Genomic DNA, 57,542 nt, shown 5'->3' with positions numbered 1-57,542 from the left:
CCAATTTCGAATATGACCCTAATGTATCACATCACGAAATCGCGATTCTCTTCAAAATGCGTAACAAACTTGTCATTTTGTCCACGAACAGAAAAAGGTATAATGACTTGGGGGGGGATTAGGATGTATGTAGAACAGCTGCGGCTTTCACGCTCTTTTGCTTTTAGCCGCGTCTGGGGATCAGATGAGGAACACGATCTGCATGTCCATGATTGCTTGGAAATTGGCGTGCTGCTCGATCATGAGTTGGAGTACCGATTCGGCGATCGCATCTATCACGGTCGACCTGGTGACGTATTTCTGTGCCGACCTTTCGAGCCGCACTGGAGCTATGCGCATCCAGATAAACCTTTTGAAGCAATCCTTGTGCTTTTTACACCGTCGCCGGTTTTGAAGCTTCCCGATGGCAGTCGGCTGCTGATGCCGTTTTATGCCGGGCGGGGCATGTCCCCGCTCATTCCGGGGGATACGACATACGCCAAGGCCATTGCAAAAGCTGCGCGTTCCGCAGCGGAAGCACAGGAACAAGGGCAAACGGCATGGGTGACGCGTCAGTACATGCACTTGATAGATATTTTGTTACAAGTGGACGGGTTCTTTAGCGATCAAATGGAGCAAGCGGCTCCGAGAAGAACGAACACGATAGCGGAATCTGTCGGATATATTGTAAGCCATTACATTATCGCGAGTTTCGTGCACTAACGGGCTTGTCACCGCATGATTTTTTGAATCAGCTGCGCGTTCAGTCGGCCATGGATTTACTACGTATCTCAGAGTATTCGATCATCGAGATCGCTGAAAGAAGCGGTTTTCAGTCGTTGAGCTCTTTTAATAAGCAATTCAGAGCCCACGCCGGCTGCTCTCCCCGAGACTACCGAAATCGGTATCATCTGGTGCCTTAAGGATATAGAAAAAGGTCGATCTGCTGTGGCAGACCGACCTTTTATTATTTCAACGTTCATCTAACTTTTCCTAAAATCCACTTAGGATCCTCATTGCCGAACGAAACGTTCTGCCGGAATTGCAGTTGTATGCTTCCATCATAGAACTTACATATTAAAGTCACGCAAAATGGCGCTTCCACGTATCTTAACGTTAACAAGAGTGTATTCGAATCCTGCCATGTGGCTGAGCCGACCGCCACATTTTTCTGTCTCATATGCAGCATATATGTTCCTTCACACCACTCGTTTCTACCAAAGTAAACTGTATGTTTTCCGTTGTTATTTTGAATCGTAACGTTGGCGGATTCCTCTGTAAAATCAATAGAAAATGTATGAATTTGTTCCTCATTTTCTTCTAACTCGAACTCGATTCCCGATAGGCCGGTCTCCAGCGTCGAGCTTGAATGAACTCGTGGCGGTTCCAAGCTCAGTCCATGCAGCACTTGGGTTAGCGACTCAGAGGCTTCCTTATCCATAGGCAGCTCTTCAGATTGCATGGCAGGCAGCAGATGCTCCCAAATCACATCAAGTACGACTTGCATGTCATTCACTCCGGAGGTTATTGCGATGACAGCATCCTGCTCCGGGAGAACAAGGCAGAACTGCCCGAAAGCTCCGTCGCCTCGATAAGCGCCGTGACGGCATCGCCAGAATTGATACCCATACCCCTGAGCCCAGTCATTATTGGTGCTGGAGTCATTGGAAATTTGCTTCGTTGTCGCTTCTTCCACCCAAATCTCAGGAATAAGCTGGTTCCCCTCCCATTGACCTTTTTGTAGATATAGCTGTCCAAACTTGGCAATATCCTCGGTTTTGATCTTCATTCCCCAGCCACCAATGTGGATGCCGCGGGGGCAGCTTTCCGAAATAGTACCTTGGATGTCCAGCGGTTCCAACAGTCGCGGCTGCAGATATTCCAGTAACGTTTGATCGGTTACCTTCTGCAAAATAGCCGAAAGCATGTAGGTCGCCCCGCTGTTATACACAAAATGAGTACCTGGCTCATGTTCCACGGGAAGCTTCAAGAAATTGTTGACCCAGTTATCGGTTGACTGCATCTTTCCGGTTGTATCTTCCGCATGACCTGTACCCATCATGAGTAAGTGTCGGATACTCATCGCAGCTAGTTTCGGTGTAACTTCTGGCGGCATATCCTCAGGGAAAAAGGAGACAACCCGGTCATCGAGCGAGATTCGCCCTTCTCCGACTAGCAATCCGATGGCTGTTGAAGTAAAGCTTTTGGTTAAAGAAAACAGCATATGAGGACGTTCAGGCAAATAAGGATTCCACCATCCTTCCGAAACAACATGCCCGTGTCGGACGAGCATGAAGCTGTGAAGCTCTAGACTGCGGTCTTGAACCTCTTGTAGAAATCTCATAATCGAGGAAGACGCGATACCTTGACGCTCAGGCTGATTTCTTGGTAGGGATCGAATTGTACTCATTCTTGTCTCTCCTTCTACACACCAGAATATGTAAATCAACAAGACTATTATATCACTTGCATCGGCTACTTTTACAAGTAATAGACTGCTAGATAAATAACAACATGCTCACCGACAGGAGTGGATTAGATTAAGGTACTAGAACCGGACCGAATAAAGGCAATGGTATCCCCCAATCATCCCTTAGGTTAAGAGCAGGATAGTATCCAGCTCCGTATTGCAACATGGCAGCAGCAGGAATACGTTGGTTGAAACGAAGTAGAACTGCCAATCGATCATCGGATAAAGTAGCTTCTACAGGCTCCCATATTTGATCCGCCAGCTTGAATTGGAAGCCGAACACTCTATTTACATGCTGGAGGGAGCCATTCAACCCTGTAAGACGGACCCTTAATTCCGTGCGATCTACGTTCCATTCAAAGTCGCTTGGACGTGGGCCTGTTGGGAGGCTTGCACCGTATGCGATCCGTAAAGCTTGCCAAGCAAACCGTCTACCCATCACTTTAAGTGATGTTGCATCGAGATGAATGGGGTCGGACAACGTTGCGTCCGCTGTTGGTACTAAGGCGCAGGGTGCCAATCGCTGTTCCAATCGAATTTGCACGTGCTGAATAAAGTCCCAACAACTTTCATGCTGTTTATCCCACGAATGAAAGTTGGCCAATTGCGCGTAGATGAACGGCAGCTGCGGTTCATGCAAATCCTCTCTAAGACGATGTACGAATTGCTCCATGCGGTGCGCATACATAGGGGTCTCCTCTGGATTGGCATCGCTCTCTCCTTGATACCACAAACACCCTTTCACCTTCCCGCCTGAAACCTTAACCCGGCGCAGCATGGAGCCATATAAAGAGTTTCCTTCCTGCTCCAGGAACGCAGGGTCCCATTGTGTCATCCTAGTTCCACCGTGCGCACAAACGATGAGTCCGACAGGGACGCCGGCACTCCGCAGCAATTCTTTCCCGAAGGAAATGCCCAGCCCCGCTCCGCGTGTTCGTGTTTGACGTTCCTTGAGACGCGCCTCCTGTAGCTTCTCCGCAGGAACGCTCCAATGCACGGGATCCAGGGCTTCAAAATACCAACACATAGGGTCCTCAGCAATGCCCCAACGGTCATCCAAGTAGAAGCTGCTTACTCCTTCCATAGACTCCTCCACTTCAAGAAGTGTGCCGCAGCCCTGCATATTGGATTGCCCGGCAAGTATCCAAAGATCTCCTACGAAGACTGGCTCTACCGCCGCTTCTGCAATTAGTACTTCAGAAACGCCATCACGAATACGAAATTGGAGACAATGACTCCCTGTTGAAAGCCCTGAAAGAACACCGTCGAACGAATCCATATTTCGAATAACCCCCAACGTTATCCATGCTTTCTCTGCAGGCATGCTTCTTGCAGCCACCGAGCATACTTCAACGTTCCCATATGCCGGCTTAGAAAGTCTTAACGAGAAAGGAATGTCTGCCTGTTCCATCGCATCACGTTGATACACTCTTTGCGGACTTGGGCCTTCCACCCGAATTTCGCCAGGTACATTCATATTTCTCAACGAATCTCGATCACGCGAACCTTCCATTGTTCATTCTCTCCCCACAAAGAAAGGAAGCCGACCAACTTGCATCGCTTCCCCGCTTGTTATTTATTTGCCCGTTTCTGTTTTCTTGATATATTCGTTCATTTGCTTCACGTAATCAGTACCGCCGTTTTTGTACCAGCCTGTTAACAACGCATCGAATTCGGTGGCCGGAAGTTCGCCAATCAGAATTTTCATGGTCGTTGTATCCCAAGCCTTCTGGAAATCCATGTAGTTTGGCTTCTTCGCAGCCTCCGGCTGGAAGCCCAGATCCTTTCCGGCGACAACGGTGTCTACCGACTTTTTCAACCATGGCTTCACTTGCTCCACGATTTCCTTAGGCGTTCCTGTTGTGATGAAGAACTCGGTGTCATTCGCTCTGCGCATGGAGTTGCGGCGGATATAGAATTTCGGCGGCGGCGTAATCGCCTTCTTTTCACCATTCGTCAACGTATAATCTTGTCCTTCATAGCCATCGACGACGACAGGCCACATTTCATCGGAAAGCCAAGAGTCGAACAAATCAACAACCTTCTGCGGGTTTTTCGCATTTTTTGTAACTGCCCAGAAGCCCCATAGACCGGTTGGACTTGTTGCCAGATTGCCGCCCTTGACCTCGCCTTTTTCGTTCTGCACATGAACAAATGTCAATTCCGCATTTGGCTGCTGCTTTTGCATCTCGGGAAGATGCCAAGTGTAGTGTCCTGCGAAGCCGGGATAAATCCCGGTCAATCCGCGCCAGAAGCGCTCGCGCTGCTTCGTTCCGTCATTCGTCGCGGAATCTGGATCGAAAACCCCTTCTTTATATAGCCTTCCCGAAAACGCGAGGGCTTTCTTGAACGCATCGCCCTTCTGATCATACATCGGGTTCATATATTCGTATTCGCCGCCTGATGCTTTTTGCCAGCCCATTAGACCGAACGGTCCAGTGAGAACCGGATCTAGCACTTTGCGTCCGTTATACGCCCCGGCGTAGCCGTAGGTATCGTTTTTCCCGTTTTTATCCGGATCGTTGAACGTGAATTTCTTCAATATTTCTTCAAACTGCGCAATGGTAATCTCTCCGTTAGCCGGAATCGCGAAGCCCACATTTTTCAGCCAATCTTTCCGTACCCAATAACCGTCGTTACGAACGACAGAGGTCCGCGGAATACCGTAAATTTTGCCATCCTGATTCACCTTCAGTTGATCCCAGGAGGCTTGGTACGTATACTTATTCAGGTTCGCTGCCGACTTCAGATAATCGTTTACCGGAATGAGAATTCCGTCGCGAACAGCGTTCTGGAAAGCTTGATCGGTCGTATTTTCGAAGAATACAACGTCTGGATACTCGCCCGAAGCGAGCATAAGCTGAAGCCTCTCTTTATACCCTGTGACCGGTGGAATATCGAATGATAGCTTCACATTGTTTTTCTTTTCCAGCTCCCCAATAAACTTAGCATCTGTCACGGATATGTCTGGTTGATCATGCATAGCCATGATTTTCAAAGCGACCGGACCTGCAGAAGCTGACGGTTTTGTACTGGCAGCAGTTGGACTTGAACCTGGATCTGTTGAATTTGAAGCACAAGCGCTAGTTAACAGCATCATGCCTGCGAGCGCTATTACGATTCCTTTACGATTCTTGCTCATTTCTTATACCCTCCTCATGTAAATAAAGCTGATCTATAGCTGCGGGTTGCCCCGATGACTATCCTTTAACCGAGCCTAGCATGATCCCTTTGACAAAGTACTTTTGCACAAACGGATAGACGCACAAAATTGGAATCATAACAATCATTAATGTGGCGTACTTTAAGGTTTCACTCGTCACTTGCTGCGAGCCCGCCTCAGCGGCATTCGATTGCTGCGCCATCATACTAGCCGCTTCAATCACCTCACGTAGGTAAAGCATGAGCGGCCAATTCGTTTCACTGCGGATGTAAATAATCGCATTAAAGAAGTTGTTCCAATAGCCTACCGCAGCGAAAAGGCACAAAGTAGCGATAATCGGTTTCGATAAAGGAACGATGATGCGAAATAAGATGTATGGATCTGAAGCACCGTCCATACGAGCCGCTTCCTCCAGCTCCTCGGGCAGCGATTCGAAGAAATTTTTCATAAGAATAAGACTGAAGCCAGAGAATAACGCCGGCAGTATTAAAGCCGCAAGCGTATCAAGCAGTCCGAGTGAGCGTATCAAGTAAAAATTGGGAATCAACCCCCCGTTGAACAGCATCGTGAATACGATGAGCATCATGAGGAACTTTCGTCCTTTGAGCACTCTTTTGGACAATGGATAGGCCGTAATGATATATAGGAAAATGCCTAAGGTTACTCCGCAGATCGTAACGATCAACGTATTCAAATAACTTCTCCACAGCAATGCGCGCGACATGATCTCTTGATAAGCCGCCAAGCTGAATTCATGCGGCCAGATCATCGTCGGATTATTCACATAAGCCGAATAGGAACTTAGGGATACAGATGCTACATTGATAAACGGGTACAGCATGACCACACAGATGAGCGTGAGCAGCGTATAGTTGATTGTGTCGAACAGCTCTAGTTTCATTTTGCTCATGTAATCTCACCTACCAAATTTGTTTTCCGAACAGTCTTGCGATTCGATTAGCCATAATAATGAGAACGAAACCGATCACCGCTTTAAATAGTCCAACTGCTGCAGCGAAAGACAGTCTACCGTCGATCAAGCCAACTCGGTACGTATACGTTTCGATAACATCAGCCACTTCATAGGTCATCGGATTGTACAACAGGTACACCTGCTCGAACCCATTGTCAAGAATGTGGCCGAGCTGCAAAATAAGCAGGACAACAACAGTTGTAGTAATTCCCGGCAGCGTGATGTAGCGGATTTGCTGTAGTCTGGAAGCCCCATCCATCTTGGCTGATTCGTACAAGGATGGGTCGATCCCCGTCATCGCAGCGAGATAGATAATCGTTCCCCACCCGACTCCCTTCCAAACCTCCGCCGATACGAGAATCGTTCGGAAATATTCCGGCTTTAGCAGAAACGAAATCGGCTCGTAGTCCAAAGCTTTAATTAGAAAATTGACTGGACCTGTCGATGGCGATAGAAAATTAATGATCATCCCTGCCAATACAACCCAGGAAATAAAGTGCGGTAAATACAGAATCGTCTGCGATAATCGTTTGAACATCAGATTTCTTACTTCATTGAGCATGACGGCCAAAATGATCGGAGCAGGAAATCCGAACAATATTTGATAAAAACTGATGATCAGCGTGTTGCTCATCACCTTGTAAAAATCGCGCGATTGGAACAAATACGCAAAATTTTCAAAACCTATCCACTTGCTTGCCCAAATCCCTTTCACTAAGCTGAAGTCTTTAAAAGCAATCACGATACCGAACATCGGAATATATTTGAACACAAGTAAATAAATCAGCCCTGGCACCAAAAAGATATACAGCCATTTATGCAGCCTGAAGTGTTTCATCGTTTCGCTTTTACGTTCAATAGGTCGGGTGGCTGTATGTTTCTCAGCAGATAATTCCACCATCCTCACTTCCTTTCTTCAATGACGATCTCTCTCGTTGTATGCGGGTCGATTCTGTAAGGCTGCCCGACATTATGAAAGCGGTTACAAACAAGACGAACACCCTCCGCTTGATGAATGTCCACCCCCACAGGAGCATGGTGAAACGTACAATCATCAATAACGATATCTTCGTTATAAATACCCTCCAAGCCCTCCGAACGTATACCAATGCCTCCGGTTACCCCGCAGCGAGGCGTATATCCGCAGTTATCAAAGCTGCATCGTCGAACTGTAACACCCTTCGGATGCCCGCCTTCATAAAACTCCGTCCACTCGGCGCCAATCAGTATGCCTACATTCATTAAATTCTGATAGACAACATCCTCAATCAAGACCTTACTATACTTGATGATATGCCCGCAGCCGGCAATATTGCGGAACACCGAATGTTTGATCGTATAGGAGTTCAGCTCCCAGCAGGACGGAACGATATGAGCGTTCTTATTCAACGACAGGTTCACCGAGTCTTCACACTCGATCAAATAATAGTGACCGCCTTTGCCTTGACCGTCCGGACGCCAAGAGCGAATCTTGTTCTGCATCGGTTCATTTCCGTTATAAATAGTTAGCCTGCTATTCGTACGAAGCGGAGCATAGCTCCACTTCGCCCAGAGCCGCAGGTTATGACGATCGATCACCTTGTCGACCAAGAGGAACGTGCTGTGCATGTTCTGACCGTCCATCCGTACACCCTCTACAAACATGTGCTCAATCTCGAAATCGCCTTCACACTTATAAATCTTCCACGCATCTCTAGGTGCTGTGAACAGCAGCTTCCCTTCCGGCTGAAATCGTACGCGGCTCGCCTTCACACCATTGCAGCATTCCGTATGCATCGCAAAACCGTTCGAGCTGACCGTATGCAAATTGTCGAGCCGCAAATGATGGCATTCCTTGAACTGCAGCTGAAACTCGGTATTCGCTCCAAAATGCCAAGATAGTCCTTCGCCAATGGACACCTGACTGGCAACTTCAGGGCTATCAAGCCTCAACCTGCGTCCTTCGCCGCCTTCTACGCGACGCCAGTTAACCCCAGCGCCCTTACCATAGGTCACACTCTCGCCAACCAATGCACCAGCCTGCAAGTCAAAACGGTTCGCGCAATAGCAGGCCATGCCATCTATATAGGGATTGCTTTCAAACACCTCTACAACAAGGAAATCATCTCCTTTGTCGACGATGACTCCGCTACTAGAATAAGCCGGCTCCCGCGAAAATTTCAAATTTCGCAGCTGCAAATTTTCACACCGTTCCGCCCAAAGGATAGCAGGCAAATAAGCTTCGTTCTCTCCTTTGTGACAACCAACTAGCAGCGACGCCGGACTTCCGTCCTGATCCACCGCTCCCTCTAACATCAAGCCATGCATATCACAAAGCCAAAGATGTCTGCGAGACCAATCCTGACGCTCAGCTTCCTCATCTATCACAAAGCTATGCAGATAGTAGGTTCCGGGCTCCAGCAGCACACTTGATTTTCCATTCGCAGCAGCAAATGCTATCGCCCTGCGAAGCGCCTCTGCCTGATCGCCAGGGTCATCCGGCACTGCTCCAAAGTCCCTCGCAAATACATAGTTCTGTCGTTCTTGTTCCGTTATATTGAGCATGCCCAGGCACCTTCCTAAATTACTGGTTAAGCAAATCTTGTTCGACAAGCTGCTTTATTGCGGATTCCATATATAATTCATAATGATAGGTCTTCTCAAGCGTGTGAACGAAATCGTCATACTCCGATAATGGACGTTTATCATAAATGAACTTGAACGTCTCCTCCATTATGTATCGATTCGCATCAGCAGCATTAAAGCCAGGAGGCAGTTCGATAAAAGCGTCTAAGACCTTTAACCTCGACTGCTCGATGGCGAAACGATAATACGGTTCTGCATCCGGGAATTTCGTTTGTAAATAGGTCATTTCGTCACGACCGACCAATTGATACAAGTGTGAATACACAACATCATGGATTTGCTCTGTTGGTGTAATCGTCTCCCCGGATAACTGATAATGAATTCCTGGGAGTCCATATTGCACGAGACGAGAGCCCTCCGTAGAGGACAAATAGTTAAGCAGTTCAATAATCTTCTGCAATTTCTCCGGTTCCTTCTGGAGCGAGGCAGGCATGACCATCATACTGCGCGCACCCACATCGTCATAGCCGTTATAAGATCCTCCCGGGCCGGTTGGCGCTTGTATTTGAACCCATTTGGCTTGCGGCTGAAAGGCGCTGATTTGTTTGGCGGCATCGCTGTTTACGACGACCGGCCAATTGAAATTCAGCAATCCGACCTGTCCTTGATAGGCCTTATCCTTTTGCTGTCCCTTTGTATTCGCCAGAAAATCGGGGTCGACGACACCTTGCTTCACCATTTCATTCATAAACCCAAGTGCTTGTTTGATGCGAGGATCATAGATTGAATTTACAAGCTTACCGTCCTTCAAATAAAACTTGCCCAGATAAGTTGTGCCGTACGCACCGAATATTTGATCCAACGCGTTAAATTGTGGATTACCCGTAAAACCATAGGTATCGTTCTTGCCGTTTCTATCTGGATCCTGTTCGGTGAAAGCTTTCATTACATGTAGCAGCTCTGAGATTGTTACTGGCACCTGCATACCGACCTGTTCCAGCCAATCCTGACGAAGCCATAAAGTAAACTGCGGAGCAGGCGAAGCCTTCGGGATGCCGAACACCCTTCCCTTGACCGTCCCCGTCGTCATCGCCTCTTCTCCGCCGACAAATTGCTTTGTCGCTTGAAGCTTATCCATATGGGGCGATAAATCCAATAAACTTCCCTGCTGCGATAGTTTGATCATATCCCTGCGATCCACATAGAACAGATCTGCAGAGGTGTTGCTCGCTAAGCGGAGATTACGCTGATTTTTATAATCCTCATCACCTACAACTGCTGTGATTTTCAAGTCGATGCCAAGCTTTGTATCCAGTTCCTTCTTGATCATATCCATAGCCGGGTCTGTCGGAAGGTTGTTAATCGCGCTTACCAGCACCTCGATCTTCACCTTTGCACCGGTTTGATTGTTCGGAACAGATGATTCTGGGCTCGCAGACTGCTGATTGCATCCTGCTAAGCTGAAGGCCAACAATACGCATGTCACCAAAGTGGGAACAGATTGCCATCGTTTCAAGTCCATAAGTCTCTCTCTCCCTCATTGCAATGAAAGTGATGCTATACGTTTATTGTACAGCCTGCGAGCCCTAATAGCCTTTCAACATTTCATGAAATACTTCAAAATTTCATTAATTTTTCTATTTGTTCTTGATTTTATCTTTGTTTTTGTCCTTGTCCTTTTTACCAGAATCAGTGTTATGGTCGATAGGATCACTCGTCCTTGGCACGAACATCACCGCATCCGCACGAAGGTAAGCCGTATCCATGGCAGTCATCGTAACTGATGCTTCCGCATCTTGTGTAAAACGATAGGTGCCGAGCGAGATCCATTGCTGGCCCCCCAGCTTTTGGTCGACCATGACGGACGTTGAGCCACCTGCATGCTGCACTGTGTACTGCGCTTGCGTCGTATTGTTATGGAAGGACGGATTCCATATCCGTACTTCGTAATTCCCCTCAGCTACCAGAGCCTTGCTCCACTTCGCTTGATCGCCAATGGTTCGTGTAAATCTTGTATCATTATCGTCATAACCGAATGCATCAGATGTCGAAGCCCAAATGCCTGTTTCCGAATAGCCCGGATCTCCGTTATCCACGATGACGGCATCAATTGGAGCAACCAATCCATAATCTTTTGTGTAAAATTTGAAATAATCATAGGTTACCTCCGCGGGCAAATACTCATCGGCAACCGGCAGCTTATACACTAATGACGTCAGCCATAGATGCTGACCTCGTCCTTGCGTCCCCGCTCCATGCGGTCCGGGATAAAATTCTTCTCTGAACATCTTGCCGTCCACGTAAAATTTAATTTTTGTCGGAGTCCATTCCATACCATACGTATGGTAGCCATCAGACGAGTCCACTTCCTTGTATGTCGTGTAAGGCACATAAGTCAGATGAGCATCTCCTGGCCACCAATAATGACCCGCTGTCATTAAACCATCCGGGTGTGAAGTATCAATCTCAAAGCCGTCAATTTCATTCACCTGATAATCCGTCGACGGCGAATAGAGCTGATCTCCATCGAGGACTGATACGCGCTGATTCAAGCCCGCAATCCAGAAGGAGCTGTGAAAACCTTCCTTGTTCCATTGCTTAAATCTGGTTTCATAATAGCCATATCCCAAAAGCGGCTTGGTGATGATGCCTCCGCCGGAATACGCCTTTCCTCCGCTGTCAGCAGGCTCTTTTTTCAAAGCGATTCGAAGAAAGCCGTCCGATACGGACACATTTTCCTTCTTATTATCGGTGTAAGCATTGCTTCCAATACGATAATACCACTGACTGTTATTCAACTCGGATCCGTTGAATTCATCCTCGAATGCGAGCGTATAGCCGGAACCCGGTACTGACGGTACCAATTCGATATGCAGTCGATAGAACATACTACGGCTTCCATCCTGGGAGGTCACCTCGATAGGGATGGTGCGGACTTCACCGAATAAAGATTCCTTGGGGACAAATAGGCTGGCTTGGCTTTGTCCATCAATTTTCAACGTTTGACCTACCGCGCCCTTCACTGGTGTTAATGTAAGGTCTCGATCAGTCACGATTGTGTAATCGGTTATATAGGGATCAAACGAAATAAGGCTGTTCGATAATGTGATGCCTGATAACCGCTCATAATTTTCTCCCGGTACGTTTGTTGGCGGCTCAGCTCCATAGATTTCAAAGGAATATAACCCGGTAAACACCAAATCCTTTGCTTTATCCGCATAAAACCGCACATATCTAGACGTCACTTCAGGAAAGCTGATGCTTTCAATCGAGGAAGGCTTAGCATTGCTGACATAGGCATCCTGCCATTGCAAGCCGTCGTCCGAGTATTGAATCTTGAAGTTTTGCATATCCGTGTAGTTGTAAAAAGCAGCCACTGCTCGATTAAACGAGGTCCTGCGAAGTAAATCTACCTCCAACCAGATATACGGCGTGCCGTCTGCCAGGACATTCCGCCAAACCGAAGCCCCATCGCCATCCACTGCATGCTTACCCGGCGTCAAATAGTATTCCTGAGAAGCCTTTACCGGCTTCCCGCGTGTATGATTCCCTTTACCCACCGTAATGTCATATTGCTTCTTGAAAGAGCGGTCCTCCGCTTGCACCTCAACTTCAATGGTTTGAACGCCATGTGCCAGCATTATTGGCAATGAGTCTGTTCCTTCGCTTATCTGGACACCGTTCACGAAAAAGACTGCGTTCGAATCACTTGGTTCAGCCGTTACAATGATTTCATTCACCCCATTCGGGGCCTCATAGGCATATGTCATTACGTCCGGCTCAAAGCCCGGCGATTGGTTCTGTCCAGGTCTTACATTGTAGCCTCTCGTCAACTCTTGACTGTTAATCTTCAGCTGCTTCAGGGTTGCGTCGGCTTTTTGACGATAAATATTCAGCCTATAGGACTGGGTATAAGCTGGATCTTGAGCTATCACCACAATGTCAATCTCGTTATTACCGACTGTTAAATCTACAGGTATCACTTGTTCTGAGTTGATTGCGGTCCCGTTTATCTTCACAGATGCTGCGGTATCCGCTGTTGTAGGCAAGATAGTAATGGATGCGCTTGCATTTTGAACCGTATACGTATAAGAAGTCACGGTGGGGTCGAATCCCTGTAAAGGAACCCCGTTCAAGTGCAAAGCGCTTAACGCCACATTCGTATTGTTGCCAGCGGATCGTTTTACGTTAATCGTGTATCGCTTCGTATAGCTGTTATTTTCCGCTTGTACATCGATAGGAATCTCATTATCTCCAATAATTAACGGAATGGGCTCACTTGAAGTCCCGCTATTCATCACTGAACCGTTCACCCTAATTACTGCTGAAGGATCAGTAGCTGTCGGATTAATCGTTATCTCCTGAACAACATTACCTACAAGATACGTATACGAAGTCACTGTAGGCTGAAATATGGATGTGTCGCCAACCTGCAAATCACTGAGTGTATGGATCCGCGATGGTAGTTTCTCAAACTTCACCGAATCCGAATTAAAATAACCAGTCGGGCCTCCCGGATCTCTGGAAAGCTTCACGTATTCCTCCCCCGCACCTTTAAAATCAAAGATCCCGATCTCTACCCAACCGCCAGCCGGAGCCGCATTATCATATGCCGTCTTTGTCGACTCCCCATTACGATACACCTCAGTCATTAGTCGAGCCGCTGCCGCCGTTCTTTGGACGATCCATACGGACACACGATATGTCCCGATCGTAAAACTTTGCTCGCTTAAAGACGGTGTGTAGGTTGCATAGGCTGTATTCGTATTGGCGTTTTGTGCACCCTTCGCATAAGCGAGTGTGCTTTTGGTGCCGCCACCCAGCATGCCCGAGCTAGAATAGCCCTTGGTCGTCGTGGGCAGTTCACCTGCGATATTAGGTGCCCCCTCATTATCGTTATCGATAATAATCGTTTGCTGCACAGATTCTTCTGCGTAGGCTTTTTCAGTTCCATAAGTTTCAAAAATACCGCTTAATCCTGAAGCCATAAGAAGTAGGAAAGCAAGAAAGCAGGAAAACATACGTCTGACTGTTTGGTGCATCATAAATCCCCCCATTTTCAAATGAATTACAAGAACATCCTCATTATCACTTCATTAGAACATTCATCTTCATGCAATATTTATTAAAATGATTCAATTTTCAACGAAGTTTCAAATGATGCTAACTTTCCCTCGGAAAGCCACTATAATAAAGAGGTGAAGATCACTTAGGGGGACATGTATGAAACGTCGTATCGCAGTCAAAGTGTTCGTTATCTCCTTCTTGCTGGTGGAATCGATTATCATTTTGTTAGGCTACTGGTATTATCGGCATTCTTCCGATTCCTTGCTCGACGCCCAGTATGAATACGCCGATCAAATTGCAAACAAATCAAACGATTATTTAAATGTTACACTGGAGAATATCCGGAATTTATTCATTACCGTAGGTACGGACAGCCGTTTCCAGCAAGGCTCAAGCGAGGAAATCATTCGTTGGTTTAATAACAGTTTGCTGCCTTATATGCCCAATGTGTACAATATTCATTTGCTTGAACAAGGTAAACTGGCTGCCAGCACTTCTTATGTTCAATGGGCACTATTGGATACCCCCTCACTATCCAAGGAATTAGAGCAAATTAAGCTAAGCGGCATTGTGTATTGGATCGGCCCTTATTTCTCACTGCCCTCCAACTATACGGTAACGGCTGCAATGAAGCTTCCTTCCACGGACGGTGACAAGATCATTCTGCTCGATCTATATTTGGCCAGACTATATGATTCCTTGCAATCGCAATCCTCTAATCGAATCACTGGGGAAATCATTCTGCTCGACCGATTGCACCACCCTGTCTTCGGACGCCCGCCTTATTCGCAATACAATGTATTCAATAAATCGTACCAGCTAATCGGGTTAGAAGATAAATGGTTCGAAGGCGGCTGGAAACAATCCGAACAGCAAACCGCTGCCGGTCAACGTCTTGTCCTGACAAGAGTGACCAATCCTGCAATCGGCTGGGATGTCGTTTGGATATTAGACAAAACAGCGCTTCTCAAGCCTCTGCAAAAAACGATTTCATTTACATGGGCACTTGGCTTGGTCTCGTTGCTATTATCCATTGGGATGGCTTACACGATATCCGTTCTGATCAGTAAACCTATACGCAAGATTGCCGACTCGATGAATGCTGTCAGCGACGGGCAATTGGACACCTCGATTCAGCTAAATCGTCAGGATGAACTCGGACTTCTCGCCAAGCATTTCAACCGGATGACTGCTCATATACGCGAGCTCATTGCTAATCTGAAGCATTCTGAGAAGCAGAAACAGATCTCTGACTTTCTAGCACTTCAGGCGCAGATCAAACCGCATTTTCTATTTAATACGTTAAATTCAATCAGCATGGCTGCCCGCTCCGGCGAATATAACAAGGTCGATCAACTCGTCTCTTCCCTGACAACTCAACTAGATTACACGCTTAAGGCAAGTCCGGGACCTGTGACATTGCGAGAGGAAATAACCGCTTTGGAGAGTTATGTTGATTTGATGCATATCCGGTATCCCGGTAAATTTTCCTTTCATATGGATCTTGATCCACTAACCTTGGAGAGGAAGCTGCCGAAGTTCGTACTGCAGCCTTTGGTGGAAAACAGTATTTTTCACGGTCTGGTGCCGGATCATAAAGATGGCGTGTTGTTCATTGGCACGACAGTCGGGACGGATGGCTGGGACATCATGATCGAAGATAACGGCAAGGGCATGACCGCTGAGAAGAAATCGAAACTAATGGATCGGCTTAATATCCATTTCGATAACAGTAAGGAGATTACATCTGAGGAAAATAAAAACGGACATAGCATTGGTCTTGTTAATGTTCATCGTAGGCTTCAAATGATGTACGGAGATCGTTACCGTATTCACTTGGAAAGCACGCAAGATGAAGGCACAAGACTTTTAATCCGATTGGGGGCAGAACCGAATGAAGAGCATCTTGATCGTGGATGATGAACCGATGGCACGTCAATACTTACGCACGCAGTTTCCCTGGGGACATTGGGGCTATGTGATTGTTGGCGAGGCGGAGAATGGTGTCGAAGCTTTGAAAAGCTGCCGCTCTTTACAGCCGGACATCGTACTTCTCGATATTACAATGCCGCTGATGGACGGTTTGGAGCTTCTACAGCATCTGAAGAAGGAATTCCCCCTAGTTCGCTGCATCATGCTAACCGCTCATCGAGACTTCGCTTTCGCTCAAGAAGCGATTCGCAGTGGGGCCGACGGCTACATCCTGAAATCGCCGATTGAAGCTGGTGAATTGCAGGCTGCTTTATCGAAGGCATGCGAGGAGCTTGACAAGACGCATCGATTAACAACAAGCGAACAAAGCTATAAGGTGCTGGTGCAAAATTATCAATACCCGCTTCGTCAAAAGTTTTTTGAAGATATCCTCTCTTCCTTACTTGCGAAACCGGAGGAAATTATCGTCCGCGGAGAGAAGATTGGCATCGACCTCCTTCAGCCTACTTATGTATTGTTGGAATGTTGCGTCGATGAACTCGCCAAGTTCGAGCAGCGATACCCGGTCAAAGACCGCTCTTTGATTGAATTCAGCATGCTGGAGATCGTTCGAGAATGCGCGCAAGCAGATTTCCCAGGCCGGTTCGAGCTATTCCCTTTTTCATTCGGACGGTTCATTTTGCTCCTGACAGGTCAACAGTCATCCAACAGCAGTCAGCTTAAGGAAAGCATTACCCTATTCCTCCGTAAGCTATCGAACCCGCTCAAGCAATATTTAAAGCTGCGGCTCACTGTGACGGTTAGTAGGCCTATGCCGACTATTGCCTCCCTTCGTTCCGTCTATTTGGATACTGTGAAATATCGCGTACACCACTTTTATTCGGATGCAGCTGAGCCTGTATTCCTTGATCAAGCGCTGCCGTTTCATACCATACCTGATAAAATACTAGATAAATTGCGTAGTCGGCTAGAGGAGTTAGTTAGCCAGCAAGAAGAACCTAAGTATCAGGATTGGGTCAGTATGACGCGGAATGAATTCCTGTTGTATAAACCCGAGCCCTCGGCAGCCATATTTTGGCTGGAGTCGCTAGAACAGCTTCTTGCTGCAGGCAACTGGGTGTCGGAGATGAATCCGCTGGAACCGCCGCTCAACCTTAAGATAGAGACTTCTTTTCATCGCGCTCTCGAAACCGTTATTGGACGCTTCATCGAAATTAGGAAGCGAAGATTGCAATCACTTCAGCTGAGGCATGAGCTTTCCTCCGCTATCCAATATATCAAGTCACATCTGAGCGATGATCTGAGCGTGGATTCAATCGCGCTCAAGGTAAAGCTTAGTCCCTCTTACTTAGGGCATCTGTTCAAGAAAGAAGTCGGCGTTTCTATCGTGGACTACATTCTGGAGCAGCGTATGGAAATGGCCAAGATCTACCTACAGACCGGTCAATACAGGAATTATGAGCTGGCTTCCAAGGTCGGCTTTCGCAGCTATTCGTATTTCTGTACTTTATTCAAGAAATATTCGGGCTTAACGCCCAATGAATACAAACACGCTCATCAGCCGGTTGTGAATCCTTGACAAATAACACGCAAAAAGGACCTGAAAAATAACATTCAGGTCCTTTTTGCATGTTATTCAAAATCAATCCTACCCGTAATGCCCGGTGCAACAACCAAGGGTTGATCCACATTTTCGAATCGGTTATTCCTCACCACGACTTCATCAGCATCAATGGCATGAAGGCCGATCGCCGAATTCTTGAAGAGATTCCCCTTAATCGTAACATTTCGATTATGTTTCCCGTCGAAGCCTGCGGATTTGATGCCAATGCAGCCTACAGCGCCATACCGCGGATGAAAGCCGCAATGATCGAACTCGCAGTCCACGATTTGAATGTTCGTGGCATGTCCTCCCTCGGCATGAGTTGGCAGCTCAGCACCAAGCAAAATCCCCGGATTCATCGTGTTTCGGTATGTGCATTTCGCAATCGTAACATGATCATTCCTGATAAGATGCCCAGCTCCAGCAATGTTGACAAACTCGGAGTGGGTACACGTGTAGCTGTCAGCCTCCCAATAATCGGCCGCACATAGACTTCCATCCGCTGCAAATTGAGGAATATCTTGTGTGAATTGAACGCGATATAGATGACCGCCCTCCTGCTTCCCTTCATGGAACCAATCAGCAATCACACGTTTCTCCATATGTTCACCATTGTAGAATTCTATATGGCTGCCTGCCAGCAATGCGGCAAACGTATACTTCCCGAAGAAAAGTGCTTCGCGCGGTGAAAGCCTGCTGGCAAAGAATAGCCAGTTGCTTTGAACATTTTGCCCATCCATTCTGACACCTTCCACATACATCCTGCTGATTTCAATTCGCCCGCCGCACTTAAACAGCTTCCATGCGTCTCGCGGTGCCGTAAACAATCTATTCCCATCAGGTTTGAAAACGACCCGATCAGCTGTGATATGGCGACAGCTCTCTGCTAGCATTGCAAATCCGTTAGCATTCATCACACGTAGATTGTTCAGTTCGAGATGATTACATCTGGCAAAGTAAGTCTGGAAATCCGTTTGCGCTCCTTGGTGCCACGAAAGATGCTCGCCTAGCCGAACTTTGGAAGCCACACTCTCACTATTCAAGACAAGCGTCCGTTCACCTATTAACTTCCAAGCAGCTTCTGCGCCTCCGCCATAAGTGACACTTTCCCCAATCAGCGCCCCCGTAACGGGGTCCAATCGGTTCATACAGTAAGTACCCATTCCCTCATGGCATGGATTACCATCGAAGACTTTCACTGTAATGGACGTATCTGTACGTGCTATGACCACACCTGCAGATGAGAATTCAGGCTCTCTTGTAAACGCGAGATTCAGCAGCGACAGGTTCTCATTGTTCTCACACCATAAGATCGATGGCAAATATCCATGTATAGCCTCGTCATTGAAACCGACCAGCACAGTTGCCGGTTCACCGTCTTCTCCGACAGCACCTTGCAGTGTTAATCCTCTTGAATCGTTAATAGGAATATGACATTCTTTTGATTGTTGATTGCCGCTTCCTGCATCATGTACCATTCCTTCGGTCTCTAGCCGCTTAACGGAAACCAACCTATATCTCCCTGGTTCAAATACAACTCTTTCCGCACCCACCTCAATAGCCCTGTTAATTGCCTCACGGATGCCTGCTGCGCTGTCCTCTTCAGATGGACGTGTAAAATCTTTTACATAGATGCTTTTATCAGTAAACAAAAAAAGCTCCTCCTTCAACCATTTCTCGGCATAATGTCATCATTATAAAGCTTCCTGGGATCACCGAATATGAAGGATCTAACGAAATCATTAGATATCTAACAATCTTATAAGCTTGCCGAACAAAAGAAGGCTATCCCTCGCGTAGAGTAACTCTACATTGGGATAGCCTCTTTGTTTTTCATAACTTAACGAATTTTGCAAGTATTACGGCCAAGCATTTGATTAATCGCACATTTTTGGGCTATGCCTGTAATAAGGAACGGCAGTGAGATCAATCCTGCTAATTTCCAGTAACCAGGTAAGAAGTAAAACAACGACAATAGCGCTACACCCAAAATAATTCGAATTACACGATCTGTTCCGCCAACATTTTTCATCATCTATTACCTCCATATTGTATTGGTTTGTTTTATTGTGTTTCTGATTACGATCATAACAGAAGCGTTTAGATAGAACCGTAACTTTGTCACATAGCAATAAAATAAACATTTGAAGGTAATACTAGCTGCAATTATTGTTCTATATATTTTTTCAAGTCTTGACGCAGTATATGAGAAATCTGGCCTCTGGATAATTGCAGCAGCCCTTCTTTCTCGAGCGATTTCAGTGTTCTGCTGATCACTTCGCGGGCCGTTCCCAGCTCTATGGAAAGGGTATCATGCGTAATGGTAAGGCTATCGCGTCCATCCTCGGTCATCTCAACCAGATATTCCGCGATTCGGCCGCGGATTGATTTGAAGTTGATGCTATCCAGTAAGTTGGACATAATGATAATTCGTTTGGCAAACATTTTAAAAATAAACTGTCGAAAGCTTTTATAACGGTCCATCCAGTCTTTAAAAACGTCAACTGGTATAGCAACTACAGCGCAAGGCTTTTCAATGCAAGCTGAAGCTTCATATTCGGTCTCGCCGAGAATGCTCGACATCATGAGGGGACAGCATTCCCCGCCATTGACTCGATACAGGGTGATCTCTCTACCGCTGCCGCTGATCTTATACATTCTTACGGTTCCTTCCAGAATTAAAACGGCATGATCCAAGAACTGGCCCTCTTCAAATACAAAGTTAGGCTGTAAATCTAACATTATAATTCCCTCATCGCTCCAGTCCTGTATGGAAATATCGGACAAGCTAGGGAAGCATGATACAATATGCGGGACTTTATCAAGCATAGCAGAGGACATTGTTTGTATCCTTCCTTGTGAAATGGTAGGTTTTAACAAGCACAGTATACCATTAACCAGTCCAATGTTCGATCTAACTGCTTCTATTGCAAATAAAAAAATGACAGCAGTCAATATCTGACTAGCTGTCACTTCTTATATTCAGTAATTAACTAACCTCTCAGACCAAAGAAACATTACACAAGCTGTGTTGGCTTTTGACCCTTTTTGAACAAGGAATCAATTGAGATTACATAACTGCCATTTAAGAGAAGATAAGTAGCGGCCCCAATCATTGAAAGATCCAGCTCGTATCCGGCCATTTGACCATTTCCGAAGAATCCGACGGCTAATTTCACTTTAAAAGTTGCTACTAAAAGGATGATAACCATTAGTGCGGATACAATTCGTGTACCGAATCCTAGAATGAGGGCGAGTCCCCCTATCAGTTCGATCGTTGCAACGACATAGGCCATAAAGCCTGGAATACCGATGCTGTCAAACCAACCTGCAATATTGCCAATACCTCCTTGATACTTAGCAACCCCATGAGCAAAGAAGGTAATTCCTAACAGTACTCTTATGATTAATGCGCCAATATGATAATTATTTTTCACTTTTATGCCCCTTTTCCGTACTAACTTTTTTAAAGTCATAAACTTTATGTTCGTATAATACTGTATTTAACTTACTTATGACAAGCAACTATAAAAAATTTATTATTATACTTATTTGGTAATAACGCAAAAAATCACGCCTGCTCTCTGCAGCCGTGATTGATATACAATTACTTTGATTTTTTCTTTGCTGCGGATCTTCCTTGTTTTCCCGGATCATTTGATTTCTCAGCATGTTGAGACCCGTTTGGTTTGATTGGACCGTTGTCACCCATGTTCATTGCTCCTTTCCTTAGCATCTTGTTTAATTATTTACTAACAGGTAACGAATTATTATCATTCGCCAAATCTCATAAATGGCTTAATTGGATGTAAGGATATGCAAATCTTGTATAGATGTGCTCATATGTTTTTTCGTCTGTTCAAAGTGAGACCTAGCATTATTTAGTTGTTTATCGGTTAAGCGATCCATTGAAATAATCTTGAAATTCCGCCAATTAAGATCATAGTTGTAAGTAGGGTGAAAACTTGGCTTGCTCAATTTAATCGTGGATTTATCTAAGGTTTTACTTTTGACAACATCAATGGATGCCATCCCTCCAACTCTTGTATATAACTCACTCTGACCAGATAGAAAATTTCCTAGTGAATAAAGAACTAAGGTTTCATTTCCTTTTTTCCCTTTTACCCATGCCGGAGGTTGTAGAACATGCGGGTGATTACCGATAACAATATGAACACCAAGATCCGCCAGCTTTTGAGCGAGTCCGATTTGAGTTTTATTCGGGAACCGTTCATATTCCTGGCCCCAATGCATAGCAACCACAACGACATCGGAAATTGGTTTGGCTTTTTCCACATCATCACGAATTTGGGTCTCATTAATCATATTTACCAAATAAGACTTCCCTTGGGGAATTGGAATACCGTTGGTCCCATAGGTGTAACTCAAAAACGAAAATGTGATACCATTCTTAGTTATTGTCCTAATCCTGTCATGATCTGTATGTGATTTGAAAGCCCCTGTGTAAGGGATCCCCAGTGTGTCCCAGTAAGTAAGAGCACTATGAATAACCTTCTCTCCTCTATCAAGGGAATGATTATTAGCCATAGTAACAAGATCCACGCCTGCATCCTTCAATGCATCTCCAACTTCATGCGGGCTGTTAAAGGAAGGATAGGCGGAGAGTCTCAGTTCCTTGCCTCCAATCATCGTCTCTTGATTAGCTACAAGAATATCGGGAACTTGTAACACCCTCTGAACTTCTGCAAACATTTTTTTGAAATTGTAGGTTCCATTACTTTGTTCTGCGTCGAGATAGACACGATCGTGAATTAAAATATCACCAATTGCTCCCAACGTAACTTTGGTTACTCCCGACTCTTTTTCTATAGGTGAAATGGGTTGGGATGGCTTGATTGGTGGCAAAGTCTGTTCTGCTTTTGATTTTATCTCGTTGGGTTTTGTGAAGCTATTCAAGCGGCCGGAGGCCAAAAACAGGATTGTAACAATCACAGCAATACGTATCATCATGATAAACCTCTCCTGTTGAGTCGAATGTGATTGCCCCGTTAGTATTCCCCTACCGCGGCGTAGTCCATGATTAAACCTTGTTTGAAAAATAAAAAAACTTATCCCATTTGGAATAAGCTGCCAATTTTCCATCCATGTTATTGCCCTGAGCATCGGTAGTTAGACAGGTTTTTGATGGTTGGTGTAAACACCGATGATAGATAAGACAGCTGCTACGCCATTAGCAATCGCATTCATCTCATCGTCTTGAATAATATCTAATCCGTAAGCGTTCAATATCAGTTTGGCTGCTCCTAATAAACCCAAAGTTAACGTATAATAGTTCACTTTCATTTCTCTCACCTCCTATGCTAATAGGATGCTATATTCTATGTGAGAGTTAAGAGTCGGACATATCCAAATGGCATGGTTCCAAAAGCACAAAAAAAGTGCTGCCCACCTGTTGGATGGCTAGCACTTTTTACTTTTTCTAGATCAGTCCGAACTCCTGACCGACCTTTTGCAATCTATCTAAGGCAAATGTTAAGTCTTCTTTTGTATGCTGAGCCGTTACAATAAGCCGCACTCGGCCTTTATCCATGGCGACCGTCGGATAGATGATACCTTGAGCGAACACGCCTTCTTCCAGCAAACGATCCGAAAAGCGCATGGTTTGTGCGGGATCGCCTATTATAATCGGTATGATAGGTGTCTCACTAGCGCCCGTGTTAAAACCTAACCGCTGCAGAGATGCTCGGAATCCATTAGCGTTGTCCCAGAGCTTTGTTACTAAATCTGAGCTTTCCTTAAGCACTTGAATAGCGGCCAAGCATGTTGCTGCAACCGCAGGCGTTTGTGATGTACTGAATAGAAACGGTCTTGCCGTATGAATCAAATGTTCTTTCAAGAGCTGTGCACCGGCAACATAGCCACCAACGGCTCCGATTGCTTTGGATAAGGTTCCTATTTGGATATGCACTCTTCCATGAAGACCGAAATGATCCGTCGAACCTTTCCCGTTGGTGCCAAGGACCCCGCTCGCGTGAGCATCATCTACATACACAATAGCGTCGTAGGCTTCTGCTAGTTGAACAATGTCGGGCAGCGGCGCGATATCGCCATCCATACTGAATACACCATCCGTCACAACAACACGTTTACGATGCTTCTGCGTTTCTTTCAAAATGGCTTCAAGCTGATTCATGTCCTTGTGAGCGAAAATTTTACGGCTCGCCTTCGTTAAGCGAATGCCATCAATGATACTCGCATGATTCAGCTCATCGCTAATCACCACATCGTCGGGTCCAAGAACGGCTGACAATGCGCCTTGGTTCGCTGTAAAACCGGATTGAAACACAAGGGCCGCCTCTGTGCCTTTAAACTTGGCTAGCTCGATTTCCAGTTCATCATGAATATCGAGAGTTCCCGTAATCGTCCGCACAGAACCGCTGCCAACCCCATACTTCTCGATAGCTGCGATCGCCGCTTCCTTGAGCTTTGGGTGATGGGTCAAGCCCAAATAGTTATTGGAAGACATTTGAAGAATTTTCTTACCATCCAGGTACATCCAGGAGTCAGAACCGCTCTCCCATACTTTAATGGAGCGGTATCTTCCTTCTCGCTTCCACCCTTCGATGTCCGCTTTCAAATCGTTCAAATAGTTCATATGAACCTCCTCAGAGTTTTGCGGAGCAAAACTTGCATCGTAAGCATCCGCTTTGGAGTTTTGCCCTAGTGTGTAAATACAATTTTGCCGCATTGACCTTGATCCATTAACCGGAACGCTTCCTTATACTGATCTAGTGTAAATCTATGTGTAATAACCGATGCCAGATCAATTCGCTTCTGGTTCAGTAATCCCTTCATTTGATACCAGGATTGGTACATCTTTCGCCCAGTGATACCTTCAACGCGCAGCCCTTTAAAAATAATTTGATTCGTTAGGTCCAGGCTCACCTCTTTGGTTGGAATCCCGAGCAAGGACACTCTGCCCGCGTTAGCCGCAGCTTCAAAGCCGTCTACGATCGCTTGCGGATTTCCGGACATTTCAAGAACAACTTCAACGCCTTCTCCATCCGTCATTTGTCGGAGAGCCTTGGATATTCGCGTTTCCATAGCGTTAATCGTAAAATCCGCGCCCATTTGCCGAGCGAGCTCCAAGCGGTTAGGGTTAATATCCGCGGCATAAATAGCTCCTGCTCCGCAAGCCTTGGCTACTTGAATAGCCAATAAACCAATCGGGCCAACACCAATAATGGCAACTGACTTTCCTACAATGTCGCCGGACAGAACCGCTTGCACGGCGTTACCAAGCGGATCCTGCAAGCAAGCGATTTCAAACGGAAGATCAGGAGCATTATGAATAATGTTAGTTGCCTTCACAACGGCATACTCGGCAAAGCAGCCAGGTGCCGTAATCCCGAAGCTTCTTGTATTCGGGCACACATCCGCATTTCCCGTCCGGCATGCTTTACAGGTACCGCATACCATGTGGCCTTCCGCAGAAACATAGTCACCGATTGCAACACCCGTGACCCGTTCTCCGACTTCGACAACAAAGCCTGCGAATTCATGTCCAAAAACGTTCGGCGTTACAACGGTTTTGTCTGCCCAGGCATCCCAATTGTAAATATGTAAGTCTGTTCCGCAAATCGAGGTTGCTTTAATGCGGACAAGAACCTCGTCGGCTCCGCAAGTCGGAATAGGTACTTCTTTCAGTATGGCACCAGGTCCCCTGTGCTCTTTAACCAGTCCAATCATGGTAGCGCCCATCATTGTTCCCCCCCCAATTTAAGTTTACTATAATGCACAAACGTGCGTTTTATCATCTATATACCATATTATACAAATGTATGTTATATTGTAAATAGGCATTTTCACCAAACGGAAAATAAATATTGGGGGACCTGAAATGAACGAACCGATACATAAAATGGTGGGTCGAAAACTTTTAAACATTCGTAAAACAAGAGGATTAAGCTTAGATCAAGTCGCTGATCTGACTGGTGTCAGCAAAGCGATGCTGGGGCAAATTGAACGAGGAGATTCGAATCCGACGATTTCCGTACTCTGGAAAATCGTGAGCGGCTTACAAATTTCGTTTACAAGTCTAATCGAAGATACCGAACCGAAGATTACGGTTGTCCGTGCAGCTGGGCTTTCTCCATTTGAAGAAGAAGATGGACAGTATCGCGCGTTCCCGCTCTTCCCTTTCCACCCTCAAAAGAGCTTTGAAATTTATACAGTTGAAATGGAACAAGGCTGTACCCATGCCTCTGAACCTCATAATGAGGGCGTAGAAGAATACATTCTCATGGTTGAAGGAAATCTGGATTTAACCATCTCTCAGGAAAGCTATACGCTGAAAGCTGGCGATGCCATTCATTTCTCAGCAGATCGCCCCCATACGTATACGAATACATCTGACGCTAAAGCCGTCTATAAAACCTTAATTTACTATCCGCCTTCTTAACTTAAAGAGCTGCGGGCCACCTATATCTATTAAAGAACGCAAGCAGCCGAATACCAAGGCCGCTTGCGTTCTTTTCTCATTATACCTTAACTAGTTTCTTGTAAAATTGCTCGATTTCGATCGGCTTTCCGCCGTTCACACGCGATTCCTCAGCAGCAAAAGCCATCAGATGGCTGCGGACAGAAGCAGCTGCGGATGATTCACTTTCTCCTCCTGCATATCCGCGAACCTCGCGAAGAAAACTGCGCACGATACCCACATCGCCGCCGCTGTGCCCTTCTTCGGATGCATGGACATGAATCACATTCTGCTCATTCGTCACAAAATCATGTACAGTGAATGTATGCTCTTCCATGTTTCCTCTAATTTCACCCTTCGTTCCCATGACTTGCACAATGCGCGTATTATCCCGCGTAAACCCGCACATGCTGAACATCGCAGTTGCCCCGCTGGCAAATTCCATATTCACTACCTGATGATCAACGACATTGTTATCGCTGCGGTATACGCATTTGCCGTATGGCGTTGTGCGAAGCGCCTCCAGTATGCCCTCTAAGCTAGTATCCGTTGTGAACTTAGCTGACCAGCCCCGACCGGAGCCCAAATAATATTTAGGCGCATAGTATTGGCAGCTGGCTTCCGCCGGACAGCCGTCGAGACAACGTGCAGGCGCGCCTTCTGGCGCGTTCTCAGCATTAAAATGCATAAGTGATCCGAATGAACTAACACGCTCGCAAGGCTCACCCATGATATACGATAAAATATCCATATCGTGGCACGATTTGGCCAAGATCATCGGACTCGAAGTGTCCGAGTTATTCCAGTTGCCGCGGACAAAGCTGTGCGCCATATGCATATTGCCGACATTCTCATTGAGTTGAATGGAGACAATTTGTCCAATTTTCCCTTCATCGATGACACGTTTCATCGCCGTCCAGAACGCCGTATAACGAAGTACATGGCATATCGTCAACAAGCGATTATGCTTTTTAGCCATAAGCTCCATTTCGACGCATTCCTCTGGACTTGGAGACATTGGTTTCTCGAGAAGGACGTGGTAACCAAGCTCAAGCGCCTTCAGCGTCGGCTCGTAATGCATCTGATCCTGCGTACAAATGATGGCGATATCGGCTAGCTTCGGCTGAGCCAAAAGCTCTTCCCAATCAGCATGGGCATGATCCTGGGAAATTCCGTGAGCAGCAATAAAAGCTGCCCTCCTATCTTCATCCGGCTCCGCTACCGCGATAATATCAAGCTCGTGAGGATAATTAAGCGCGTAAGGCGCATAAGCATGGGCACCGCGACTACCGGCTCCGAGCAGTATGGCTGTAACTTTTTGCATAGTTGGTCTCTCTCCTTATAATGTCTGTTAGGACTTGCTGCCTGTAAAAGCAATCCCTTGAATAAATGAGCGTTGGAAAATAAAGAAGATAATAATCATAGGCAAAATGGCCATCATAGAGCCTGCCATAATAATCGTGTAATTCGTTTTATGCTCGCCTTGGAGGAATGCAATACCGGCTGATAGCACCATTTTGTCCGGTGAGCTGTTAACGATGAGCGGCCACATCAGATCGTTCCACGACCACAACATGGTGAAAATAGCGAGAGCAATCATCCCCGATTTTGCCAAAGGCAGCATGATCTGCCAATAAATACGAAATTGATTGCAGCCATCAAGCTTAGCGGCTTCTTCAAGCTCGTGCGGCAGTGTCATGAAAAATTGACGCAGTAGAAATGTACCGAAAGCACTGAATAAACCTGGAACGATGAGTGCGGTAAGCGAGTTGAGCCACCCTAGTTCTTTCATAATCATATACTGTGGAATGAGGAATACTTGACCCGGCACCATAAGTACGGACAGCATCAGAATGAAAAAGAAATGACGCCCCGGAAAGCTAATTCGGGCAAAAGCATAGGCAGCTAGCGAGCAAATGATTAATTGGCCGATTACTTTTATCACCGTTGTAATAAATGTATTCCAGTAAAAAGTGAAAAATGGCAAGTTCAAAAACACCTTCGAGTAATTGCTCCATTGAAACGTTTTAGGAAGTAGAACCGGAGGTATCGCCGTTGACTCTCCTAACGTTTTCACCGAAGTAAGAAACATCCAGATGAAGGGAGTTACCATGATAACAGCACCTAGGATTAGAATAAGATGAATGAACCCGGTCTGAACTGATTTTCGTTGATGGATTCTGGTGTTCATGCAGCCGCCCTCCTCATTCGTAGTGAACCCATTTCTTCTGAATTTTCATTTGGATATACGTAATTATCATAATAATGGTAAACAGCAAGACTGCGATTGATGACGCGTAGCCCTTGTTATTTTTCAAGAAGCCGTATTTATAATATAAGAACACAATCGACTGCGTAGATTCCATGACAATATCGCCTACCATCATATATATGAAGTCGAAAACCTGAAAAGCGCCAATCAGGGAAGTAACCAGTACGAAAAAAATGGTTGGCGTCAAGAGAGGTATCGTAATACGCATAAATTTGGTTACTGGCCCCGCACCGTCAATGGATGCGGCTTCATAGTAGGAAGATGAGATACCTTGAAGTCCGGACAAAAATATAATCATGTGGCTGCCAATGGAACACCAGATAGCAACAATAATAATCGATAACAACGCTGTGCGATTATCCGTCAACCAGTGAGGACCCGGAATTGACAATAAACCAAGAACGTAATTGATCAAACCGAAATCAGAGTTGTATAACCATTTCCAGACCATTGCGATCGCGGCCGGCATGGTTACGACCGGAAGAAAATACAGTGTACGGTAGATGGACAACCCTTTGACCTGTTGATTTAACAGTACAGCCAGCAGGATGGACAGGATGATCCCGATCGGCACAGCTAGGATGATATAAATGCTTGTATTCCGGATTGCTTGAAGCAGCTCTTTATCCGTAAACAGCATTTTGTAATTCGCCAAGCCAGTCCAGGTGTATTTGCCAAAAGCCCCCCATTCCGTAAAGGAAAAATAAAAGGTTTGGAACACAGGCCACATATAAAACACCAGTAAGCCAAGCATGAGTGGCATAATCATGATATATGCCCACTTCCAATCGGATAGCCTCTTCGAGTTGAATCGCATGTTTACTCACTCTCCTATGAGTGGAATTGGGGAAGGAGATCCCTTTGGAAACGTTACTTTCCGAAAAGGATCCCCGCAACCTTATTTTTCTGCTGCTAATGCTTGGTTCATCTTAGCTCCGAGCTCTTTGGCCGCATCAGCTACCGATTTATCTCCCGTCCATGCATTTTTCAAAATTTCTGTTTCATAAGTATTCCAAACCGAAGTATTTTTTGACACAGGGTACGGTGTTGCATACTCTGCCATGTCAATGAAAGCTTTTGCTTTATATTGCGGGAATGTCGCTAACCAAGAAGTCTCGCTGCCCTTGTAAGCCGGAATCGCTCCACCTTGCTTCGCAGCTATTTCAGCCGCCTCCTTGGAGCCAAGATATTTAACGAATTCCCAAGCTTCTTTCGGATGTTTGGAGTTCGCGGATATCACATGACCCAGACCATGAATCACAACACCTTGCTTTTTCCCTTTTGGCAGCACGGCTACGTCTGCCTTGTTTTTCATATCGGCGTTTTGATTAATGGTAAACGCAGCCCAAGAACCGTCAAAATACATAGCAAGCTTGCCGGAGGTGAACATATCAGCTGGTGCTGTTTCCGTCATCTGAGCTAGTGTCGGAGATACTTTATGAACTTGAATGAGATCCGTCAAAAATTTCAAACCTTCAATTGCTTCCGGTTGATCAAAGCCTGATTTCTTATGGTCATCAGAAATAACATAGCCGCCAGCCTGAAGAATCGTATTGTAGTAATCCTCCTGATTCATCATTGGAGCAGCGAAGCCGTAGATGCCTTTGGCAGGATCCGTTAATTTCTTAGCCGCTTCCGTCAGCTTGCTCCAATCCCACGTGCTGTCCGGGTAGGAAATTCCTTTATCATCGAACAGCTTTTTGTTGTACCATAAGCCAATCGTGTCAAAGTCTTTAGGAATTCCATAATTTTTGCCGTCCAGACTATAGAGCGAAACAAGCGAGTTTGGATATTTGGAGAGATCTAACTGGTCGCTCTTGATCGTCTCTGTCAAATCCTTTAACATGCCGTTACCTGCATACTTGACAAAATTAGGACCATTCATCCAAAGCACGTCAGGCATTGTCCCGCCTTGAGCGGCCGTTTCTAATTTGGTGAAATATTGTTTGTACGGCGTATTCTCCGCTTTTACTTCAATATTCGGGTGGCTCGCTTGGAACGCTTTGATGACATCGGTCATCGTATCCATACTCCAGCCGCCATAAGTAATTGTCACTTTTTCACCAGATGCAGAAGCTGGATTCTTACCATCAGTTTTAGGAGCTGCTGTGGAGGTAGAGTTAGTTGAACCGGAATTACCGCAAGCGCTTACAACAACCATTGCCGACATGAGCGTTGTGATGAGAACAACCTTTTTTCTATTGTTGACCATTTCGCTATCACCCTTTTTCATTTTTTATAATCGAAAATGCAAGTCGTACATACGCCGAAAACCTATTTCACCCCCTTCAATTCGCCTAATGTTATTGGCACCAAACTCTGGATAACGTTATCCAACTATCCAAAAAAAATTTATTTTCTAGTAAATACAGATGATTGTCTCACAATAAGTCGATGTGGAAGCAGCACTTTGGAAAGCTGCGGTTGCTCGCCATTCAGCATATCCAACAAGGTTGAAGCTGCTGTTGTGCCTATTTCAACCTTTGGTACATGAACCGACGATAACGGCGGTGTGGTATATTGGGCAAAATCAATATTATCCATCGAGATGAAGGCAATATCCTCTGGAATGCGCAATTGGTTCTCAATGACAGCTCGCATAGCAGGTATCGCTAATTGGTCACTCGCCGAGAATATCGCCGAAGGTCGTTCCAGATCTGTTCGCTTCAAGCGCTCCATAATACTCTCGTAACTGCGGTCGATTTCCCACCGGGTGTCTATCACCCATTCTTTGTTTATAGGAATACCTGCATCGTACATGGCAAATTTAAAGCCTTGAAATCTCTCTTCGCTGTTTAATTCACTTGTATGACCTGGCCCGCCGACAAAACCAATCGATTGGTGCCCTTGTGAAATGAGATGATCGACAGCTGACTTCGCGGCATGAATGCGATCGTAATCAACCATGGTAATTTCCGTACCGTTCGTACAAATACCTATCAGTGCTAGTTCATCCACTTTTAGCAAATAGTCAACGATCTCGGGGCCTACTTCGCCAACGATAATAATACCATCGACTTGTATGTCATGTATGCAATGATGCAGAAGCGCTTCGTCTTTAAGCTCATCAGAGGTATGCATGAAACCCAAAGAATAACCGGATTCCAATATTTTCTTGGTAAACGCAGTAATGATCGGAGAGTAATAAGGGTGATCGTCGTTCAGACGAGCCGTTTGAATGATACAGCCTATTTGTTTGGTCTGCTTTTTCTCTACCTTTTGTTTGTTTACAAGGTGACGTGCCGATTCATTAGGTGTGTAATTCAATTGACGCACAGCTTCCCAAACCTTAGCCTTTGTCTCCGGGTTGATGTGCCTGCTGGTATCATTTCTCACCACACGTGAGGCTGTTGAAATGGAAACTCCGACTAAATCTGCAATATCTTTGAGAGTAGGCAATTCGTACAGCTCCTTCTATCTAAACCTATATCCAATCGTTACCCAAACGTTATCCTGATATTTGGGGCAAACGCTTACTTACAGAATAGTTCATCTCTTTATACGTTGTCAATACGTTTGACACCGTATATCACAAAAAAGTGCTAACACCTTTTTTAAAGGTATGCAGCACTTTTTTACAAACTACACATTTACTTCGAAGGAGCAGGTTCAGCTGTTACCTTATACTTTGACGAAATATAAGTGACAGTTTTCGCTTCGGTAATCACCTGAGCATACATCATGTCAGGTTTGGGGTCGAGCAGTGTGTACGTAATGACAGCCTGACCATCTTCGTTAAACTGGATCGCATTAACTTCAATACCGTAGCCAGGGTTAGGTTTATCACCTCTGGATAGCGTTACCTTGTTAACATCATCATTTACTTTCTCAACCTTTACCGCTATTTCTTCAGTAGGAGCCGGTTTTTGAGTATTAGCTTCCATTACGCGAATAGCGTTATAGAGCCAGCTTGCTGCTTCGCCACGCGTAAGCTCACTTTTAGGATTAAACTTACCATCCTTATCAAGGGTAGTAATTTTATAAAGAAGCAGTCTCTGTAAAGTGCCTTGATAATCAACCGTTATTTGATCCTCATCCTTGATCATGATGAACATTTTGATCAGCGGGAAATTGCCTTTCTTTTCTAAGGCACGAACTAATAAGTCCCCGAATTGTTCACGAGTAATCGTCGCATTCGGGTTCACATCTTTAGGAATCTGCAATCCGTGATAATGCGCAATGATAAAAGCGTCCGCATACCAGGCATCATTGGAGATGTTCGCATACATGTCCGTTGCTTCCGGCTGTTTTTTGAAACGCATTAAGTCTAAGTTCAGATCCAAGCCTTTTACAATCATTTTCACGCTCTGTGCATAGCTAATTTTTCCTTTAGGAACAAAGTGCTCCTGATCGATCCCACTTACGACGCCACGATCTTTTAAGGCCAGAATGGATTCTGCTTGTCCTTCCTCTAAATCAGAAAAAGCAAACGCTGAACCGAATGTCAAACTACTGCACAATAAGGTTGTTAACGTTAAAGCGGCTATTTTTTTCATCAGCTCTGTTCTCCTTTGGGTATGTTTTTGTATAACCCGTTTCTGAGTTACATACATAACGTAGAGCAGACAAATTTTGTTGCAGATGATTTTATAAAAAAACGTTATTTCCGCTCCATGACCGAAATTAATTCTTGTTTAAATTGGTCATCTAAACAATCATTACCGATAAAATTCAACATCAACCGTATATTTATACGATTGCCTTTAAGATAGTTTAATAAGAGATCTGCTTTATACTCCCTACCCATCATTTGATAGGCAACACACCATATTTCTGGGTAACTGACATGGACACCATGCCATATTGCGGCGTTTTCAATGGGAAACTTTACTGTTCCTTTGGTGTTTTGCAATGCGAAGGAGCCAATAAAATCAATATGTACAGTGGGAATATGAATACGAAACTCACTTGCATAGGGATAGTCCCCACTTTTAAGTTCCGTCCATGGTAAATCGTCTAAAACCTCAATCAGTTTTTCCTTTGGGCATTCCACAACAATATCCCAATCGTTAACTTTATCGATGAGCCCCAAATAAAATAGTAAACCACTCCCGCCAAGGGAATATTGAATTTGACTTTGATTGAGCTTTTCGGTTATTTCATGTAAATCTTTGATATTCATTTGAGAATTCTCATTTCTATATGTAGTTTTAGTTATATTCGTGAACACGAGTTGGTTTCCTTTATCCGTTATCACATGCATCCACAAGTTCTACACCAAAACAAATAACCAGCAGCTTCGGGCTACCGGTTTAATCGAATTAGATTTGATTTTTCCAGGACTCAAACCGTATTTTTCCCTACAGCGTCGGTGCATTCAAAGCAATCTGTATGTTCTTCAAGTCGAATTGAATCTGCTCTTTGATGTTCCACGGATGATACCAACCTTGTTCCATCATGTACTTTGTTATTCTCTCGTGCGTATCAATCGCTTCATCTAATTGCTTGGTGAGGATCGCCTTGATCTCTGGAGTACCCGCTTCCGTTACGGCCATCGCGTAGTTTCTTACCCCGCTTTTCGCTGAGATCAGAAAATCCATGGCAATCACTTGATCGGTCATCGTATGCATACCTGTCAAATGCTCAAGTATGATGTTCATGCTTTCGCCTCCTATACGGTCGCTTTGATTAGAATTGCCTCTAGCTCCTGCAGCTGCCGCGTCGATACCTCAACGTCTTGTAGTAAAATCTCTTTCAATGCCGGATCTGAGACTAAGAGCTTCATTGTTTTCGCTTTGGTCAAGCAAACTGTTTTGAATGCTGCTATTTCATGAACCTCCAAGGTCTCGTGTAGAGCATAAGCCATCTTCTAACATCCACCTCCGCAAAGTATAATTTTACTGTTAAGGTTTAAGAACAACTTTAATGCAATTCTCCTGTCTAGTATCAAATACTTCATACCCATGTCTTGCTTCGCTGAGTGGTAGGATATGAGTGATGACATCGCCCGGATCCACTTTGCCAGTATCAATCAACTCATACATATACGGCATGTAGTGAATGACGGGGGCTTGACCTGCACGGATATTGACGTTTCTTTGGAAAATGTCACCGAGCGGAAAAGCATTATATCGTCCGCCATAAGCGCCCGTAATCTGGATCGTTCCACCTTTACGCACAGCCTGAGAAGCAATGACAATACCGCCCATCGCACCGCCATGAAGCTTTAATCCAGAGGCAATGGATTCCAGCGGGGTCATTTTCCCACTCATTCCCGTACAATCGATGACGACATCTGCCCCACCTTTCGTTATTTCCTTCAAGTAATTTCCGATATTTTCCCCGTGCTCGAAGTTGACGATTTCCACCTTATTCGTTCGTTTCGCATGCTCCAAGCGGTAATCGAGATAATCTACGGCGATAACTCGCTTTGCTCCCTTAAACCAACTGAATTTTTGCACCAGCAGTCCTACAGGTCCGCAACCGAGGACAATAACCGTATCCCCTTCCTTCACACCAGAATTATCAACACTCCAAAAGGCTGTTGTCATAGCGTCAGAAATTAAACAAAGCGTCTCATCCGGATGCTCGCAGCTTTCAGGTATTTTGAAATGAGTGAAATTCGCAAAGGGCACCCGCAAATATTCGGCCTGTCCACCCGGATACCCGCCTGTTGTTCCGGAATATCCAAAGTAAGCACCCATATCCGCGTTCTCATTGGAATTATCGCACTGGCTCTCTAGCTGGTTTTTACAGTAAAAGCATTCGCCGCAGCTAATATTGAAAGGAATAATGACACGATCGCCTTTCTTTAACTTTGTTACGCCAGAACCAACCTCTTCCACGATACCCATAGGCTCGTGTCCGATCACATAATCTTCCTGTAAATTAGGAATCATTCCGTGAATCAAATGCAAATCGGAACCGCAGATCGCCGTTGTCGTCATTCGGACAATCATATCGTCCGCTTTCTCAATCTTCGGATCAGGTACCTCTTTCACAACGACATTTTTGAGGCCTTGGTACGTAACAGCTTTCATGCTTTATTTCCTCCAATAATATTATTGATCTGGTGTCCGATCAAACATGCCTTTACGCGAGGTGTCGTCTGGGAACAGCTTCATTTGAGCCATTTGAACAGCATTAATTGCCCCTAGCTGATCTAATTTATATTGTTCGTAGAGCTCATAAGGATGGAACCATTTCTTCCTCATCATAAGATCGGATACTTCTTGATGCAGCGCAATGCCTTGATGAAGCTGGCTGCGGAGGATCGTTCTTGCGCTCTCAGATGCCGTTTCCGTTAAGGCAATCGCTGTATTTCTAACTCCTTCTTTGACACGGATGAGAAAATCCATAGCAAAAGTCATGTCGGCCATCTCTGGCATATTGAGAGCATTACTCGGGTCTAAATAATCATAGTCTTCATTCATCTATTATCACCTTCAATTTATAATGGGTGTCGGGCGATTGGGAACAGGGGCTTGGAATGGCGCTTTCGCATAAACGGACTGCAGATCAGCAATGGCTTGCATGGACTGCTCCACGTCTTTCTGCATCAATGCTTTTAATTCTTGGTCGAAAACTAAGCCTTGCATCATCTTGGATTTCAATACGCAAAGTGTTTTGAAATTAAGGGCTTCATGCAATTCCAGGGATTCATGCGCTGCTAATGTTGGCTGATTTACCATCGGTTCACCTCCAATGGTATCTTGTCCTTGTAATGTAAGGTTATTCATCAGATGGCCTCCCAAATTCATCAATTGGTCTGAAAGTGCTTTCAATGCTAAGAAGTGATAAATTTACCTGTCAAGGAATTATTACTCATCAAATTCTAACGAAATTCTAATAATGGCGATTAGACTAGGAATGTTATGGCTTTCGGCTCTATTCGGTAAATTTTAGGGGTTTTCAACTATGATAAAGTAATTGTAGGTGCCAGATTCACCTCAGCTTTTATACCAAAAGGAGGAAGTTAATTCATGCAAAAAAAGAATAAGAACTACCTTGGAAAAAAGACGATAGTATCTTTAGGCTTAGCGCTCTCCATGTTTAGTGGCTTTTCTACTAGTGCTCTTGCTGCTCCTGTATCAACAGCAACCGTGAATAAGGGTGTTAACTTCCGAGCCGATCAGAGTACGAGTGCTCCCGTTTGGGGATTTATTAAACAAGGCACATTATTGTCTGTTGAAGCTGCCAACGACTACTGGGTTCTAGTCAACTACGGTGGGAAAAAGGGTTATGTCTCTCGCAATTATGTAACCGTACATGAAAATAAACCTGCTCCTAGCCAGCCCGCTCCTGGAGGCAGTTTGGGAAGTAAAATTATCAACACGGCTTCCTCTTTCAAAGGCCGGGTTACCTACGTATTTGGATCGAGAGATCTACAGCGTTTGCGTTTAGATTGTTCTTCCTTCACGCAATATGTATTTCAACTGAATGGCATTCAAATTCCTTGGGGATCTAAAGCTCAAGCCAAAGTGGGCACATATATTCCACGTAATCAGCTCCAACCGGGTGATTTGGTATTTTTCAGTGTAAATACACCAGATCAAATTAACCACGTGGGCATCTACATAGGTAATGGTCAATTCATTAACAATTTACCGAACAAAGGTGTTGTCGTTGACAACTTCAATAGTTCGTATTGGACAAGCCATTACATCACAGGCCGTAGAATCTAATCTATTGGAACACGATTACTTAAATAAGAACCCTTCCTTTTCTTAAAGGTGGGTTCTTTGTCATTTCATCTCCTTATGAAATATTTGGTTTATTGTGGTAGTAGTCACATATAATGATCTTAGCTACGACGGACAGGCATGAGTTTTACATGAGAGGACAACCATATATGCAGGATTGGTTCATTATTTTCATGTACAATTTATTTACGAATATCGATAACGCGATTATGATCCAGCTTTCTCTTCACAAGTATAATCTCAGAGGTAAAATCAAATTTTATCTCTTTATGCTCCTCTGCTTGTTTCGTATTCTATATATTGCGTGTGTACAATCCATGTCAGATGTACCTTACATCAATCTTGCAACGGCTCTCATTATGTTCTTCTTCGCCATTCGGATGGTCATGCCTAAGAAAATGATGAGAAGACATTTTACCTATCTGTTCATCTTTAGCAGTGTTGCAGCTTTAGATTTAATCATGAGTATTGATAGTATCTTGCTGACAGCAAGGCTATCAGATAACTTATTATTCATCGCAATAGGTGTACTGCCAGCTTTATGTCTCATCTTTTTATTTTCCTCTAAAATGGAAGAATTCATTACAAAGATGCCCTGGATTGAAGTTGCCATCGCCGGCTTATTAGCCCAATTAGCTGTCTTACAGTTAAAAAAAGAACCAGACATCCTGCACTTGCTGCAAGAGGAATGGTTCGATTTAATGGCCATCACCGCCATGTGCGTGATCTGCATTGTGGGTTGGTTCAATCTTTGGAGGAAGACATATTGACATTCCTTTCTCTTACAAGCGTCTTAGTTATTCACGCACATTTCTAATTTCGTCCATGCTTTTTTTAGCCCTGCTATTGAGCGATTTCTTGTCTTTTAAGTTATATCGATGCAGTTCATGTCCTGGATCAATAATCAATGGTTTTGAAATCATATCTTCTAGAATCTTATAAGTAAGTTGATAGGCTGCATATCTTATTTCTCTAGAAACTGCCTTCTTTGAGGATTTGATGATATCCATCAGTTTTTCGGCATACATAAGTTTAACGATACTATCGGCTCCCATAATATGGCGCGAAGCAAAGGCAATCACATTGTCAAGAATTCGAGAATCCTGATAATATTTGGCTAGTGCCTCTAAGCTTGTGATCGCATCCCAGTCTCTAATTGATAGCTGTTTCGTGTAGTTATCGATCCATTCGTTGTACCAGTCAATTTCAATTTGACTATCTATTTCATATGTCTTATATTCTTCGAAAACACCATCACGATGCATTTGAAAAAAATGCCCGCGATACAAATCGAATAATTCTTTTGCTCTTTGACGTTGCTCCTCCAAGAATCTCACCACTTTTATTGTATATTCTTTGCGAATTATGGAAAAAGTGTCATAAGCGCTAAAGCACCTTCATGTTCGGGTGCTAATTCTAGGGTATTACGAGCAAATTCCTTAGCTGCCGCATCTTCACCGACCTCGTAATAGCAAATGGCCATTTCATAAAGTACCGAAGCGTCATTCCTGTACTCATTGTTGGTCCGTTCGTAGAATAGCAAAGCATCCTTGAACATATCCATTTGATACAATAACATAGCACAGTCCAAAGCTAAGTCACGGTTTAATTCCATTGGATAATATCCATCCCACATCAGAAGTATACCTTGACGAATGTCCGATAATTCTTCTTCCTCACACGCGGGAATAAGATTCGAGATTCGCTTCGCGCTTTGTAGGAACAATTGAGCATCATACCCACCCAAGCGCCAAAAAGCTAAGAGTTGGTTAATTTCCATGAGATCCAAATGTGAATCAAACCATTCTTTGATACTGAAGAAATCATCTGGACCAAAACGCTCAACAAACCGTCGATAAGCTAAGCGAGTATGACCATAACTGTGCGGATTTGGAACCATAAGCATACACCCTATGTTCAAATGGTTATAGGGGTGAGATGTGAATAAGCTCATGGCACCCTTTTGCTCAAAAACATACCCAATGGCATGATAATTGGCTGTCAGGGAAAAGCTGCCATGATGAATCAACTTGGGAGGTTCGTTATATTCCCAGTTCTCAATTCGGTGGTCACCTTTATCCGCAGTAAGCAGGAGAAATCCCTCTTGCGAGAGCAGGCTAAGTCGTTCCAAACATTGCAGACCAACGGCTGGAAAGAGGATATGGGAATCCTCCAGCTTCTGCGCATACAACCCTACAACCTCACGATAAGGGTACGATTCCTGTTCATATTCTTCCGCTCTTCGATAATGATACTCGGGAATGACGTTCTTCAGCATATCCGCAGCACTACGTTTGACATCACCTTCCGGGAAGAGCAATGAAACCATGCATTCATAAATTTTGTTTTCGTCTACATAGAGCAGTTCTTGCGGAATACTGTCAAAAAAGTAATTCGCAATAACCAGCAGAGGCTGCTGCAAGTCACCCATCCTTATTCGATCACCAGATTGCGTCAAATGAAATTCGGTACCCTGCACAGCATCAAATTGTGCAAAGTCCAGAACCCCCTGTTCCACAAAAGGAAGTAAGCTGCGGTGCTGCTGCCAAAAGGCGATATTTTTGAATGCTAGATCACTCATTACATATCGAAATGGAGGAAGTATTATACCTGAGTAATCCCTCAGCTCACATAGTTCCTTTACGATATGATAGGCTAACCTGCCCGAGCCCGCCCCAAGCTCCAGTATCGTCACCGGTTCTGACGTGAAACCAAGCCTCGCTCTATCTTGAAGAAGCCCAAATACGATCTCGGCATAGGCAACCGCAATACTTGGGTTACTAGTTATGTATTGTGGAACATCTTCACTCTGCCATGCACCAATTCCCTGTTCTTCATAATAAGTTCGCTGTAGCTCCCAGATGGGTGCTTCACTGAAACGATAAATCTTCTGATCCCTATGTGTCATCGACTTGAACCTACTTTACTCCATTTTTATGAAAAAACAACTTCCATCTTACCATAAAGTACCTCCTAATCAAAAATAGAAAGACAGTTACCCATTTCAGGTTACTACCTTTCTACTAGGATAAGAAAATTGCTTTCATTTATTAAAGAGAATGCAATTCTTGATATGTTGAATGTTGTAATGCAGCTTTTTCTCATCGGCCGTGATTAGTTCCGCAAATGGAAAGTCCAGCTTCTGCAGCAAGCCAATCTTGTTCGCATGTAAACCTGAGTCAAAACAGACGATTTTCCCTACCAAATCTTTCAGCAATTGTTCAAAAGTATTCGGGAGCAAAGCAAAAGATGGATCAGATGAACTAGAAGTCAATTGACTTCGCACTTGTGAATAAGGAGTCTGATTGTTTTGATATGGACTAATCCATTTTAAATGAAACAAAGGAATGTACATATTCTGATAAAGGGGTGAATGAAACACCAAGTAGTCTTGAGAAATATGTCTCACATAACCGTGGATTGTCTGATTATTAGAAATATAAATTTCTACGAATCGATCGACCGCACTGCTTAAGATTTGGTGGTAGGTGATTTCTCCAGTTTGCAAAGTTAGGTCAGGCGGAGAGTCCGTGATCGACTTGTCTAGGTTTAGTGTGATATTTCTAATATGAGCGATAGGAAGATATAAGTACTTCTTTTCCATGTAAATGACGATGATATCTGGTCCTACATCGATTAGGAAACCAATTTTATCCCCATCCCCAATCAACTCAATCTGTACCATCTTTCCAATATACGTGTTGAAAAACATCATGGTTGATTACCTCCTTATCTCGTATTTATGTTAATAAATCCACTTAACCCAAAAGGCAAGACAAACCAATGTGAATATTAATGCAGGGGGAATTGTTATAAACGTGACCTTGCAATAATCCTTCCAGCTTATTTTCACTTTATGCTGTCTAAGGATATGGAGCCAAATTAGCGAAGCTAGTGTCCCGATAGGCAGAAGTAGAGCCCCAAGATCGCTACCAATTACACTGGCTAAGTAGGTTACTTTTAAAGTTAGTGGGTCTAACTCCATACCTGTTAAAGTTAGTGTTCCTATCATTAAGGCAGGGTGATTGTTTACTAACATAGAAAGAAGTGTGACTAGTGCTCCCATTAGTAAGCTCCCATTTAATAAGTCTCCTGAAACTAATGGTTTAAAGGCACTAACAAGCATATGAGTTAGCCCAATATTATTTAATCCATATATGATAACGTACATCCCAAAGGCAAACGCGAAGATATGCCATGGTGTCTTCTTTACCATATCGACTGGAGATATTTTGAGATATAGCCAGCGCCATGCAAGTAGAACAGTTGAACCTAGCACGGCTACGATACTTACAGGTATACCGTAATAGGAGGCAATAAATAGACTTACCCGAACCATGAATACGAACAGTAATATATTTCTCATGAATTTAGTTCGATCTTTAATGGCTGGCAGTGTGCTTGGAAGTTTAACGTTGTTTAAGGGATGTTTTCTTGGTCCAATCGCGTTTATTGGTAATTTCGTTGGGAGAATACGGTAGAAACAGAGGAATAATAACAATAAAAATACAATTAACCCCAACGTTGATGGGATAAACATCATTAATGTGTGCATATATAAATCCATTCCTACAATTTTGAGCGCAATAAGATTAACAATATTACTAACTCCTATAGGAGCGCTAGAAGCCGTAGCGATTAGAGCACCGGAAAGTAAGTAGGGTATTTTCTGGTGATTTTTTAACCCTAGTTTCTCTAGAACAATGAGTAATATAGGCGTTGTTATCATAATACTGCCATCATTGTTGAAGAATAAAGTCATTAAAAAACAAAGTAGATTAACGTACCAGAATAGACGGATCCCTGATCCTTTGGCTCTAGCCATTAATCCTTCTGCCGCCCATTGGAAGAAACCAAAGCTCTCTAATACAATCGCCATGACGATAGTTGCCATAATCGTGATAGCGGCGTCACTGATGGTATCTGTAATTTGAAGTAAATCAGCCAAAGAAACACTTCCGCTTAGAAGAACAAGGATAGCACCTCCCGTTGCAGGGATCGCTTCGTTCATATCCTTAGGACGCCAAAGAATTAGGATAACAGTCATCACAAAGGCAGCTATCGTAAGGGTTACAGATGCGGAACCAATCATAAATTTTCACCCCGCTTTTAGAAAAAATCATCTTACTGTAATTCTGAGTCCTATGAGTCATACGTCTATTCTCTTGATATAGGCAATTTCCGGTATACTCAGATCTACGGAAGATACATTTTCATAAACGACTTCTTCATTGGGCTGTAAAGGCGGTTTAAGTAAGAAGTAAAGTAGTAACCCTGCAAGCATAATGATAAACATGACGACCATTGTCATCCCCTCCCTTCTACCATCTACCACCATCTATCATTAGTAGATACTAATACTGTATGTATACGGGACCTGTACTCATCTTGCTATAAACGGTTACCCCCTCTTTTAAATGTTCCACTTTTGTCTAGTAAAAGAGGGAATGGAACAACAAAAAAACCAAATGCTATGGAGCATTTGGTTGGCTAAAGCTTTTCCATTTCTTGCTTAATAATTTCCCGCCTTTCCTTAATGTAGTTCATAATTAATTCAGGCTCACCTCTAAATTCCGAATAAGGCCACTTACGATTATGATCATTCAGCATATAAGGGGCTATCGTACCGTGTAAAAATCCAATCATCGGGGATATTTGTTTCCTTGTAAACGATGTGCGAAGAATGGAAGTAAGAATTCGTTTATAACGCAGCCTAATACTCTTGAAACTCATCAGTTTTTCGGTCAAGCGATTGTATCCCTTAATTCGTACCAAATCACTGCCGCATACTTTCCCGTAGCAATTTCTCCCCCAAGTACCTTCGTAATCCCAGGGTATGATGCGATATAATTTGGTAGGCTTATGACGATAGATCGCATAATTTTGATCAAACCCATCAAAGTTTCCGGTGAAAACAGCTCCTGCTAACCATCGCAAATAATTATCAATATCCAAATGGGATTGCAAATATTGAGCTAATGGCTTCCCAGACAGTTTATTGATCTTGGAAATGAATGCGCTCAGCTCTTTTTTTTCGCTGCTTAAGCCTAATATTTGCTCGTACCCTTCAAACATCGTCCTCTTATTCCTTTTTGTTTCCGGGTGAAACAGTTCAAAATTGGCATCATCATCCACAGCATAGAAGAGGGATTGCGCACTAATCTTCCTTTTCCTGAAGAAGTTTTTATCAACAGCTTCTATTTCTAAATAAACCCCCTGACTCTCTCCATTTAGCTTCAATTCAAAATGCTTCGTTTGTGGACTAGGCACACCAATTCGTTGGAAAAATCGAAATGAGAGCGCATTCCGTATCATCGAAGGATCGTCATACTCCGCATTCAGATGGTAAGTCTTTCCCCTGCATACAATTTCATATGATTTCTTCGCATACTCTCGCGTGTGCCCACCCCGATAACGGACCTTAATAGGAATACGTTTCCCTTTACTAATAAGTACACCGTTTACGAATTGCTTACTCCAAACATCTTCATTCAACTTTCTAAGCTGCTGATCCTGGATTACGATATGTCGAGTCGGTATCATGGCACACCGCCTTTTTACATAATAAAAAGCCTATCTATAGTAGATAGACTTTCATTCTAGATTAATTTATTCGTGATTATGAACGATTGCCACGGCTCTTGTTCCCTCTTGTTTTGTCACCACGAGTTTTGTTCCCTCTTGTTTTGTCACCACGAGTTTTGTTCCCTCTTGTTTTGTCACCACGAGTTTTGTTCCCTCTTGTTTTGTCATTTTTTTGGACATTTGTGTTTTCGGTGTTGGTGTCTCTTGTTTTTTGATTTTTTTTGGCATTTGTTTTTTCAGTGTTGGCGCCTCTTGTTTTGTCATTTTTTTGGACGTTGGTTTGTTCGGTGTTGGTGCCTCTTGTTTTGTCACTTTTGTTACCTCTTGTTTTGTCACTTTTGTTACCTCTTGTTTTGTCGCTTTTGTTGCCTTTTGTTTTGTCGCCATTACTTTTGTTAGATACACTAACCTCCATCTTCAAAACCTCCTTATAGTTTATAGTGCAGTCTATGATAGGAGATTCGAATTGGATAGAGATATTGGTTGATATAGAAAAATTAATTATTAGTAGGTTCGTTCTCTTGGTGGAATTATTGCAAAAATAGATTCTAATCTAGTACCTCATATGTAACGGATACATATACTTATATTACAAATGAGCAGCAATGACATTGGTACAGGAGGTGAACACACACTAGTAAACGCTGCTTATATTCAAACTAAACCACATTCCTGAGAGGGGAAATGACAAAATGAGTGTAAACTATTTAGGTTCATTAATTGGTACTGAGGTTAAAATCAATCGCGGAGGTCCTGATTCTATCGTTGGTAGATTACTATCCGTCCATTACGATTATTTAGCAATCCAAATGAAAGATGGCACTATTGTCTACATCCAATCGCAACATATCAAAAGCATTAGTAGTACGAACAGCAATGTTAGCAGAGGTAACAAAAGTAACAGAAGTTACAGAGCTTCTCAACGTTTTGAAAATGCGTATACCTTTGAAGGTCTCTTGGGTCAATTGAGATACACAAATGTTCAAATCAACCGCGGTGGCCCTGAGAAAGTTGAAGGTCTTGTCGTACATTCCGGGGATAACATCTTGCTGCTTGTTGTAAATAATGAAATCATCCGTATTCCAATCTTCCATGTTAAAAGTATTAATGCCGCTAACAAAAATAATAGCAAAGGCAAATCCGACAACAAAGACAACAAAGACAACAAAGACAACAAAGATAACAAAAGCAACAAAGCAACTGCTGCACAAATCGTTGCGATTAAACTTATGTTAAAAAAATACCGCTCTCGTTAAATTTAGTAGAACTTGCTACATGATACCCATATCCTATAACCCCAATCTCGTCGCAGGCGCGCTGATTGCTACGGCATTCAGCGCGCCATTTGGGGTTATTTATGTACTAGTTCATTAAGGATAAAGCATTTCTACTAGATTGAAAGGAGGTGCAAACTGTGGAAACTATGATTAAGCTAATTGATAAGCAAGTAGAGCTATCGTTATCGGGGATCCAACAACCCTTAAAGGGAGTGCTGCTTGAGGTTGGCAGTGATCTTATCGTAATCTTCAATGAATTTCACTTTTACTATATTCCAATCATTCATTTACAATATCTAAAGCTCGATACCTATGCAAGCTCTTCTTCCATTGACCCACCTACGGAATATCCTTTTGATCTTCAGTCTGCCTCAATCTCTTATCGAAAGATGTTGATGAGCGCTAAAGGAATGTTCGTTGAAATATATATTACTGGCAATCAAAGCATACATGGTTACTTGACCCATATAATGAATGATTATTTTGCCTTCCACTCCCCTGTGTTTCATACGATTTTCATTTCGATGAAGCACGTCAAATATGTGATCCCTTACCATCCTAATACGACACCTTACTCGATGAAAATGGAGCATTTTCTCGTCCAACCTTCTCAAGTTACATTTTCACGGACGTTTGATCAACAGTTGAAAAAGCTGGAAAGCCAGTTTGTTGTCCTGGATCTTGGAGAAAACCCGAGCAAAATTGGGGTCCTTCATACAGCAGACCATCCTTTTCTCGAGCTTCATACAGCTACCGGGAAATCGATATTGCATAGTGAGCATGTGAAAACGATTCATTTACCTTCTGTTCGCAAAGGCGACAATTTGGGAGGACGCATTTTCTAACGTTGACGTCCAGTTCGGACGTCTTTTTGCTTTGATGTGGCAAATGGGCCTTCTGGGTATCCTAACCAACCCCCATTTCCCCCTTCCGTATGGCCTTACAACACTCAGGCTCCTTGGGCTACGGATTTGAACATGATTACCGTGAAAGAGTTCAGCCTCTCACTTTTGTTCTAATTCACGGCTCGTGGACGGATGCAAGCTTTTGGTCTGGGATTGCTGCTGAATTACGCAAAAAAGGCCATACCGTCTATGTTCCTGAATACCCAGGACATGGCGCTGACCCTTAAAGAACATTATTTTGGTTGGACATAGCTTCGGAGGCAGTTTAGTGCAAAAAGTAGCCGAGCTTATTCCAGATCGTCTGAAAACCGCATATGTCAAGCCGATTAGGCTTGTACCGATTTATTCAAGTACATGGTGATCATATGTCAACAGCACAATTCGAGCCTAAACTTATTGTACGAAAGCTTTATGAAGCGTCCAGAGACTAACAAGCTATCAGAATTTGATAAGTATTTAATAATTCATCCAACTCAGCAGATAATCGCAATATGAATTCGGACCGAAGCTCGTACATTCTTCCCGCATGGTTAAGCTCACGCCTTTTAGCTTCTATTTTCTTCTCTATTTCAATTAACGGGTCCATTGTGCATGACCTCCAATGAATAGTCTATTATTTATATATTTTATACAAATATTGTTAAGAAAATATAAGTTTTACAAAGTAGACTACGAAAGCGCTGTTGTCGAAGAGACAACATGCGCTTTCGTAGTCTACGTGCAAGTTGGCTGACTTTTTTGCTTTGGATTTTGACGCAACCAGTTCAACATATCGTCAATCGTATGCACAGGGACAATAAGCAGCCCAGGTGCTCCTCGTCTTGCTTCTGACTCATTTAGAGATGGAACAAAGAATACATCGGCATCCGTTCTGCTAACGCTATAGGCTTTCTGCTCTAAGCCTCCAACAGGACCGATCGAACCATCGGGCTCCATGGTACCCGTGCCTGCAACACGATTGCCATAAGTAACACCGCAAGGTGTAAGCTGATCAATCAATGTTAGTGCCAGCACCGCCCCATGCGAGGGTCCCCCCTCATGCAGTAAATAGTTATGATATTTCACCGACTCTGGAATATCATATTGCATCTCATTCGCAACTTGAATGCCGAAGGCAGCACGACTCGGATCGTCCGGATTTGCTCGAGTCTTAACCGAAAGACTAACTGGCTGTCCGCCGCGCAGAACCAACACCTTCACCTGATCCCCGGGCTTGTTCAATTTCATGCGGGCTGTCAGCTCTTGAACTGTTGTAACGCTATAATCGTTTACTTCCTCGATCACATCGCTTAGCTGCATGATGCCGGCGCCAGGGCTATCTTTCAGAATAGCCGTGATGCGAACACCGTGCGAGGTGATCCCCTTGCCCTTACCTACTTTCTGAAACGCAATAGCACTTCCCGCGGCGTTCGCATCCGCCTTCATCGTACGTACTTCTTGGTTGTACTCTCCCAAAGACATACCAAGATTCTTCGGTTCAAATGCATACTTAGCAAAAAACTTCGCATATAGCCAATCGATCGGGAATGCAGGCCGCTCAAAGACGAGCACTCCCGAAATATCTCCATGAACATTTCCCTCATTTGCCTGTGCGTAACGATTCATATTTAAGGTCAATCCTGGGTACGTGACCATGGAATTCGTCGGCCAGAACATCACAAACATGAGTAACAAAGTGGAACCTAACAAAGTTATACTCTGAACAGGTATCTTGCGGCGCATCCGTTCATGGAAAAATAAATCTATAAATACTAATAACCAAGTTATAAGAAAAATACTCACCGAAATTTCAATCTTTTTCGGAATCGATAGTAGGATAATTACACTCACCAAGGAAGCTACGATTACCGCGACATTTCGAACGCGACCCCAAGCATTTCTTTGCGAGAACATATGCCATAGTGCGCCAGCCATCCACATAATAGGAATGAAAGCAAGAGCATAGATCAGTAGATCAATCGCATCTATCCAATAAATCCTTGTACCAAATCGCAAGGGATCTGGCAGCCAAATTAATTCCCCAGTTACAGCTAATATCAGGGCCAAAACCATACCCAAGTAGTAAAGTCTTTGCCAGCGTGCCATCCCTCAAACATCTCCTATTTCACCGAATCATAATTGGACTCCATTCCTTAACACATAACTCTAATAATAACGTTTAATCCTAAGAACAACAATTGGAGTCGATCATCTAATTAAAAATAGCAGACACCCTAATAATAATAAGGTATCTGCTGCTTTTAACTAAATTAACTCGTTCATATATTTCACAACTCCATTATAAGAGAGCTTGCCACCGAAAATGTCTAAGGCACTCCCAATGGTGATATCAAGCTTTCCGCTGGATAATTCTTTGAATAGCTCAATATCCGCGAAGGATCTTGCCCCTCCTGCGTAAGTAGTAGGAATGACAACCCAATCTGCTAACGTACTGACGAGGCTTTGCTGAATCCCGCTTTGTTTGCCCTCTACATCAACAGCATGAATCAGAAACTCATCACAATATTGCTCTAGAAACCGAATATTTTCTTTATTCAATTCAAAGTTACTCAGCTGCTTCCATTGGTTTGTAGCTACGAACCATTTGCCATCCTTCTCTTTACAACTGAGATCTATGACCAAATTGTTTTTTCCTACCTCGGCTACGATTTGTTTCAGATTATCCATATTCAGTTGCCCGTCACGGAAAATATAGGAGGTCACAACGACGTGTGAGGCACCTTGCTCAAGATAATAGCCAGCATTCTCCGCATGAATACCACCGCCAATTTGCAAACCGCTGGGATACTCACGCAGCGCGTTCACTGCTTCATCCTTATTCCCGTCACCGAGCATGATGACATGTCCTCCGAGTAGATGATCCCTTTTGAACATCGCGGCATAATAGGTGGAGTCATACGAGGAAACAAAATTTTCAATGATTTCCTTTCCCTCTGTACTTAATGTCTCACCTACGATTTGTTTAACTTTACCGTTGTGTAAATCGATACAAGGTCTAAATTTCACGAAAATACCCCCACTAGAATCAATTGCTGTTAGATCAATTTTCCATCCATTATAGCACAAATAGCCCTCATATGAGGGTAAGTACAATTAACCTTTAAGTCTCGTTTGTATTTCGGAGCGCAGCGCCGTATTACCGGCGATTTTATTATCCTTCTCATTGCTATGTTGCCTACAATGTCACCTCCATGTTATCGTTATATGGTTAATACTTCCAATCCCGCTTGGAGTTGAACAAATGAATCTTTTGACACTCTTCCCTCACACAGTCATAACTTGTTACTGCAGAGCGGATATGTTTTAGCTTGTGAAGAACTTCCTTTCTACTGTCATACGATGATCTACCTTGTATTCGGTACACTTTTAGCAGCAGCTCCTTATTGGGCAGCATTCCTCATAAAAAGAAAAACCCCATCCGTAGATGAGGTTTTCTTGATTTATACCCTAAGATTTACTTTTTAGTGAATCCTTCTTCTTCCAGATACTCTTGGACCTCTTCATAAGTTTCAAAAGCGCAGTCTAGATTGCTGCCAGCATAGATATACCATAAATCTTCAACGAATGTAACGACCAAGAGATGGCCGTCTTCATCTACCCAATGCTCTTCTGGTTGTTCAGTATCCATCTTCGGAAGCTTCTTGGATGTCTTACCCGTTAAAGAATGAATCGACTTCTCGATAATGTCTCGAAGCTCTTCCGCGCTGAAATCACGGATATTGATTAACCCTTTGTTGTCCGTAGCATATCCTTTGATATATTCAGCGTAAACAAATCCATTTCCGTTTGGGTGCAGGTGATAAACAACGGTCTTCTTATCATAAGCACTATCTTCATAATGAAAATTGATCCGTCCAAGTGATACATTTTTCCGCTCTAACTCGGGAAAAGATTCCACGATAGCTAATTTATCTTCTAAACTAAGCATACAAGCCTCCGTAATTTACTCAATAACCTGAATTTTAAACACGTTCTCCAATTTTCCATCGGATCTTTTTTTCAAAGGTACTTTAATGTCTCTTCCGAGTTCTTTGAAAAAAGTTTCAACATCACACTGTACATTGGAAAGGATAACTTTGAATGAACCGTCTTCGACAATGTTCTGATTAGCTTCTGCAAGAACCTTAACATCTACCGCGTATTTCTTCGTTAACGTGTTGATGTATCGGCTGAAAATTTCAATTAATTCCTCATTGTTAAAATTTTCAATAACCAGTTTTCCCTTGTTCGTAAAATTTAAATGAACGTTCACTTTTAAATGTCCCCTTTTCCTTTAAACCGTTTATTTTCTTGTGGGTAAAACATGCTGACCGTATGGTTCTTCCTCTTTGAAAAGGATCCAATCCCTAGTTGGCAACGTTGGCACTACATCGATCAAATAATGCTTCTCTTCTATTTTACTTGTTTTTATGGGTATGAAGCAATACAAAAGCCAAATTCATTTTTAAAATTAAAAAGAAGCAGGTCATTCCCTGCCTCTTCTTGTCTTATATTGTATAATTATAACACACTTTTATGAATTCTAAGCAAAAAGGATGGAATCCCAATGGCCTTTGGCATAAAAAGAGAAGAACTTCAACGATGGAAGGCTGCCGTTAGCCGCGGCGAAATTGCCTTTTTGACTCATTACTGGCTGGATAATCGCTTTGATGGCATTCGAACCGTCACGAAGGTGGGCTGTTCTGATTTGGATCGGTTATCCAAATGGTGTGTATCCCATGGACTGAACCCGCAGTATATTCACTATAGTCCTTCCTATCCTCACTTCGACCTTTTTGGCCCCATGCAAAAGCGAATATTAGAGCGCGAGAATAAATGGGACCAGATCGAGAGATTCAAACTCTAAAAACTTTGTAAATTTTTTATAACCGCTTCGCATGTTCAAATCGATGAATGCCAAAATCAGTGAGCGTTGAAGCAAGAATGGCTTCTCTGAGTTTAGTTAATCTCGGTGTAAATCTCACTTCAATATTTAATGCCATTAATTGATCTAATAAATGACTAATGGGCTGCATGTCTAAAGGTCTGACCGTTTGCTGAGAAATGAAGTAACCAGCGGTTTCGTCAAACCGTTCAAAGCCTTCCCATGCAAACGTATACCGATACATGGTCGTCTGACTGATCTGTGAATACCAATCGTTCTCCATCACCATGACCGTGTCAGAGGAACTTACTCCAAAAAATTTATGCTCATCCTCTTCACTCATCGATGCCGACCTCTTGTAAACAATGCGCGGACAATTGCGTGGAACGTAAAAAGTAAAAGCATGCTCAGGGTCTATTGCCCATACAACCGGAGGCATATCCGTACGATTTGCCTTTACTCTTGGGATGAATATCTCAATATCAGATTCATGGCTAAAATGATATAATTCCATCGGATCACCTCTTAATGATCCATAATTCTAGAAGCTTAATGAAATACCTTTGTATAACATTAAGTCTCGTTTACATAAATAAACCTTATGCTATACTAATTATTTGTAAACACTAATTTGTATATTTGGAGAACCTACCATGATCCCAAAACTTAAGATTACGTTTGTCCTTATTCTCTGCATCCTCTCACTTATATGCTTCTCCTTAGTTGCTACCCTCATTCAGGGCCAACAGATCGCGCAATTCGATCACCACATGATTACTCTCATTCAAGGAATGGAATCGCCTGGACTCACCTTACTTATGAAAGTAATCACTTCCATTGGTTCAACCTCGATAGTGGTCACACTTGCCCTCTCTGCCATTCTTTTTCTTTATTTTGTTTTGCATCATCGCTATGAACTCATTTTCTTTATCTCCATAGTTGCAGGTACAGCCATTATTAATCATATCCTCAAATTATATTTTGTTCGTCAAAGACCCGACTTGCATAGACTTATACAAGAAACGGGCTACAGCTTTCCAAGCGGACATTCCATGGAAGCCTTCGCGCTTTACGCGTCTCTTGCTTTTCTTCTTTGGCGGCATCTCTCTACGAGAATTGGAAGAAGTATCGTCATCATACTCTGTGTCGTTATGATCATCCTTATTGGTATGAGTCGGATTTATCTTGGGGTTCATTACCCTAGTGATGTCATTGGCGGTTATTTGGCAAGCGGGGTCTATTTCACATTAGGAGTATGGCTTTTTCAATGGCACAAAGAATATCGAGCTTACACTAAGAGGTCAAATTGCTAAGTATTCTTGCTATTTTGCCTCAATCTCGTTTCAAATCGACTTATGAAGACAATCGTATACTCGCCAATTGTTTCTATTTGTTCACGGACAAGCCTTGGAAAGTCTGAATGATGGATATCTAGATTATCATCCAGCTCATTATACCAGGGCAATAAATTCTTTTTGATAATTAACATACGACTTTTCACCTTAGAATTCCACCTTTACAACGCCATATTAAAGTTTATTCGCATCCCGCTGTTTGTGTCCTAGATGAATAAGCCAATTATAGTCGTGTTAATCCCCATTTCTTCTATTTCCTATGTAATAGCCCCGCAAAAGATAGGGCTAGATTCATTGAAACTTCATCGGTTTAATAGAAACTTAGCATATCGTAATGGTGTCTCATACGTATTATTAAAAATCTGATGCATTTTCAATTGCTTGAACTCATACCTTTGATCTCTTCCATTCACTTCAATAAGCTTAATTCGCCCATAATCGTCAACGCCAATATCCAATCCGACATCGGCTATGGCTGGGATTCGCTCACTCAGGTTTTCAACTATCATCAGAGAAACTTGCTCAACAGCAGCCTTCATTCGGTATGGATCAAAACCGCTAGCCCGAAATAATTCTTCACATCGCCTAGCTTCTCCGCCTTTAGCCAGATTCGTAACATGTCTACCTGATGCAGCAACTTTGCCTGCAATTCCTGTTATCTGCCACTTCCCTTTATCCCCGCGCTGAGCAGAAATCCTTAAATCATACGGTCGACCATGATACGTTGCCAATGATATTGCTTGTTGGATGAGATAGCTTTGTGTTCCAACCTTTTCATGAATAAAAGCTTGGGCTTTCTTTTCATTTAGCATTTTCGGTTCGTTATTACTCCAACAAAGCTGCCAATCCTCGTTTTCCTTCTGAGTGACTTTAATCACCCCTTTACCAATGCTGCTATTCGTTGGTTTGACGTAAAGAGATGAAAATCTTTCCATAGCTTCTACCAGTTGTTCTCGTGAGTAGGCCATAGATTCAGGAAGATACTCTCGAATTGATTGGTTTGTCGTTAGTAGCTTGTGAATACGAAGTTTATCATGGCGATTTTGCCCATTGAATACAATACTTGATTTGGAAAGAAGCTTTAATTGATTTTGCAAATACGGTGTAAGCGTCATCGCACGGTTATGAGTGACTTTAGGAATAGGAAGCCTAATAAGTCGATACTTTTTATTCTCGTAGCATAAACCTAGAGCTGACTTCTCACTAATATGCTGAAGGCACATATAGAAAGGCGTCATTCCGAGATTTTCAGCTGCTTTATTGTAAAGATCGATTCGCTCATATCCGGTCTGCTGCCTGTGAATGCCTAAATAAGTTCTTCGATCTAGAAGAATTCCAACCACACTGCGCACGTCATCACCTTCGTCTAATAGGATCCTCTTTTACACAGTATGCAGTCAGAGTTCACCTGGTCCAAATGGGTGCAAAAAAGAGCCGCACAAAGGCAGCTCTCCTGGTTGCATAATCGATATTATCCATTCTAAATACATCGTTTTAAACGATTGCTCCTAATACATGTAAACCATCATTTCCTCATCATAGCTCTGACCCTCATATTCCAAAGCATTACGTTCAACACCATAGGACTCAAAGCCTAATTTCCGGTAGAGGTCAATAGCTGCTCCGTTCGTGGTTACCACACAAAGTGTCACTTGTTTCAAACCTTCTAGTTGTTTCCCTCTACGGATCACTTCTACCATTAATTGCTTCGCAATCCCCTGCCCGCGGTAGTTCTCTGATACGTATACACCCCAAATAAAGGCTTTATGTTTCAGCTTTAGACTTTGCTCTCGTTTAAATCCTGCTGTACCGATAAGCTGACCTTCAGCTGTAAAAGCACCCAATATATAATTACCGCTGTCTTGACCAATTCGTTTCTCCACTTCTTCCATTGACAGCAAGACCGATTCTTCATATGCAGCACCGAACGCATCAGGGTGTTTTTGCAGTGCCTCAAGCCGCAGCACCCAATAACTCTTGGCTTCTTCTACCCGGATGTTTCTGATGTCGATTTTATCACTACTCATATATTCACCATCCTATACTTTCAAACCAGAGTCCCTGTTGTTTCTTATCTAAGGCAAGCCGTATATAGTTAACCATATTATCTGGAAGCTCCTTCTTATGAAACCACTTCAATTGCTCGCACTTCTCTGGCTCTTTATTCGTAATCTCACCCTGCCAGCTATGTACGTTTAAAAAGAAGTCCACCCATTCCGACGTCGTATTTTTGCGATGCATGACACCGATGATTTCAATATCTGTGGGCTTGATGACAACCCCAGCTTCTTCTTCCGCTTCTCTTATTGCGGCTGCGATGACCTCTTCGCCGCCATCCATCCTGCCTGCAACAACGCTCCAATTGCCGTCTTGAAACCCGGTATTTTGTCTTTTCAATAATAAAACCTCTTCGTTTCTATAAAATAACACGTGTACGGAGCCATATAAAATAGGTGTTCTCAAAATGATCCCCCTTGATTCGCATATCCTTATCATAATTCCTTCAAATCCCACTAACGAATAACTAATTTTAACAAATTGCCCTTTGTATTGTAAATTGTTAAGCAAAAAAGGGAGCCAAATAGCCCCCTACAATTGCTTCTTATTCATTAACACTATAGATCCTCAAAGAATTGTCTACTATCAGTTATTACAACAATATTTGGTGCTAATAATTGAAATGCTTATACCAAATGCCTGCGTACTCAGGTACCACATCCCAATTATTTGCCCTTACTTGATTGCCAAAATCCTCTCCAAAGAAATACGAGGTTAACTGTACAGCCTCATTCACATCTTTGAACTTATAATCGGTGGATAGCGTGGTGTGTTCAAATCCATATTCGGTTTCTAACAAATGATAATAGGGAGCCAAATAATCATATCTCGTCGGTTCCGCAAACCCCGTTCCCAAAGTCTCCAGAATGATCACCGTACCCTCTGGTCTAAGAATGCGTCTAATTTCAGACATCATTTGTTTCAAATTATTCTCCCAATCCACATTATTCGGGGTAGCAAGATAACATAAGCTCCACCCTGCTACGACGAGATCCTTACTAGCGTCCTCAATTGGCAGATCTCTATGGTCGGAAACAATCGTTCGCCAGTTACTATTAGAAGATAAGGTAGTTAACTTTTTTTCTAACACATTCAGCATGGCCTTGGAACTATCCACACACCAAAGCGAATTGGCTTCTGCGGCCAGAAACATGGAAAGCCTTCCTGTCCCTGCCCCTAAGTCCACCACATCTAAATGCTCGTAAGGCCTTATCTCATGAATCACCTCTGCTAAATTGGGTTGCTTACTAATTAATAGATCATATGTTTCTGCGTTATCTTGATAAATGTTATAATCTCGAGACATACTCATTCCTCCTTCCAATTTTTCTAAGAATAAACCTTAACCTTAGGTTAAGGTCAAGCTTTAGAAGGAGTTTTGAGAAGGGAAATATTTGAATGCGCTTACAAAACTGACTTCCAAAATACACGCCAATCTTATCATGCTGATCATGATTTGAAAATATAAAAAGATACCGCTTTCAGGTTTGACTCAGTGGGACTGAAGTGCTACAATTCAAGCAAATTTGGTTGCAAATCAGGATTGGAGGAAATGCTCCTGCATCATTTTAAACATAAATGGCAATGGACGATATTGGTCTGGATCATTCTTGGGCTGTTCGTATTTCCTTTGACACCGCCAATTTCACACCACTATTCTACTGATACCGATATACTCGTTCTATCTAATACGACTCATGTCTTAACCGTTCAAGCACATCCGCCTACCAGAGAATCTATACAAGCTCACGAAGACAAGATTCAGAGACACGAAGATTATGACAAAGATTATGAGATGACCGTATTTGTTGTTTTTATTATTTTTATATTATCTAAAATATGGAAGAAATTGAAAAGTATCTTATTAGCTTTTCTCAAATTCACATCGGGTTACACGGGCCTCATTCCTTCATTTTTCATTAGAACCCAACTGAATGAAATGTGGAAAAGAGGAACCCTTCATGTCAAACTTATCGGCAGGAGCACAACAAGCACGCTCCCAACATCAAAAACTAACGCGCTTTAAATTTTTGCGTAGAGTATTATTTATGATCATTGGATCTGCCTTATTTTCTGTTGGTTTGGAAATTTTCTTAGTCCCCAACAATATTATCGATGGCGGCGTAGTAGGGATTTCAATTATCGTCTCTCATTTGACTAACATACCAATCGGTATATTTCTCGTTCTATTGAATTTACCTTTCTTACTTCTAGGGTATAAGCAAATCGGCAAAACGTTTGCCTTATCGACATTGTTCTCCGTTGTCCTTATGTCTATTGGAACTACCCTACTTCATCCGGTAGAAGCAATAACCATAGATCCCTTGCTAGCCGCAGTTTTCGGTGGAATCATACTTGGTATCGGTGTAGGATTAGTCATTCGCTCGGGCGGTTCGCTCGATGGAACAGAAATTGTAGCCATTGTATTTAGTAAAAAGTCGCCATTCTCGGTCGGCGAAATCGTGATGTTTTTCAACTTTTTTATTCTCGCCAGCGCAGGTTTCGTGTTTGGTTGGGATCATGCGATGTACTCGCTCATTGCGTATTACATTGCCTTCAAAATGATTGATATCACCATCGAAGGCCTGGATCAATCCAAAGCCGTATGGATTATCAGCGATGAATCCGAAAAAATCGGGGAAACCATAACGTTCCGACTTGGCCGTGGCGTGACCTACCTGAAGGGCGAAGGCGCATTTACAGGGGATGAAAAAAAAGTGATATTCAGCGTCATCACTCGTCTAGAAGAAGCCAAGCTGAAATCCATCTTAGACGAATTGGATCCCAAAGCTTTCCTCGCCATAGGCAATATCCATGATGTAAAAGGCGGCAGATTTAAAAAGAAAGATATTCATTAAAAGGAAATGGCAAGAAGAGGTTAAACAGAGCTTTCTGTTTAACCTCTTCTTTGATTTTTTGCACGATAGTGCTGCAAAAAGTACAGCTAATTTGAAGCATTTGGTCCATATCTGCTTAAAAAGCGGAATTTTGATGTACATCTTGGCCCCAGGAGTTGAGCGAAGTGGTGACTATCCTATCATCGCCAGAGTAACTGCTGCCGTAGCCAGGGGAAACATAGACATCAATAAATCAACAAGTTACCCTTGGCACCTGGCGGCGGCAGCACGCGAACGTTCTAGTTCCAGTAGTTCCTCAGATCAACCTTCTGGCCAAGCTTCGCGCTTTCGAGGGCGCCAAGAACCATCGCCATGCTCTTGATATTGTCGCGGCAGTCTGTCTCCGCGAGGCGGCCTTCTTCCAACGCAACGAACATCTCGTCCAGACAGCCGGCGTGGCCGCTGTGGCCGGGCCAGTTCACATCCGCGTCCACTTTCGTGTAGTCGCGGATGAACTTGCCGGCTTGATCGCCGCCGGCGACGATCTCGGCGTAC

At 43.5% G+C, this 57,542-nt stretch carries 59 protein-coding genes (1 of these 59 running past the window's edge); 13 read left to right on the top strand and 46 right to left on the bottom strand.

All coding sequences use genetic code 11. The features are described from left to right. Positions 1 to 123 precede the first annotated feature (123 nt). Both QFZ80_RS12965 and QFZ80_RS38945 read left to right on the top strand, forming a co-directional pair. A complete protein-coding gene (locus tag QFZ80_RS12965; RefSeq protein ID WP_307559225.1) occupies positions 124 to 702 on the top strand; it encodes a cupin domain-containing protein in 579 nt (192 codons plus the stop codon). A 5-nt stretch (positions 703 to 707) separates the two neighbouring features. Beyond that, positions 708 to 902, top strand: a complete 195-nt coding sequence (locus tag QFZ80_RS38945; protein WP_373460068.1) for a helix-turn-helix domain-containing protein — start codon at positions 708 to 710, stop codon at positions 900 to 902. Positions 903 to 958: 56 nt separating this feature from the next. Here the strand turns inward: QFZ80_RS38945 and QFZ80_RS12960 are convergent, their stop codons facing one another. From QFZ80_RS12960 to QFZ80_RS12925, 8 genes are all read right to left on the bottom strand, one after another. Beyond that, positions 959 to 2,389, bottom strand: a complete 1,431-nt coding sequence (locus QFZ80_RS12960; RefSeq protein ID WP_307559222.1) for a serine hydrolase domain-containing protein — start codon at positions 2,387 to 2,389, stop codon at positions 959 to 961. A gap of 130 nt (positions 2,390 to 2,519) precedes the next feature. Continuing rightward, positions 2,520 to 3,962 (bottom strand): sialate O-acetylesterase, encoded by a 1,443-nt coding sequence (locus tag QFZ80_RS12955; protein WP_307559220.1) that lies wholly within the window; start codon positions 3,960 to 3,962, stop codon positions 2,520 to 2,522. A 63-nt stretch (positions 3,963 to 4,025) separates the two neighbouring features. Beyond that, a complete protein-coding gene (locus QFZ80_RS12950; RefSeq protein ID WP_307559218.1) occupies positions 4,026 to 5,591 on the bottom strand; it encodes an extracellular solute-binding protein in 1,566 nt (521 codons plus the stop codon). Between the two features lie 58 nt (positions 5,592 to 5,649). After that, positions 5,650 to 6,522, bottom strand: a complete 873-nt coding sequence (locus tag QFZ80_RS12945) for a carbohydrate ABC transporter permease (protein ID WP_307559215.1) — start codon at positions 6,520 to 6,522, stop codon at positions 5,650 to 5,652. A gap of 10 nt (positions 6,523 to 6,532) precedes the next feature. Further along, positions 6,533 to 7,486: an ABC transporter permease gene (locus QFZ80_RS12940; protein ID WP_307559213.1), complete on the bottom strand. Its 954-nt coding sequence runs from the start codon at positions 7,484 to 7,486 to the stop codon at positions 6,533 to 6,535. A gap of 2 nt (positions 7,487 to 7,488) precedes the next feature. Further along, positions 7,489 to 9,129, bottom strand: a complete 1,641-nt coding sequence (locus QFZ80_RS12935; protein WP_307559211.1) for a right-handed parallel beta-helix repeat-containing protein — start codon at positions 9,127 to 9,129, stop codon at positions 7,489 to 7,491. A gap of 19 nt (positions 9,130 to 9,148) precedes the next feature. Then, positions 9,149 to 10,672, bottom strand: coding sequence for an extracellular solute-binding protein (locus tag QFZ80_RS12930; RefSeq protein WP_307559209.1), 1,524 nt, complete (start codon positions 10,670 to 10,672; stop codon positions 9,149 to 9,151). Positions 10,673 to 10,787: 115 nt separating this feature from the next. After that, a complete protein-coding gene (locus QFZ80_RS12925) occupies positions 10,788 to 14,195 on the bottom strand; it encodes a cadherin-like beta sandwich domain-containing protein (protein ID WP_307559207.1) in 3,408 nt (1,135 codons plus the stop codon). A gap of 178 nt (positions 14,196 to 14,373) precedes the next feature. Between QFZ80_RS12925 and QFZ80_RS12920 the strand changes: the two genes are divergently transcribed. Continuing rightward, a complete protein-coding gene (locus QFZ80_RS12920) occupies positions 14,374 to 16,137 on the top strand; it encodes a sensor histidine kinase (protein WP_307546271.1) in 1,764 nt (587 codons plus the stop codon). Then, positions 16,112 to 17,728: a response regulator gene (locus QFZ80_RS12915; protein WP_307546272.1), complete on the top strand. Its 1,617-nt coding sequence runs from the start codon at positions 16,112 to 16,114 to the stop codon at positions 17,726 to 17,728. Before QFZ80_RS12920 ends, QFZ80_RS12915 begins: the two co-directional genes overlap by 26 nt. 53 nt (positions 17,729 to 17,781) lie before the next feature. On the opposite strand, the gene QFZ80_RS12910 is transcribed toward QFZ80_RS12915, so the two are convergent. From QFZ80_RS12910 to tdh, 8 genes are all read right to left on the bottom strand, one after another. Next, on the bottom strand, positions 17,782 to 19,404 hold the full coding sequence (locus QFZ80_RS12910; RefSeq protein ID WP_307546273.1) for a right-handed parallel beta-helix repeat-containing protein: 1,623 nt from the start codon (positions 19,402 to 19,404) through the stop codon (positions 17,782 to 17,784). 188 nt (positions 19,405 to 19,592) lie between these two features. Beyond that, positions 19,593 to 19,787, bottom strand: a complete 195-nt coding sequence (locus tag QFZ80_RS12905) for a YgaP family membrane protein (protein ID WP_307546274.1) — start codon at positions 19,785 to 19,787, stop codon at positions 19,593 to 19,595. 131 nt (positions 19,788 to 19,918) lie between these two features. Further along, positions 19,919 to 20,494: a Crp/Fnr family transcriptional regulator gene (locus QFZ80_RS12900; protein WP_307546275.1), complete on the bottom strand. Its 576-nt coding sequence runs from the start codon at positions 20,492 to 20,494 to the stop codon at positions 19,919 to 19,921. A gap of 275 nt (positions 20,495 to 20,769) precedes the next feature. Next, positions 20,770 to 21,189: a DoxX family protein gene (locus QFZ80_RS12895; protein WP_307546276.1), complete on the bottom strand. Its 420-nt coding sequence runs from the start codon at positions 21,187 to 21,189 to the stop codon at positions 20,770 to 20,772. Between the two features lie 361 nt (positions 21,190 to 21,550). Further along, positions 21,551 to 22,723: a CapA family protein gene (locus QFZ80_RS12890; protein WP_307546277.1), complete on the bottom strand. Its 1,173-nt coding sequence runs from the start codon at positions 22,721 to 22,723 to the stop codon at positions 21,551 to 21,553. Positions 22,724 to 22,882: 159 nt separating this feature from the next. Continuing rightward, complete coding sequence (locus tag QFZ80_RS12885; protein ID WP_164484181.1) at positions 22,883 to 23,056, bottom strand: hypothetical protein; 174 nt, start codon at positions 23,054 to 23,056, stop codon at positions 22,883 to 22,885. A 136-nt stretch (positions 23,057 to 23,192) separates the two neighbouring features. Next, positions 23,193 to 24,368, bottom strand: coding sequence for a glycine C-acetyltransferase (locus QFZ80_RS12880; RefSeq protein WP_307546278.1), 1,176 nt, complete (start codon positions 24,366 to 24,368; stop codon positions 23,193 to 23,195). 65 nt (positions 24,369 to 24,433) lie between these two features. After that, positions 24,434 to 25,474 (bottom strand): L-threonine 3-dehydrogenase, encoded by a 1,041-nt coding sequence (gene tdh, locus QFZ80_RS12875; protein WP_307564102.1) that lies wholly within the window; start codon positions 25,472 to 25,474, stop codon positions 24,434 to 24,436. Between the two features lie 139 nt (positions 25,475 to 25,613). Here tdh and QFZ80_RS12870 point away from each other — a divergent pair, with 139 nt between their 5' ends. After that, positions 25,614 to 26,174, top strand: a complete 561-nt coding sequence (locus QFZ80_RS12870) for a helix-turn-helix domain-containing protein (RefSeq protein WP_307546279.1) — start codon at positions 25,614 to 25,616, stop codon at positions 26,172 to 26,174. 79 nt (positions 26,175 to 26,253) lie between these two features. Here QFZ80_RS12870 and QFZ80_RS12865 read toward each other — a convergent pair whose 3' ends face one another. The 12 genes from QFZ80_RS12865 to QFZ80_RS12810 form a co-directional block, all read right to left on the bottom strand. Then, the gene (locus tag QFZ80_RS12865; RefSeq protein ID WP_307559204.1) at positions 26,254 to 27,516 is read right to left on the bottom strand and encodes a Gfo/Idh/MocA family protein; all 1,263 of its coding nucleotides are present in this window, start codon (positions 27,514 to 27,516) and stop codon (positions 26,254 to 26,256) included. 27 nt (positions 27,517 to 27,543) lie between these two features. Next, positions 27,544 to 28,383, bottom strand: coding sequence for a carbohydrate ABC transporter permease (locus QFZ80_RS12860; RefSeq protein ID WP_307546281.1), 840 nt, complete (start codon positions 28,381 to 28,383; stop codon positions 27,544 to 27,546). 13 nt (positions 28,384 to 28,396) lie between these two features. Further along, a complete protein-coding gene (locus QFZ80_RS12855) occupies positions 28,397 to 29,281 on the bottom strand; it encodes a carbohydrate ABC transporter permease (protein WP_307559201.1) in 885 nt (294 codons plus the stop codon). Positions 29,282 to 29,362: 81 nt separating this feature from the next. Then, positions 29,363 to 30,676, bottom strand: coding sequence for an ABC transporter substrate-binding protein (locus QFZ80_RS12850; RefSeq protein ID WP_307546283.1), 1,314 nt, complete (start codon positions 30,674 to 30,676; stop codon positions 29,363 to 29,365). Positions 30,677 to 30,816: 140 nt separating this feature from the next. After that, positions 30,817 to 31,863: a LacI family DNA-binding transcriptional regulator gene (locus tag QFZ80_RS12845; RefSeq protein ID WP_307546284.1), complete on the bottom strand. Its 1,047-nt coding sequence runs from the start codon at positions 31,861 to 31,863 to the stop codon at positions 30,817 to 30,819. Positions 31,864 to 32,054: 191 nt separating this feature from the next. Further along, positions 32,055 to 32,960, bottom strand: a complete 906-nt coding sequence (locus tag QFZ80_RS12840) for an S-layer homology domain-containing protein (protein ID WP_307559199.1) — start codon at positions 32,958 to 32,960, stop codon at positions 32,055 to 32,057. A gap of 104 nt (positions 32,961 to 33,064) precedes the next feature. Then, the gene (locus tag QFZ80_RS12835) at positions 33,065 to 33,586 is read right to left on the bottom strand and encodes a hypothetical protein (protein WP_307546286.1); all 522 of its coding nucleotides are present in this window, start codon (positions 33,584 to 33,586) and stop codon (positions 33,065 to 33,067) included. Between the two features lie 178 nt (positions 33,587 to 33,764). After that, the gene (locus QFZ80_RS12830) at positions 33,765 to 34,064 is read right to left on the bottom strand and encodes a spore coat protein (RefSeq protein WP_307559197.1); all 300 of its coding nucleotides are present in this window, start codon (positions 34,062 to 34,064) and stop codon (positions 33,765 to 33,767) included. Positions 34,065 to 34,075: 11 nt separating this feature from the next. Beyond that, positions 34,076 to 34,270, bottom strand: a complete 195-nt coding sequence (locus QFZ80_RS12825; protein WP_307546288.1) for a hypothetical protein — start codon at positions 34,268 to 34,270, stop codon at positions 34,076 to 34,078. A 37-nt stretch (positions 34,271 to 34,307) separates the two neighbouring features. Then, positions 34,308 to 35,444, bottom strand: coding sequence for a zinc-dependent alcohol dehydrogenase (locus QFZ80_RS12820; RefSeq protein WP_307546289.1), 1,137 nt, complete (start codon positions 35,442 to 35,444; stop codon positions 34,308 to 34,310). 21 nt (positions 35,445 to 35,465) lie between these two features. Beyond that, on the bottom strand, positions 35,466 to 35,837 hold the full coding sequence (locus QFZ80_RS12815) for a spore coat protein (protein ID WP_307559194.1): 372 nt from the start codon (positions 35,835 to 35,837) through the stop codon (positions 35,466 to 35,468). A 12-nt stretch (positions 35,838 to 35,849) separates the two neighbouring features. After that, entirely contained in the window at positions 35,850 to 36,095 is a 246-nt protein-coding gene (locus QFZ80_RS12810; protein ID WP_307555529.1) for a spore gernimation protein GerQ, read from the bottom strand. A 291-nt stretch (positions 36,096 to 36,386) separates the two neighbouring features. Between QFZ80_RS12810 and QFZ80_RS12805 the strand changes: the two genes are divergently transcribed. Beyond that, the gene (locus tag QFZ80_RS12805) at positions 36,387 to 37,088 is read left to right on the top strand and encodes a C40 family peptidase (RefSeq protein ID WP_307546291.1); all 702 of its coding nucleotides are present in this window, start codon (positions 36,387 to 36,389) and stop codon (positions 37,086 to 37,088) included. Positions 37,089 to 37,237: 149 nt separating this feature from the next. Further along, the gene (locus QFZ80_RS12800) at positions 37,238 to 37,876 is read left to right on the top strand and encodes a TerC family protein (RefSeq protein ID WP_307546292.1); all 639 of its coding nucleotides are present in this window, start codon (positions 37,238 to 37,240) and stop codon (positions 37,874 to 37,876) included. Between the two features lie 27 nt (positions 37,877 to 37,903). On the opposite strand, the gene QFZ80_RS12795 is transcribed toward QFZ80_RS12800, so the two are convergent. The 7 genes from QFZ80_RS12795 to QFZ80_RS12765 form a co-directional block, all read right to left on the bottom strand. Next, the gene (locus QFZ80_RS12795) at positions 37,904 to 38,434 is read right to left on the bottom strand and encodes a hypothetical protein (RefSeq protein WP_307546293.1); all 531 of its coding nucleotides are present in this window, start codon (positions 38,432 to 38,434) and stop codon (positions 37,904 to 37,906) included. A gap of 35 nt (positions 38,435 to 38,469) precedes the next feature. Continuing rightward, entirely contained in the window at positions 38,470 to 40,014 is a 1,545-nt protein-coding gene (locus tag QFZ80_RS12790) for an SAM-dependent methyltransferase (RefSeq protein WP_307546294.1), read from the bottom strand. 135 nt (positions 40,015 to 40,149) lie between these two features. Further along, positions 40,150 to 40,821 (bottom strand): DUF2642 domain-containing protein, encoded by a 672-nt coding sequence (locus tag QFZ80_RS12785; RefSeq protein ID WP_307546295.1) that lies wholly within the window; start codon positions 40,819 to 40,821, stop codon positions 40,150 to 40,152. Between the two features lie 30 nt (positions 40,822 to 40,851). After that, entirely contained in the window at positions 40,852 to 42,198 is a 1,347-nt protein-coding gene (locus tag QFZ80_RS12780; RefSeq protein WP_307546296.1) for an arsenic transporter, read from the bottom strand. A 57-nt stretch (positions 42,199 to 42,255) separates the two neighbouring features. After that, complete coding sequence (locus QFZ80_RS12775) at positions 42,256 to 42,411, bottom strand: hypothetical protein (protein WP_307546297.1); 156 nt, start codon at positions 42,409 to 42,411, stop codon at positions 42,256 to 42,258. Positions 42,412 to 42,596: 185 nt separating this feature from the next. Then, entirely contained in the window at positions 42,597 to 43,649 is a 1,053-nt protein-coding gene (locus QFZ80_RS12770) for a CotH kinase family protein (RefSeq protein ID WP_307559192.1), read from the bottom strand. 66 nt (positions 43,650 to 43,715) lie between these two features. Continuing rightward, positions 43,716 to 44,096, bottom strand: a complete 381-nt coding sequence (locus QFZ80_RS12765) for a hypothetical protein (protein ID WP_307559190.1) — start codon at positions 44,094 to 44,096, stop codon at positions 43,716 to 43,718. Between the two features lie 287 nt (positions 44,097 to 44,383). Between QFZ80_RS12765 and QFZ80_RS12760 the strand changes: the two genes are divergently transcribed. From QFZ80_RS12760 to QFZ80_RS12750, 3 genes are all read left to right on the top strand, one after another. Continuing rightward, positions 44,384 to 44,947, top strand: coding sequence for a DUF2642 domain-containing protein (locus tag QFZ80_RS12760; RefSeq protein WP_307559188.1), 564 nt, complete (start codon positions 44,384 to 44,386; stop codon positions 44,945 to 44,947). A gap of 167 nt (positions 44,948 to 45,114) precedes the next feature. Continuing rightward, a complete protein-coding gene (locus QFZ80_RS12755) occupies positions 45,115 to 45,813 on the top strand; it encodes a DUF2642 domain-containing protein (RefSeq protein WP_307555531.1) in 699 nt (232 codons plus the stop codon). An 89-nt stretch (positions 45,814 to 45,902) separates the two neighbouring features. Further along, on the top strand, positions 45,903 to 46,100 hold the full coding sequence (locus tag QFZ80_RS12750) for an alpha/beta fold hydrolase (protein WP_307546301.1): 198 nt from the start codon (positions 45,903 to 45,905) through the stop codon (positions 46,098 to 46,100). A gap of 200 nt (positions 46,101 to 46,300) precedes the next feature. Here the strand turns inward: QFZ80_RS12750 and QFZ80_RS12745 are convergent, their stop codons facing one another. The 5 genes from QFZ80_RS12745 to QFZ80_RS12725 all read right to left on the bottom strand — a co-directional run bounded on the left by QFZ80_RS12745 (position 46,301) and on the right by QFZ80_RS12725 (position 50,125). After that, positions 46,301 to 46,459, bottom strand: a complete 159-nt coding sequence (locus QFZ80_RS12745; RefSeq protein ID WP_307546302.1) for an aspartyl-phosphate phosphatase Spo0E family protein — start codon at positions 46,457 to 46,459, stop codon at positions 46,301 to 46,303. A gap of 128 nt (positions 46,460 to 46,587) precedes the next feature. Beyond that, positions 46,588 to 47,958 carry a PDZ domain-containing protein gene (locus QFZ80_RS12740; protein WP_307546303.1) on the bottom strand — a complete coding sequence of 457 codons (1,371 nt, stop codon included), beginning with the start codon at positions 47,956 to 47,958 and terminating at the stop codon, positions 46,588 to 46,590. 159 nt (positions 47,959 to 48,117) lie between these two features. Beyond that, positions 48,118 to 48,879 (bottom strand): phosphoribosylformimino-5-aminoimidazole carboxamide ribotide isomerase, encoded by a 762-nt coding sequence (gene hisA, locus QFZ80_RS12735; RefSeq protein ID WP_307546304.1) that lies wholly within the window; start codon positions 48,877 to 48,879, stop codon positions 48,118 to 48,120. 448 nt (positions 48,880 to 49,327) lie between these two features. Further along, positions 49,328 to 49,801, bottom strand: a complete 474-nt coding sequence (locus tag QFZ80_RS12730) for a hypothetical protein (RefSeq protein WP_307546305.1) — start codon at positions 49,799 to 49,801, stop codon at positions 49,328 to 49,330. A 15-nt stretch (positions 49,802 to 49,816) separates the two neighbouring features. Continuing rightward, on the bottom strand, positions 49,817 to 50,125 hold the full coding sequence (locus tag QFZ80_RS12725) for a hypothetical protein (RefSeq protein WP_029198301.1): 309 nt from the start codon (positions 50,123 to 50,125) through the stop codon (positions 49,817 to 49,819). A gap of 294 nt (positions 50,126 to 50,419) precedes the next feature. On the opposite strand from QFZ80_RS12725, the gene QFZ80_RS12720 reads away from it, so the two are divergent. After that, a complete protein-coding gene (locus tag QFZ80_RS12720; protein ID WP_307546306.1) occupies positions 50,420 to 50,719 on the top strand; it encodes a hypothetical protein in 300 nt (99 codons plus the stop codon). A gap of 16 nt (positions 50,720 to 50,735) precedes the next feature. Here QFZ80_RS12720 and QFZ80_RS12715 read toward each other — a convergent pair whose 3' ends face one another. Beyond that, positions 50,736 to 51,251: a DUF6886 family protein gene (locus QFZ80_RS12715; protein ID WP_307546307.1), complete on the bottom strand. Its 516-nt coding sequence runs from the start codon at positions 51,249 to 51,251 to the stop codon at positions 50,736 to 50,738. A 139-nt stretch (positions 51,252 to 51,390) separates the two neighbouring features. Between QFZ80_RS12715 and QFZ80_RS12710 the strand changes: the two genes are divergently transcribed. Next, positions 51,391 to 52,050 carry a phosphatase PAP2 family protein gene (locus tag QFZ80_RS12710; protein WP_307546308.1) on the top strand — a complete coding sequence of 220 codons (660 nt, stop codon included), beginning with the start codon at positions 51,391 to 51,393 and terminating at the stop codon, positions 52,048 to 52,050. 344 nt (positions 52,051 to 52,394) lie between these two features. Here QFZ80_RS12710 and QFZ80_RS12705 read toward each other — a convergent pair whose 3' ends face one another. The 4 genes from QFZ80_RS12705 to QFZ80_RS12690 form a co-directional block, all read right to left on the bottom strand. Further along, positions 52,395 to 53,444: a YheC/YheD family endospore coat-associated protein gene (locus tag QFZ80_RS12705; RefSeq protein ID WP_307546309.1), complete on the bottom strand. Its 1,050-nt coding sequence runs from the start codon at positions 53,442 to 53,444 to the stop codon at positions 52,395 to 52,397. A gap of 156 nt (positions 53,445 to 53,600) precedes the next feature. Then, the gene (locus QFZ80_RS12700; protein WP_307546310.1) at positions 53,601 to 54,119 is read right to left on the bottom strand and encodes a GNAT family N-acetyltransferase; all 519 of its coding nucleotides are present in this window, start codon (positions 54,117 to 54,119) and stop codon (positions 53,601 to 53,603) included. A gap of 4 nt (positions 54,120 to 54,123) precedes the next feature. Then, positions 54,124 to 54,588 (bottom strand): NUDIX domain-containing protein, encoded by a 465-nt coding sequence (locus tag QFZ80_RS12695; protein ID WP_307546311.1) that lies wholly within the window; start codon positions 54,586 to 54,588, stop codon positions 54,124 to 54,126. A gap of 172 nt (positions 54,589 to 54,760) precedes the next feature. Continuing rightward, the gene (locus tag QFZ80_RS12690) at positions 54,761 to 55,456 is read right to left on the bottom strand and encodes a class I SAM-dependent methyltransferase (RefSeq protein ID WP_307546312.1); all 696 of its coding nucleotides are present in this window, start codon (positions 55,454 to 55,456) and stop codon (positions 54,761 to 54,763) included. A gap of 655 nt (positions 55,457 to 56,111) precedes the next feature. On the opposite strand from QFZ80_RS12690, the gene QFZ80_RS12685 reads away from it, so the two are divergent. Next, positions 56,112 to 57,008: a YitT family protein gene (locus QFZ80_RS12685; RefSeq protein ID WP_307546313.1), complete on the top strand. Its 897-nt coding sequence runs from the start codon at positions 56,112 to 56,114 to the stop codon at positions 57,006 to 57,008. A 278-nt stretch (positions 57,009 to 57,286) separates the two neighbouring features. On the opposite strand, the gene QFZ80_RS12680 is transcribed toward QFZ80_RS12685, so the two are convergent. After that, a protein-coding gene (locus QFZ80_RS12680) for a Gfo/Idh/MocA family protein (RefSeq protein WP_307559186.1) crosses the window boundary here: on the bottom strand, positions 57,287 to 57,542 show its end. The gene runs 779 nt beyond the window's last position; the window shows 256 of its 1,035 coding nt (coding positions 780-1,035); the start codon falls outside the window, past its right edge — the gene reads right to left on this strand; its stop codon occupies positions 57,287 to 57,289.

Source organism: Paenibacillus sp. V4I7, assembly GCF_030817275.1.
GTDB lineage: Bacteria > Bacillota > Bacilli > Paenibacillales > NBRC-103111 > Paenibacillus_E.
The sequence above is the reverse complement of the archived record's forward strand: the minus strand, read 5'-3'. Positions and strand labels throughout refer to the sequence as shown.

What these genes read in the sequence shown, in the direction of transcription:
- QFZ80_RS12965 (WP_307559225.1), top strand. Translation starts at nt 124, where the DNA reads ATGTATGTAGAACAGCTGCGGCTTTCACGCTCTTTTGCTTTTAGCCGC.
- QFZ80_RS12960 (WP_307559222.1), bottom strand. Translation starts at nt 2,389, where the DNA reads ATGAGTACAATTCGATCCCTACCAAGAAATCAGCCTGAGCGTCAAGGT.
- QFZ80_RS12955 (WP_307559220.1), bottom strand. Translation starts at nt 3,962, where the DNA reads ATGGAAGGTTCGCGTGATCGAGATTCGTTGAGAAATATGAATGTACCT.
- QFZ80_RS12950 (WP_307559218.1), bottom strand. Translation starts at nt 5,591, where the DNA reads ATGAGCAAGAATCGTAAAGGAATCGTAATAGCGCTCGCAGGCATGATG.
- QFZ80_RS12945 (WP_307559215.1), bottom strand. Translation starts at nt 6,522, where the DNA reads ATGAGCAAAATGAAACTAGAGCTGTTCGACACAATCAACTATACGCTG.
- QFZ80_RS12940 (WP_307559213.1), bottom strand. Translation starts at nt 7,486, where the DNA reads ATGGTGGAATTATCTGCTGAGAAACATACAGCCACCCGACCTATTGAA.
- QFZ80_RS12935 (WP_307559211.1), bottom strand. Translation starts at nt 9,129, where the DNA reads ATGCTCAATATAACGGAACAAGAACGACAGAACTATGTATTTGCGAGG.
- QFZ80_RS12930 (WP_307559209.1), bottom strand. Translation starts at nt 10,672, where the DNA reads ATGGACTTGAAACGATGGCAATCTGTTCCCACTTTGGTGACATGCGTA.
- QFZ80_RS12925 (WP_307559207.1), bottom strand. Translation starts at nt 14,195, where the DNA reads ATGATGCACCAAACAGTCAGACGTATGTTTTCCTGCTTTCTTGCTTTC.
- QFZ80_RS12920 (WP_307546271.1), top strand. Translation starts at nt 14,374, where the DNA reads ATGAAACGTCGTATCGCAGTCAAAGTGTTCGTTATCTCCTTCTTGCTG.
- QFZ80_RS12915 (WP_307546272.1), top strand. Translation starts at nt 16,112, where the DNA reads ATGAAGAGCATCTTGATCGTGGATGATGAACCGATGGCACGTCAATAC.
- QFZ80_RS12905 (WP_307546274.1), bottom strand. Translation starts at nt 19,787, where the DNA reads ATGATGAAAAATGTTGGCGGAACAGATCGTGTAATTCGAATTATTTTG.
- QFZ80_RS12900 (WP_307546275.1), bottom strand. Translation starts at nt 20,494, where the DNA reads ATGTTAGATTTACAGCCTAACTTTGTATTTGAAGAGGGCCAGTTCTTG.
- QFZ80_RS12890 (WP_307546277.1), bottom strand. Translation starts at nt 22,723, where the DNA reads ATGATGATACGTATTGCTGTGATTGTTACAATCCTGTTTTTGGCCTCC.
- QFZ80_RS12885 (WP_164484181.1), bottom strand. Translation starts at nt 23,056, where the DNA reads ATGAAAGTGAACTATTATACGTTAACTTTGGGTTTATTAGGAGCAGCC.
- QFZ80_RS12880 (WP_307546278.1), bottom strand. Translation starts at nt 24,368, where the DNA reads ATGAACTATTTGAACGATTTGAAAGCGGACATCGAAGGGTGGAAGCGA.
- tdh (WP_307564102.1), bottom strand. Translation starts at nt 25,474, where the DNA reads ATGGGCGCTACCATGATTGGACTGGTTAAAGAGCACAGGGGACCTGGT.
- QFZ80_RS12870 (WP_307546279.1), top strand. Translation starts at nt 25,614, where the DNA reads ATGAACGAACCGATACATAAAATGGTGGGTCGAAAACTTTTAAACATT.
- QFZ80_RS12865 (WP_307559204.1), bottom strand. Translation starts at nt 27,516, where the DNA reads ATGCAAAAAGTTACAGCCATACTGCTCGGAGCCGGTAGTCGCGGTGCC.
- QFZ80_RS12860 (WP_307546281.1), bottom strand. Translation starts at nt 28,383, where the DNA reads ATGAACACCAGAATCCATCAACGAAAATCAGTTCAGACCGGGTTCATT.
- QFZ80_RS12855 (WP_307559201.1), bottom strand. Translation starts at nt 29,281, where the DNA reads ATGCGATTCAACTCGAAGAGGCTATCCGATTGGAAGTGGGCATATATC.
- QFZ80_RS12850 (WP_307546283.1), bottom strand. Translation starts at nt 30,676, where the DNA reads ATGGTCAACAATAGAAAAAAGGTTGTTCTCATCACAACGCTCATGTCG.
- QFZ80_RS12840 (WP_307559199.1), bottom strand. Translation starts at nt 32,960, where the DNA reads ATGAAAAAAATAGCCGCTTTAACGTTAACAACCTTATTGTGCAGTAGT.
- QFZ80_RS12835 (WP_307546286.1), bottom strand. Translation starts at nt 33,586, where the DNA reads ATGAATATCAAAGATTTACATGAAATAACCGAAAAGCTCAATCAAAGT.
- QFZ80_RS12830 (WP_307559197.1), bottom strand. Translation starts at nt 34,064, where the DNA reads ATGAACATCATACTTGAGCATTTGACAGGTATGCATACGATGACCGAT.
- QFZ80_RS12825 (WP_307546288.1), bottom strand. Translation starts at nt 34,270, where the DNA reads ATGGCTTATGCTCTACACGAGACCTTGGAGGTTCATGAAATAGCAGCA.
- QFZ80_RS12820 (WP_307546289.1), bottom strand. Translation starts at nt 35,444, where the DNA reads ATGAAAGCTGTTACGTACCAAGGCCTCAAAAATGTCGTTGTGAAAGAG.
- QFZ80_RS12815 (WP_307559194.1), bottom strand. Translation starts at nt 35,837, where the DNA reads ATGAATGAAGACTATGATTATTTAGACCCGAGTAATGCTCTCAATATG.
- QFZ80_RS12810 (WP_307555529.1), bottom strand. Translation starts at nt 36,095, where the DNA reads ATGGTAAATCAGCCAACATTAGCAGCGCATGAATCCCTGGAATTGCAT.
- QFZ80_RS12805 (WP_307546291.1), top strand. Translation starts at nt 36,387, where the DNA reads ATGCAAAAAAAGAATAAGAACTACCTTGGAAAAAAGACGATAGTATCT.
- QFZ80_RS12800 (WP_307546292.1), top strand. Translation starts at nt 37,238, where the DNA reads ATGAGAGGACAACCATATATGCAGGATTGGTTCATTATTTTCATGTAC.
- QFZ80_RS12790 (WP_307546294.1), bottom strand. Translation starts at nt 40,014, where the DNA reads ATGACACATAGGGATCAGAAGATTTATCGTTTCAGTGAAGCACCCATC.
- QFZ80_RS12785 (WP_307546295.1), bottom strand. Translation starts at nt 40,821, where the DNA reads ATGATGTTTTTCAACACGTATATTGGAAAGATGGTACAGATTGAGTTG.
- QFZ80_RS12780 (WP_307546296.1), bottom strand. Translation starts at nt 42,198, where the DNA reads ATGATTGGTTCCGCATCTGTAACCCTTACGATAGCTGCCTTTGTGATG.
- QFZ80_RS12775 (WP_307546297.1), bottom strand. Translation starts at nt 42,411, where the DNA reads ATGGTCGTCATGTTTATCATTATGCTTGCAGGGTTACTACTTTACTTC.
- QFZ80_RS12770 (WP_307559192.1), bottom strand. Translation starts at nt 43,649, where the DNA reads ATGATACCGACTCGACATATCGTAATCCAGGATCAGCAGCTTAGAAAG.
- QFZ80_RS12760 (WP_307559188.1), top strand. Translation starts at nt 44,384, where the DNA reads ATGAGTGTAAACTATTTAGGTTCATTAATTGGTACTGAGGTTAAAATC.
- QFZ80_RS12755 (WP_307555531.1), top strand. Translation starts at nt 45,115, where the DNA reads ATGATTAAGCTAATTGATAAGCAAGTAGAGCTATCGTTATCGGGGATC.
- QFZ80_RS12750 (WP_307546301.1), top strand. Translation starts at nt 45,903, where the DNA reads ATGGCCTTACAACACTCAGGCTCCTTGGGCTACGGATTTGAACATGAT.
- QFZ80_RS12745 (WP_307546302.1), bottom strand. Translation starts at nt 46,459, where the DNA reads ATGGACCCGTTAATTGAAATAGAGAAGAAAATAGAAGCTAAAAGGCGT.
- QFZ80_RS12740 (WP_307546303.1), bottom strand. Translation starts at nt 47,958, where the DNA reads ATGGCACGCTGGCAAAGACTTTACTACTTGGGTATGGTTTTGGCCCTG.
- QFZ80_RS12730 (WP_307546305.1), bottom strand. Translation starts at nt 49,801, where the DNA reads ATGCTTAGTTTAGAAGATAAATTAGCTATCGTGGAATCTTTTCCCGAG.
- QFZ80_RS12720 (WP_307546306.1), top strand. Translation starts at nt 50,420, where the DNA reads ATGGCCTTTGGCATAAAAAGAGAAGAACTTCAACGATGGAAGGCTGCC.
- QFZ80_RS12715 (WP_307546307.1), bottom strand. Translation starts at nt 51,251, where the DNA reads ATGGAATTATATCATTTTAGCCATGAATCTGATATTGAGATATTCATC.
- QFZ80_RS12710 (WP_307546308.1), top strand. Translation starts at nt 51,391, where the DNA reads ATGATCCCAAAACTTAAGATTACGTTTGTCCTTATTCTCTGCATCCTC.
- QFZ80_RS12700 (WP_307546310.1), bottom strand. Translation starts at nt 54,119, where the DNA reads ATGAGTAGTGATAAAATCGACATCAGAAACATCCGGGTAGAAGAAGCC.
- QFZ80_RS12695 (WP_307546311.1), bottom strand. Translation starts at nt 54,588, where the DNA reads ATGATAAGGATATGCGAATCAAGGGGGATCATTTTGAGAACACCTATT.
- QFZ80_RS12690 (WP_307546312.1), bottom strand. Translation starts at nt 55,456, where the DNA reads ATGTCTCGAGATTATAACATTTATCAAGATAACGCAGAAACATATGAT.
- QFZ80_RS12685 (WP_307546313.1), top strand. Translation starts at nt 56,112, where the DNA reads ATGTCAAACTTATCGGCAGGAGCACAACAAGCACGCTCCCAACATCAA.